We start from the raw sequence: 57,671 nt of genomic DNA on the forward strand, positions 1-57,671 counted from the left end.
GCCTGGCTCCACACCACTCGGCACGGGTGATCGAGTACATGCAGAGTCATCTGGATCAGCGTGTCACGCTGACCGAGCTCGCGGCGCTGTGTGACTTGTCTCCATGGCACTTTTCCCGGGCCTTTACACACTCCCATGGGGACCCGCCCCATCGTTATCTGACGCGCTTGCGCCTGCAGAGGGCCCGGGAACTGCTGGAAACCACCTCCTTACCCATCTGCGCGGTCGCATCGGCCACAGGCTATTCGCATCAGCAGTTGGTGCGCCATTTTCGCTTGGCCACCGGCATGCCCCCCGGCACCTACCGTCAGCAGTACCGGGACCAGATCTGAGTCCTGGCCCGATCGAGTAGCTGAAACCGCAAGAAGTGAAAAGTGACCGCAAGCAGATGGAAGTCAGTCCATGCCGGCCCGCCTAACCTCAACGACAGGTGGCAATCAAAGGAGGTTTTCATGAATTCGTCCAGCCTATACGAGCGCCTGGGGGGCGAAGACAAGATTCACGCACTGGCGACGACGATCTTTGACCTTCACAGGCAGAACCCCGCCGTGCGCAACCGCTACGTGGACAGTGATCGCGACAAGGTGATCCGGCTGGCAGCAGAGTTCATCTGCGCCGGAACCGGGGGACCGCAGTCGTACACCGGTCTGGACATGGTGAGCGCCCATCGCGGGATGAACATCAGTGAAGAGGAATACGTGGCGGTGGTGGACGACATCGTCCAGGCCATGCAGCAGCACGACATCGGCGAACGTGAACAGCAGGAAATGCTCATGATCCTGTGGTCACTCAAGCCCGAGATCCTGCGTCTTTAAGACTGTTACGTCCCACCCTATCAAAGGTCTTCCATCCCGACCTCAGGGGTGGCCGTTCGAACGATGGACCAAGACCGTGGGCAAAGGACGTATCCAGACAATGATTTCAGGGGAAGGTGCGCCAGCGCGGGCTGGCGGTCGCATTGATTTCAAGGTGGTGCTGTTTTCCCCAGTGCTGTGCCGCGTTGATCTCGCCTTCCAGGTGCAGGCGCTCGCTGAATCCGTGCAAGATGCCTGATAATCCAGCCGCCACCCCCTGGTGATCCGGACTGTCCGAATGCCCGCCGCGATGCCCCCCATCTATTCGTCTATTCGCGCTCGCCACGTTGACTCGTTTCTCGGCGAGCTCCTATATGTCACCCATGACCAGGTGGAGGCCATGACCCTGGGGCAGCGGGTGGCCGTCATGGCCGGGGGTATCCTGCAGCAGGTGGACACCCCGATGGCCCTGTACGACCAGCCCGCCAATCTTTTCGTGGCCCGGTTTCTGGGGAGCCCGCCCATGAACTGCTTTACGGTCCGGCTAAGGGGCGAGTCAGGACGTCGGGAATGGGAGCTGGCCGGGCAGTGGCTGCCCCTACCGAATCCGGGGTGGTGATGACCACGAACGGCAGCCCGCGGTCGCCGTAACGGGTGAACAGAATGTGGGCGGAAGAAGAAACGCGGTTCGGCAACCTGCCGCCCAGGGCGGGCAACATCCTCGAAGCGATCCTCTACCGCGGTGAGCTCCCGCGCGGCGAGGTTGCTGGTCTGCTCGGCACCACCGCGTGACTACATGCAGCGATGAACGGCTTGAATTGCGTTTTTTGGGCGCCCCACTCCCCCGTTTTCTTGTATCGTGTGGCCTTTCTTCGCATCGACCAGAGATTCGGATAACCCCATGACAAACAAGAAGAAGATCACCATTATCGGTGCCGGCTTTTCCGGCATGGCGGCGGCGGCCACCCTGGCCCGGGAAGGGATGGACGTGACCGTGATCGAACGCCACGACATCCCCGGCGGACGGGGGCGACAGTTCTCGGCGCAAGGGTTCACCTTCGACATGGGACCCAGCTGGTACTGGATGCCCGATGTGATCGATGACTTCTTCGCCCGCTTCGACCGTCGGGTGTCGGACTATTTCGAGCTCAAACGGCTGGACCCGTCCTATCGGATCTATTTCGGCAAGGATGATTATGTGGAGATCCCCGCCAGCATGGAAGAAGCAGAAGCCCTGTTCGAGGGCATCGAACCCGGCGCCGGGGCGCAGCTGCGGGCCTTCATGCAGGAGGCCGAGGTGAAGTACACCGTGGGCATCGGCGAGTTCGCCAACAAGCCCTGTCTGTCCATCATGGAGTTCGCCCAGCTGCGGCTGCTCAAGTATCTGTTTTCCATGCACCTGCTGCGCTCCTTCCGCAGCCACATCAGCCGCTACTTCAAGAGTCCCCGCATCCAGCGCATGCTGGAGTTCCCCATCCTGTTCCTGGGGGGGACGGGCCGCACCACCCCGGCCCTGTACAGCATGATGAACTATGGTGATATCAAGCTGGGCACCTGGTATCCCATGGGGGGCATGCACCAGCTGGCCCGGGCCATGCACCGGCTGGCGGAGGAACAGGGGGTGACGTTCCACTTCAGTACCGAGGCCACCCGCATCGACACCCGGGACGGCAAGGCGGTGGCGGTGGAGACGAACCAGGGGCGGTTCGAGGCGGATTTCATCATCGCCTCCGGCGACTATCACCACATGGAACAGGTCCTGCTGCCCCGGGAGGCCCGCACCTACGACCAGGCCTACTGGGACAAGCGGGTGATGTCTCCCTCCTCCCTGATCTTCTACATGGGGGTGAACAGGAAGCTGGAGGGGCTGTTGCACCACACCCTGCTGTTCGACGCGGATTTCGAGGCCCATGCGGCACAGATTTATGAAGATCCCCAGTGGCCCACGGAACCCTCCCTGTACATCAATGTCACTTCCCAGACCGACCCTTCCGTGGCACCGGAAGGCCAGGAAAACCTCATGGTCCTGATCCCGGTGGCCCCGGGGCTGGAGGATACCCAGGCCGTGCGCGATCGTTACTACACCCTCATCATGGACCGCATCGAGGCCATCACCGGCCAGTCCATCCGCGAGCATGTGGTGTATTGCCGCAGTTATGCCCAGAATGACTTCACCGAGGATTATCATGCCTTCAAGGGCAATGCCTACGGCCTGGCCAACACCCTGATGCAGACTGCCTTCCTCAAGCCCCGCATGCAAAGCCGCAAGCTGGATAACCTGTACTTCGCCGGCCAGCTCACCGTGCCGGGACCCGGGGTGCCCCCCACCATCCTGTCCGGGACCATCGCCGCCGGCGAGATCCTGGGCCGTTGCCGGAGCCAGTCATGACCCAGATCGACCACCGACAGACCCGCCGTGACTATAGCCGGGGCAGCCTGCGCCGGGCGGACCTGGCCGCCGATCCCTTCGTGCAACTGGGCCGCTGGCTGGCGGAGGCAGAGGACCAGCCCGATGCCACCGCCATGGCCCTGGCCACGGTGAATGACCACGGTCAGCCCTCCCAGCGCATGGTCCTGCTCAAGCATCTGGATACCCGAGGGCTATGCTGGTATTCCGATACCCGCAGTCAGAAGGGACGGGAGCTGGCCCACAATCCCCGGGCCTGTCTGCTGTTTTTCTGGGCGCCGCTGGAGCGGCAAATTCGGGTGGAGGGGATCGTGGAGCGTCTGACCGAGGCGGAGGCGGAGGCGTATTTCCGCAGCCGTCCGCCGGGCAGCCGACTGGCGGCGGCGGCCTCGCACCAGAGCGCCCCCATCGCCGGTCGGGATGCCCTGGAGGCCCGTCTCAAGGCGGTACAGGAACGTCATCCGGACGGGGACGTGCCCAGGCCGGAGAGCTGGATCGGGTTCAGACTGGTGCCGGAGGCCTTCGAGTTCTGGCAGGGCCGGGATAACCGGCTCCATGACCGGTTCCGCTACCACCGGGATGAGGCGGGCTGGGGGCTGACCCGGCTGATGCCGTAAGCCTCAGTCGGTCAGCACCAGCCGGGTGCCGAAGGGGGGTTCGGCGTCCTGAAAGGCCGCCGTGACCACCCACAGCACGGGCCAGCCGGGCCGAAACCCGGCCGGCCCCTGCAAATCCGTGAGCACCACGCCCATGTCGGGCCGGTAGCGATCCGCGGCCTGCAGCAGAGGCGTGAAGTCCGTGCCCCCGCCGCCTTCGAAGACGATGTCTCGCAGGTTGGATACCCCCGGCTCCAGCTCTTCCACCGCCCGCACCCGGGTATCGCCGATGATCACCACCAGGCGGGATTCCGTGCGCCGGGTGATGGCCTCGATCTCGGTGGCGAAACGGCCCAGCAGGGCCTCGTCGATGGAGCCGGACACGTCCACCACCAGCACCAGACGGGGCACCGAGGCGGCGGTGACCATACCCGGTTCCCAGGGCATGCGTCGCCCTCCCGGTGCCCGCCCCCGATTGGCCAGGTAGGACCGGGAGGGCCGGGACCAGGACACTTCCGGTCGGCGGGCCAGTCCCCGGCTGACCCGGGTACGCAGCACCTGTTCCCAGGGCACCTTCACCCGGGGCAGATCGGCGATGAGGCCCCGCAGCATGGAAAAGTCCCCGTCCCCGGCGTGGGCACGGGTGATGCGCTGCGCCCATTCCCGGCTCTGCTCCGCCACGGTTTCCGGTTTGAGGGCATCCTCGTCGGAGGGCAGCAGATCCCTCAGAATATCCGCCCCCAGTTGACGGGTCCGGGCCGCCCGGGGGCCGTCTTCCATGGCCTGGGCCTGACCGCCCTGCCCTTCCCGGGCGGGTCCCGAGCCGCCGTCACCCTCCCGGGATGTCTGACTGGATTGCCGGGAAGACGAGTCGCTGGGCCGACGGTCGTCGATCTGGCGATAGAGGCGTTCCACGTCCCATTCCAGCAAGGATTTTTCCTCGCTCTGCTGGATCTGCAACACGTCGCCCAATAGGCTGGACAGGGTGACGGAACCCTTGGGCAGGGCCATCCAGGTGAGGTGCCCGAGGCTGCTGTTGACGATGGCGTCGGCGCAGATATTGAAGAGGTCCGGGTCCACGCTGCCCCTCAGTCGGGCGATGGCCTGCATGCGCTGGGGGTGGCGCAGGGCCACGTGCAGCACCTGGTGGGCCACCAGGCCCACCTGCTGGGGATGAGGCAGTCGTTCGAAGGCGGGGCCGTAGACAATGGTATGGCCGTCGTTGGCGACGGTGATGGCCTCCCGGCCATCCGGCAGGTCACGGTGCTGCACCCACAGGGCCAGGCCGCCCGTGGACGGCGCGAACTCCACCAGGGTCTGGATGGCGCGGGTGCCCCGGTGGGTGGGGCCGGTGGTGAAGGCGGGTGTGTTCATTCCCCACGCTGTTCCATGTAGCGCCCGTAGACCGGGCTGCCCAGCACGGCATTCTCCAGCCCCAGGGACAGGGCCCGGTGCATGAGCAGTTCCATGGTGAGGGTCTGGGCTTCGCGGATGGGCAGGGGAACATCGCCGCGGATGTCCGGATACTGCTCCACGATCTCCAGGGCCCGGGCCATGCCGTGCTCCCCCGTCACTGCCGCCAGCAGGCCGTAAATCATGCCGTACAGACCGTCCAGGGTGCGGGGCAGCAGGGCCGCCGTCTCCTTGCCGGGGGCGGCGTCCAGCAGACGGGTGACGTCCACCCCGGCCTGGATTTCCCGCAACACGCCGAAGAATTCCGCCGCGTTGGCGGCACCGATGCGTCCCTGGACAAACAGGCGCTTGGCACTGTCCGACATTCCCGACTTGAGCACGTTGGAAATGTCTTCCCAGCCCCGGGGGCTGGCGCCGATCAGGTAGTCGTTGGCCAGCTGGGTCTGGGTGTCGTCCAGCTTGTCGGCGCGCACCTTGAGGTAGGCCATGACCTCGGGGGCGAATCCCCGCGCCAGGGCATGTTCCAGAAAGGCGTCGATCACCGTCTGCACGTTGAAATGGAACATGCGGTCCGCCAGGGCCGTGCCCATGTCGTGGCTCACGGCGCCGTGGAAGCGGGCGTTACCGGCCGCCACCACCATCCAGCCTTCGGGCAGGAGGTAATGGCCGACACGGCGGTCCAGGATCAGGGAATAGGCGGAGATCTGCAGGCGCTGGTCCGCGGCGGTCAGTTCGTCCAGAAACAGGACGCCTTCGGGCGTATCGGCCTCGGGCAGGAATTCCGGCGGAAACCAGACGGTGCGGGACTGCTGTTCGTCCGCGTAGATGGCGCCGCGAATGTCCACCGGTTCGATGGTGGTCAGGCGCAGGTCCACCAGGGGGACGTCATAATGCCGGGCCAACTGGGCAACGATGGAGGATTTCCCCACCCCCCGGGTCCCCCACAGCATGGAGGCCCTGCGCCGCAGCACCGGATCGGCATATTGCTCGATCAGGGCCTGCTTGGCCGCGGCGATGGAAACTGCGGGGATGTTCATGGGGTTGCCTTGCATGCGTTATATCCGTCCTCGGGGTTGATCGTTTGGGACTGTGCCATATCGGCTCAGGCATCGGTATCCCGGGTCCAGGCGGGCAGGTCCAGGGGTCTGGGCGGGGGCGGGATCTCCAGTACCGGCACCTCCCGCGACCAGCTCCAGAAGACCGCCAGCAGCAGGACCGGGGGAATGCCGGTGGTCCACAGGGGCAAGGGCTCCTCGCGGCCCAGACCCAGCAGGTAAAGCACCGGCACCAGCGCCAGGATGCCCAGTACCCCCTGGACCGGGAGGCTGCGACGAAAGACCACCTGCCAGCGCCGACGCAGGAAGCGGGCATGAAAATCCTCGGGAGGGCGGGAGAAGATCGCCACCAGATGGGAAATGGTCTGGGCAAACTTGTTTTCCGCGTCCTCGGAACGCTCGGGTTCCCGATGGGCCAACTTGATCGTGGACTTCCAGCCGCTGTCGGTGGCCTGCAGGGGACGCCAGGCCCGGCCTCGCACGGCCAGCAGATCGGCGGGCAGGGCCACTTCCCCGGCGGGCGGTTTTTCCAGCACCAGCTTGGCCGGCAGGCCTTCCACCTGGCGGGCGTCCAGGGTCAGGCGTCGACCGGCCACCACAGCCTCTCCGCCCGCAAAGCGCATGGGCCAGATTTCCCCGCCCTGCAGACGGCGCCGCGCCACCCGCCGGACGCGGTAATCCAGGGCCGCCAGCACGCCATCCACCCGCATGAACTGCTGCGCCGGGGCCACCTTGGTGAGCTGCCGGTAGACCCCTTCCACCGTGGGTCCTTCCACCTCCAGCGTGGCCTTGATTCCCGAGGCATGGGTCAGGGTCCGGACCAGGCGGAACTGGTCGGTCTTCGGGTTTTCCAGGGTGAGGGTTTCCGTCAGGGTCAGGCCGGCCAGACCCACCGACGCATGCTCGACGGGCTGGAAGACGAGGGTTCGTGCCTGCCGGTCCGTGGCCGCCAGATCCACCCGGCGGCCATCCCGTGAAAAGGGTGCCACCAATTTGAGAATTTCATGATGGGTCAGTGGGATCACCTTCCCTCCTTCGCCCTGTTCCGGATTTTGCTCCGGTGTTGGATCGGCGCCCACCATCCAGCGCAGCGTGGCGCCGAGGGGCATGGCTTTTCTGACTGTCATAGTACGATATGTTTCCCCATGAATGTGCTGACCCTGCCGTCACTCCCGCTTCAACCTGCCGTCACTCCCGCGAAAGCGGGAGTCCAGAGGTTCTACACGCACTGGATTCCCGCCTGCGCGGGAATGACGGCTGGTCCAAAGGCCGGAATGACAGCTCGGATTCAGGAATCATTTTTTCCAGCATATCCCTAAAGTCGCTCAAGAGACTGCCGCTACAGTCAGCATACCCATCATTCCCGGAGTTCACCGTGGTCAAGATCAACACACCCGTCACGGTCCTTCCCAACACCCCCGACTTCAAGGCCAGAAATCAGGGGATGTCCCAGGCCGGTGGCCGTACCGACAGCGACAGCACCCGCGCACTCTCGAATCTGCAGACCCGTATCCTGGAGGCCCTGGCCAAGCATACGCCCGGGATGAACGCGGCCGGTTTCAAGCAGCTCAAGGCAGAGGATTACACCCCGGACAAGGTGGCCGACCGGATCACCCAGTTCGTGGAAATGGGCCTGGCCAACGCCCGCGCCCGCGGGGCTTCCGAAGAACAGCTTCAGTCCATGTACGACAGCGCCATGAAGGGCGTCGAACGGGGTTTCAGGGAGGCCAGGGAGATCCTGGACGGCCTGAACCTGCTCAACGGCCGCATCGCCGAACAGGTGGACGAAACGCAGCGGCTCACTTTCGAGGGCCTGGCGGCCCTGGCACCCAATGGGCAGGGGCAGTCCCTGTCGTCCCTGACCAATTTGTCGGTGATGCAGCGTTACAGTCGCGCCGAGAGCCTGGAGCTGACCCTGACCACCCGCGAAGGCGACAAGGTGACCATCCAGTTCCAGAGCGCCACCGACATCCAGGCCCGAGGCGGGATGCGCGGCGACGGCAATCAGTCCATGCAATGGCTGGACGTGAGCCGGGCCGAACAGAGCGGCTATCGGTTCTCGGTGCAGGGCGATCTCAATGCCCAGGAACTGGAGGCCATCGAGAACCTGGTGCGGGATGTCAGCAACCTGGCCAATGAGTTCTTCAACGGGGATGTGCAAAAAGCCTTCGAGATGGTCCCCGATCTGCGTTTTGACGGCAGCCAGCTGGCCTCCATGGATCTGAGCATGACCCGGGTGGAGCAGTATTCCGCCGCCGCGCGGTATCAGCAGACCCAGCAGATCGAGGAAGGCGAACGTGCCCGGCCCGGCCTGCGCCTTGGTCAGCTCATGCGGGAGATGCAGGAGCAGTTCAACCGCTCCGTGCTGGCATTCCTGGATCGTCCCCAGGAAGAGGCGGGGCGGATCATGTCCGCGCTGGTGCAGCAGGATGTGCGGTTCCTTGAAGCCGGTGAATCCCAGCAGGCGCGGTTCCGGGAGAATCTGGATCGACTGTTGGGTGCCTTGCCCCGGCAGGAAGTGGATGGGGATGTCTGATCAGAGTTGAAGGCCTATCCGAAATCCGTCATTCCCGCGCAGGCGGGAATCCAGCGCGTGCAGAATCCCCTGGACTCCCGCTTTCGCGGGAGTGACGGGAGGTTGAAGCTGAAGTGACGGAGGGGGAGCAGGGAGTGACGGGCGGGGAAATCGGGAGTGACGAGAGAGGCCGCCGGAGGTTCACGGCCGCCGATTGCGCCCCAGGCCGGACAGTGGATCCACGTCCCGCCAACCCATGAACAGCAGGGTGAACAGTCCACCATGGAAGAACAGCGACGCCACCCCCAGATGCGACAACTGCCAGACCATGGCCGTGGCTCCGGCCATGGCCGCCACCCCCAGGGCATACCCCAACAGATACCGGCGGTCCACGGGCCTCAAAAGTCGCCAGCTCACAAGCGTCAGCGCCCCCAGGGTCAGCACCGTCTTGAGTCCGGCAAACCCCTTCAGCAAAGCCGCCGTGTCGGCGTCAACGGCCCGTGGCGCTGCCGGGTCACCCAGTGCCAGCACCAGCAACACAGCCAGCAGAGCCCCGCCCCAAGGCAGCAGCAGGCGCCCGTGGAGGACGCCGCGAGAGTGTTCGGCGATGATGGATTTCATGACATGCCCTCATCAGCAAATGATGAGGTTGGACCGCGGGCAGCGGGGAAAGTGGCATCGGTAAGGGGATCAGTGGCCGCCTTCCCTGCCCGGCTCCGACATTTGTCGACGCCGCAAATCCTCGTAGTGACGGCCAGCGCAGTAATCAATCTTCCAGAAATACAGCAGGTTGATCAGGCGCCGCAGCAGGCACCAGCGCCTGTCACCTTCGGTGCAGAGGCGATAGGCCTTGCCCGGCAGGGATTCCGGCAGGTCCTGGTGGGATGGTTCAGCCTTCGGGGATTCCGTCATGTCGGGATGGTCCTAGGGACAAGACAGTTGTCGAGCAGGCTACCGCCAGCCCTTTTCCGGGTCAAGATCCGCTCTCTCGCAAAAAGAGGGCTGTGCCTGGTTTTATGGGTGGGGCTTGTGGGAGCGGCCCCTGGCCACGAATGACACAAAGGCTTCCCAAAGGCCCCTCCCACAGGGAACTTGTCAGAGGCCCAGACGCTCCGCCACGAAGTCGGCGTCCTTGTCACCACGGCCGGAGAGGTTGATGAGGAAGCGAGTGCCGGGTTCGGCTTCCCGGGCGGCCTTCATCACCCAGGCCACCGCATGGGCGGATTCCAGGGCGGGAATGATCCCTTCCAGACGGGACAGGCTCATGAAGGCGTCCAGACAGGCCTCGTCATCCTGGGCATGGTATTCAGCGCGGCCGATGTCCTTGAGATAGCTGTGCTCGGGACCCACGGAGGGGTAATCCAGGCCGGAGGCGATGGAATACACCGGCTGCGGCTCACCAGCCTCGTCCTGCAGCATGTAGGAATGGAAACCGTGCATGGTGCCCGGCTTGCCGTAGGTCAGGGTCGCCGCGTGCTCGCCCAGCCCCAGACCGCGGCCGCTGGGCTCCACTCCCACCAGACGCACCCCCAGATCCTTCATGAAACCGGAGAACAGACCCATGGCATTGGAACCCCCGCCCACGCAGGCCACCACATAGTCCGGCAGCTCGCCCTTGAGGGTCAGGAACTGCTCCCGGGCCTCGCGGCCGATGATGGACTGGAAGTCCCGCACCATCATGGGGAAGGGATGCGGCCCCACCACGGAACCGATGGCATAGAAGAAGTTCTGCGGATCCTTCATGTATTCCTCGAAGGCGCTGTCCACGGCGTCCTTGAGGGTGCGGGTGCCGGTTTCCACGCTGATCAGCTTGGCACCCAGGATCTTCATCTTGGTGACGTTGGGGTGTTCCTTCTCGATATCCACGGCACCCATGTGGATCTCGCAGGGCAGGCCCACCAGGGCGCAGGCGGTGGCCATGGCCACGCCATGCTGGCCGGCACCGGTTTCGGCGATCACCTTGGTCTTGCCCATGTGCTTGGCCAGCAGGGCCTCCCCCAGGGCATGGTTGATCTTGTGGGCACCGGTGTGGTTCAGGTCTTCCCGCTTGAGGTAGATCTCGGCCCGGCCACCGCAATGGGCGCTCAGGCGCTTGGCGTGATAAATGGGACTGGGACGACCGACGTAATAGGTATACAGCTCCGCCAGTTCGTTCTGATAGGCCTCGGTCCGGCGGATGGCCAGAAAAGCCTCGGCGATCTCATCCATGATGGCCTTGAGATGGGGAGGCACCGCCTGACCGCCGTAAGGACCAAAACAGCCATTGGCATCGGGGGTGGGCTGTTCGAGCAGGGCTTGCAGATCGGTGGCCGGGGCTTTGTTCATGGATGTCTACTCTCGTTCAAAATCGGCGATGGAGTCAAAACTGGATCAAAGAGGCTGTCAACGACCCGTAATGCTAACCGCCCTGCCCCGACCTGAACAGTGCCGGCTGCCATGGCGGCTTCCCGCCTGAAACCATAATGAAAATACGGCATTTGCTTATCACCAAATCGATTCATGTTATGCTGCGCCGCTACATCACCGTCTGATTGAGCCTGCGCCATGCCGCAACATCGCCCACTGCTCGAAGATGACTTCCAGGACAAGACCCTGGACCCGGCCCAGGAGCGGGCCTGGCAGCATTTGCAGCGCATCCTGGATGCGTTGCAGGCCGCCCCGCCCCGCCCTCCCGCCCGCAGTCATGCCATCACCCGCTGGCTGCGCCGGACACCCGCACCCGCCGAACCCGTGCGCGGCCTCTATCTCTGGGGCGATGTGGGTCGCGGCAAGACCTTCCTGGTGGACCGGTTCTTCGAGGCACTGCCCCTGGAAGACAAGCTGCGGCTGCACTTTCACCGTTTCATGCAGCGGGTCCATGCCGAACTCAAGACCCTCAAGGACCAGCCCGATCCCATCCGCGTCGTCAGCCGCCGACTGGCCACGGCGCGGGTGCTGTGCCTGGACGAATTCTTCGTCTCCGACATCACCGACGCCGTGCTCCTGCATCGCCTGCTGGCGGGGCTGATGGAGAACGGCGTGACCCTGATCACCACCTCCAACATCCCGCCCCGGGAGCTGTACAAGGACGGCCTGCAGCGGGACCTGTTCCTGCCCGCCATCGACATCCTGCAGCGCCATCTGGAGGTGGTCCATCTGGACGGGGCCGTGGACTACCGGTTGCGGGCCCTGGAACAGGCCGAGATCTACCACGCCCCACTGGATGACACCGCCGACGCGCGACTCCACGAGGCCTTCCTGTCCCTGGCGCCGGAACCCGGCACCCTGGGGGGAACACTGACCGTGGAAGGACGGGACATCCCGGTGCAAAGGCTGGCCGACGGCGTGGTCTGGTTCGATTTCAAGGATATCTGCGATGGCCCCCGCAGCCAGCTGGACTACGTGGAAATCGCCCGGGAATTTCACACCGTGCTGATCTCCCGGCTGCCGGTCATGGATGCCGCCATGGAAAATGCCGCACGACGGTTTCTGGCCCTGGTGGACGAGTTCTATGATCGCAAGGTCAAGTTGATCGTCTCGGCCGAGGTCCGACCCGAACAGATCTACCAGGGGCAGCGACTGCGGTTCGAATACCAGCGCTGTGTCAGCCGCCTGCTGGAGATGCAGTCGCGGGCGTACCTGGCCAGCCCGCACCTGCCCTGACGGGGATCATTTGATCCCGGCGGGACATTATTTTAATGTCCCCCCTTATCCGGACTGAACGCAGGGATTCACCGATTGACCGTCCAGCCGGTACTCACCCATAGCGGCCAAGGCGTTTCACCATGCTGATCAAGCATCCTGACGATCATTCCCACCATGCAGAAGTGCTCCACGGACTGATGGAGTCCTATCCCGGGCAGGCGGACGAGATTCATCGGGAACTGCTGCAGGTGCAGCTCCGGGAATCCATCCACATGTTCGCCGAACTGCTGGAAATGCAGATGGACCCCCTGGACGAGAACGTGGTGATCCTGCATGACCTGCGCCTGGAACACGAGGGCCGGTTCGTGGAGTTTGATCACCTGCTCATCAACCGCAACCTGCAGATCACCCTGGTGGACTCCGTCCTCGTCGGCTGCGGTTCCCTGCGGATCACCGCAACCGGTGACAGCCTGATCTGGTCCGAAGAGAACAACCGCTGGCTGACCGCGTACCGGCAACCGTTCCAGGAACTGGAGGAAAAGGCGCAGATCCTGGGGCAGATCCTGGATGCGGGCTGGTGGCCCAAGCGGATGGGCATCCGTCTGGCCCACCCCATCGAAACCTGCCTGGTACTGGACGATCATGACCGGATCGTGCTGGATGACCCGGATGCCTACGCTTCCCGGGTCATCAAGATGGGGGATTTCCTGCCCTGGTACAGCAAACAGCGGATGAAGACGCCCATCACCCAGGGAGCGAAGGCCCTCATGCAACGGGCGGTCAACCGGGTGGATCTGAACAGCCTGGAACGGATCGGCTTCGATCTGGCGGATCGGCACCATGCCGCGCCGCTGGACTATTACGAACGTCTGGGTCTGGATCAGGTGGCGCCGATATCTCCGGACGACCATCCGGCGCCGGAGGAAGAAGAGATGGCAGACATCCCGGCCATCGAGACGCCGGCCATCGAGACGCCGGCCGTCGAACCCGAACCGGAGCCGGAGCCGAAACCCCAACCCAAGACGGCGGCAGGAAAGAAGAACACCGCGCCCGCCGACGAGGATCGCCAGCCCTCATCCCGCATCGCCGCGGCACTGAAGCTGAAGACCCCCGAGTTCCTCGCCGAGATGGAATCCCGGGGCCTGCTGAAAAAGAATCAGAAGGATCAGCTGGAACTGACCCCGGCCGGACGCAAGCTCGGCGGCAAGGTCAAGGGACGCGGCGGCAACCGCTCGTTTTCCTGGCCCAAAGCCGCGGTGGAGGCCCTGTTCCAGAATCCGGAATCAGAGCAAGAAAAACAGACCTGAGACAATCCAGATACCGATGGTACGGGCTCGTTCGGATCATGACCGGTATACTTTCAGTCGGATGCCGCCATAGAGTCCGGTCACATGGACAAGCCCACTGTCCTGATTGTTGATGACGAACCCGTCAATCTGTCCCTGCTGACGGAGTTGCTGCGTGCCGATTATCGCGTCAGAGCGGCCAGCTCGGGGCGCCACGCGCTCAAGGCGGCCGCCTCCAGTCCCTTTCCGGATCTCATCCTGCTGGATGTGATGATGCCGGAGATCGACGGCTACAGTGTCTTGAAAACCCTTCGGGCCCGGCCCGATACCCGGGATATCCCGGTCATCTTTCTCACCGCCCTGAGTGATGCCGTCGACGAGGAACGGGGCCTGGAATGCGGTGCCAACGATTACATCACCAAGCCCATCAAGCCCGCCGTGCTGCGTGCCAGGGTACGCACTCAGCTGGACGTAAAGCGGGCCCGCGATTTTCTGCAGAACAAGAACGACTATCTGGAGGCGGAGATCGCACGCCGGATGCTGGATCACGAAATCGCCCAACAGGTCGGTATCCGCGCCCTGGCACATCTTGCGGAAACCCGTGATCCCGAAACCGGCAACCACATCCTGCGCACCCAGGTCTATGTGAGGCTGCTGGCGGAAAAGCTCGGGGACCATCCCCGTTTCGCGTCCCAACTCACTCCCGCCAACATCGAACTCCTGACCAAGTCGGCGCCCCTGCATGACATCGGCAAGGTGGGCATCCCGGATGCCATCCTGCTCAAACCCGGCCCGCTCACGGAAGATGAATGGCAGATCATGAAGACTCACGCCCGACTGGGCTTTGATGCCATCGAGCGGGCGGAGGCCGACGTGGGAACGCCCGGTTCCCTTTCTCATCCTGGCCAAGGAGATCGCCCGCTGGCACCATGAAAAATGGGACGGCAGCGGTTATCCGGACGGTCTGGCCGGAGATGACATTCCGGTATCGGCCCGGATCATGGCGGTGGCGGACGTCTTCGATGCCATGACCTCGCCCCGGGTCTACAAACCGGCCCTCCCCATGACCGAGGCCCGCGACTTCATCGGCGATGCCCGTGGCCGCCATTTTGATCCCGACGTCACGGATGCCTTCATGGCCGTCTATGATGAGTTCGCGCGCATCGCCCATCGCCATTCCGATGCCGAACCCCCACCTCCATGAACCATGAATCCCTGCTGCTTGAGGCACGCGGAGACCTGTCCTGGGTCATCCTGATCTTCATGGCCATCCTGATGGGCCTTCTGGTGGCCACGGCCACGGCCATGTTGCTGAACCAGCGCCGCCGTCTGCAGCTGGAACGGGCCATCAGCCGGGAAAAGGCAGACAGTCTGGCCGTGGCCGAACAGCACCAGCAGCAGCTCAAAGCCTCGGAGTCCCGCCTGCGGGAGCGGGAAGAATTGCTGCGACAGTTCATCGAGCATGCCCCCGCGGGTCTGGCCATGTTCGACCAGGACATGCGCTATCTGGCCACCAGCCGCCGCTGGCGGGACACCTACGGCCGCGGCGAGCAGGAAATCCCGGGGGCGTATCATTACGACGTCTTCCCCGAGATCAGCGAGGCCTGGAAAGCCGTCCATCGGCGCGGACTGGCCGGCGAGATCGTCCGTGCCGAGGAAGACCGGTTCGAGCACGCCGACGGCACCGTTCAATGGCTGCGCTGGGAAGTACGCCCTTGGCGCCATGACGGCGGCAGCGTCGGCGGCATCATGATCCTGTCGGAGGACATCACCGAACGTCACCATCAGGCCCGGACCCTGCGCCTGCTGGCGCGGCGGGCCGAGGCCCTGCTCGAATTGCCCAAGACGGCCGAGATTCTTGACGAGAATACCTTTCTGCAACACACCCTGACCATCGCGGAGGACCTGACCGAAAGCGGTATCGGTTTCATCCATTTCGTGCATGAGGACGGCGACCGGATTGATCTGGCGGCCTGGTCGGAACAGACCCTGGCCCGGTTCTATCGAACCGAGATCAGACGACATCACGCGTTGAGCCAGGCCGGTCCCTGGGCGGATGCCGTGCGTCGGAAGGCACCGGTGATCATCAACGACTATGCCGGCCACGGAGACAGGGACGGTCTGCCGCAAGGCCATTCCCCCCCGCGACGGATACTGGTCGTGCCGGTGATCGAACAGGACCGCGTGGTCATGCTGGCCGGTGTGGGTAACAAGCCAACCGATTACACCGATACCGACACGGAAACCCTGCGACTGATTGCCGAGCAGGCCTGGCACCGGGTGCAACGCCGGCGATCCGAAAATCACCTGCGCCAGCTTTCCCTGGCCATCGAGCAAAGCCCCGATAGCATCGTCATCACGGATCTACAGGCGCGCATACTGTATGTCAACGAGGCGTTTCTGCAGACCACGGGATACACCCGCGATGAAGTCCTGGGGCAGAACCCGCGCATCCTGCAGTCCGGCAAAACCCCGCCGGACCATTATCAGGACATGTGGCGACATCTGACCCAGGGACAACCCTGGAAGGGGGAGTTTTACAACCAACGCAAGAACGGCACGGAGTACATCGAATTCGGCCATGTCGCCCCGCTTCGACAGCCGGACGGCGGCATCACTCACTATGTCGCGGTCAAGGAAGACATCACCGAAAAGAAACGCACCGCGGCGGAACTCGATCGCCACCGGCACCAGTTGGAAAATCTCGTGGCTGAGCGTACGGCGCAACTGGAGGATGCCCGTCGGCGAGCCGATTCCGCCAATCAGGCCAAGAGCGCCTTCCTGGCCAACATGACCCACGAGATCCGCACCCCGCTCAATGCCATCGTGGGCCTGGTACACCTGTTGCGCACAGGCGACGCCACCCCCGCGCAACGGGAAAAACTGAACAAGGTGGACAGTGCCGCCCATCACCTGCTTTCCATCATCAGCGACATCCTGGACATTTCCAAGATCGAAGCCGGCAAGTTCAGCCTGGATCAACAGGATTTTCACCTCTCCGCCATCCTGGATCATGTGCGCTCGGTGATCTCCGAGACGGCGCGCGCCAAGGGTCTCACCCTGAAGACCGAAACCGACTCGGTACCCGTCTGGCTGCGAGGCGATCCGGCCCGACTGCGTCAGGCGCTGCTCAATCTGGCGGGCAACGCGGTGAAATTCACGGAACAGGGAACGATCACCTTGCGCGCCCGACGGCTATCGAGCCGGGGGGACACGGTTCGGGTCCGCTTCGAGGTGGAAGATACCGGCATTGGGATCGAGGCAAGCCGCCTGGACCTGCTGTTTCAGCCCTTCGAGCAGGCGGATACTTCCATCACCCGAAAATACGGCGGAACCGGCCTTGGCTTGGTGGTCACCCGTCGACTGGCGGAGCTCATGGGGGGAGGCGCCGGCGCCCGCAGCGAACCCGGCAAGGGCAGCCTGTTCTGGTTTGATGTCAGGCTCCATCAAGGTCGTGCCCGCGGTACCGTCGCCGACGATCAGGGAAACGAGAGCATCCCCGCCACGGAGCGTATCAGGCAACATACCGGCAAGCGGGTGCTGCTGGTGGAGGATAATCCCATCAATCAGGAAGTGGCCGCGGAGCTTCTGCACCGGGTCGGCCTTTCGGTGGACAGCGCACGGGATGGGGCTGAGGCCCTGACCATGGCGTCGACGACGGACTATGACCTGATCCTGATGGATGTCCACATGCCCGACATGGATGGCCTGACCGCCACCCGTTGCATCCGTGCCCTGCCCGGCCGCAATGACCACCCCCCCATTCTGGCCATGACCGCCAATGTGTTCGAGGAAGACCGACGCACCGCCCTGGCGGCGGGGATGAATGACTTCATTCCCAAGCCCGTGGACCCGGAGCTGCTTTACCGAACCATCGTGCGATGGCTGGATCCGGACACGCCGGATAACGCCGATGCAGAACCGGAGCAGGTGCGGGATCGTGATCCGATGCATGTGGCTCCCCGGGGACTGGCCACCGCCGCCGGCTACCATGCACGGTATCGGACGCTCATCCCCCGCTTCCTGGAATACCATGGTGAAGACCCTGTACTGTTCAGGGATCTGGCCGGGCGAAGGGACTGGGAGGCATTGAGCCGACGGGCCCATGCCCTCAAGGGGGCGGCCGCCAATCTGGGTGCCGATACCATCGCTGTCATTGCCCGCGAACTGGAACGGCTGGGACGGGACACACAGGACACGAAGATGCTCAACACCCTGTGCGAACAATTGCGGCAGACCCTGGACAGCCTGCGGGCCGGCTTCCCGGCCACCGATGCAGCCCTCTGCCGAGCGGATGCCGAAGACCACGACGCCAAGGCCCTGTCCGCTGAAGAGGGAGAGCGGGTACTGGATCGGATGGAAGCGCTGCTGGACAGTGACGACACCGACATCGTCGATGTCTATGAAGCACACCGTCACTGGCTGCACGGGACACTGGGGACGGAAGTCCAGGCGCTGCGGCGGCACATCGAACACTTCGACTACCCCGCAGCCCTGGCACTTCTCAGACACCTGCGCCGCTAGGCTCAGGCCACGGCGCGGGCCGCATCCCCGCGGGGATCACCACCGGTCAGACGCAGATCAAACCGTTCCTGCAGCACCTGGAACACGTCGGGGGTGATGAAGGCCGGCGGATTCGGCCCCAGGGTGATCCCCTTCACCCCCAGGCTCAACAGGGTCAGCAACACCGCCACCGCCTTCTGCTCGAACCAGCTGATCACCAGGGTCAGCGGCAGTTCGTTGACCCCGCAGTTCATGGCCTGGGCCAGGGCGGTGGCCACCCGGATGGCGCCGTAGGCGTCATTGCACTGCCCCATGTCCAGCAGGCGGGGGAAACCCAGGTGCTCGCCGTAGTCGTGGTCGCGGATGCGGTATTTGCCGCAGCCCAGGGTGAGGATGAAGGTATCCTGGGGCGTGGCCTCGGCATAGTCGCTGAAGTAGTTGCGGCCCTTGGCCGCGCCGTCGCAGCCGCCGATGACGAAGAAGCGACGGATCTGACCGGCCTTGACCGCGTCGAGCAGGGTCTCGGCATGGGCCAGCAGCACACTGTGATGGAAACCCACCACCGACTCACCGGTCACGGCATCGGGGCAAGGCGCGCAGCGCCGGGCGGCCTCGATCACGGCGGAGAAATCGTCACCCTCGATGCACTGTCCCTGGGGCACCGCCGTGGCCCGGGTGGTGAACAGGCGATCCCGATAACTTTCCGGCGGGATCAGCACGCAGTTGGTGGTGGCCAGGATGGCGCCGGGAAACTGGGCAAACTCCCGCTTCTGATCCTGCCAGGCGCCGCCGAAGTTGCCGGCCAGGTTCGGATGTCGATGAAGCTTGGGATACATGTGAGCCGGCAGCATCTCGCCGTGGGTGTAGACCATGATGCCGGTGCCCTCCACCTGCTTGAGCAGGTTCCACAGATCCAGCAGATCATGGCCGGTCACCAGGATGCCGGGGCCGGCCACCGTGCCGTGTCTGACGGTGGCCGGGGCGGGCTGGCCGAAGGTCTCCACATGGCCCCGATCCAGCATCTCCATCACCTTCAGGTTCATCTCGCCGCAGCGCATGCACAGCGCCAGCAGGCTGTCCATGTTGAAGTTGACGTTGGTCATGGTGGCAAACAGGGCTTCCTCCATGAAGGCGGCCACGTCCGGATCGGACTGGCCCAGACGGCGGGCATGGTGGGCATAGGCGGCCATGCCCTTGAGGCCGTAGAGCAGCAACTCCTGCAGGGAGTGCATGTTCTCGTCCTTGCCGCAGGTGCCCGGCGAGCTGACGCAGGCGGTCTGGCGGAAAGTCTGTTCGCACTGGTTGCAATTCATGTCTGCGCTCCTGGAAGGATCTGAAAAGGTGGGCGCAGTATCGGTAACCGGCCGGCGGACCGGCCTTGACTCGCATCAAGGCGAAAACCACCACGTTGCCCCGGCTTCGTCAACAACCGATAGCGTGCGTCAGTTCCCGCTCCCGGCACAGGAGCTGCGCGATGGGTAAATATCTAGCACCCGGGGTGTATGTGGAAGAGGTGCCCTCCGGCGCACGCCCCATCCAGGCGGTGAGCACCAGCACGGCGGGCTTCGTGGGCATCGCACCGATCCGGTCGGCACACCCCCACGAAGCGGTCGGCACCAGCAACTGGACCCAGTTCTTGCGGGAATTCGCCTCCAACGGGGGCGATCACGTCGGCAACCCCCTGGCACAGGCCGTCTATGGTTTTTTTCTCAATGGCGGCAGCCGCTGCTACGTGGTCAACTGCCAGAGCGAGGACCAACTCAGCGGCAGCCATCAGGGCTTGAATGTCCTTGAGACGGTGGACGAGGTGGCCATCGTGGCCGCCCCCGGCATGACCGGGGCATCCGCCTATGATGCCGTCCTGAGCCATTGCGAGCTGATGGAAATCCGTTTCTTTCCCGGCGAGGGCATTCGCGTCTGGGGCGCTCGAACGCTGGCCCCGGCCGCCGGCGAATGGCCGGACGGGTGGACTACGCCGACCTCACCCTGCGCTACGGAATGACCGCTTCCACCCAACTGTGGGAATGGATGGAATCCTCCATTGCCGGCAACGTGGATCGCCGCCATGTCTCGTTGATCAGGGCCGTGGCCTGAGACGGTCAGTCCCCCACTCGCTTGAAGTCCCCCGCCGACGCCAGGGGCGGCGGGGCCATGCGCAGGAACAGGCGGTACAGATCCGCCGCGCTGTCCCCCTGCCCCATGGTCTCCCGCAGCAGGCCCAGCACCAGAAACATGAGGATGGTGCGCTCGGGCAGGTGGCTGAAGCCCTCGTCGCCCAGCCCCTCCACGTACTCGGTCATCAGGGCCTCGGCCCGGGCGAAATCCCGGCTCCAGATCAGCAGCACCAGCAGATCGTAGAGCACCCCCAACTGGGCCGCCTGGTCATACTCGTCCAGGCGGCCCAGCAGTTCATAGGCCTCCAGCAGGGTATCCCGGGCCTGGGGCAGACGATCAGTGGATTTCTGCAGGGCGGCCAGGTCCACCAGGGTATGGAACACCTCCATGTGGGCATGGCCGTATTCCTCCTGTTTCCCTGCCAGCACCTTGAGCAACCAGCCTTCCGCCGCCTCATGATCCCGGGCCTCGAAACAGGCCACCGCCAGATCCCGCTGGATGACCATAAGATTATCGGGGTCCACCCGTCCCGGCTCCGCCGCGAGCTTCAACGCGGACTCCAGATGGATCATGGCCTTGTCGAAGGCACGCTGGTTCATGCACTCCCGCGCCATCTGATGCAGCAGTTCGACGAGCATGGCCGGATCGGGGCCGCGCACCCAGCGCAACCGCCCGAAGGGCTCGTCGGTGTCGCTGGAGGAATTGTCCGTGGTCAGGGAGACCACCCGGGGCCGGTTCTCGTAGAGCCAGGGGTTATCGTGCAGGGTCCAGTAGGGCGCCTTGTAATCCCGGGAAAAGACCGACTCGTCCAAGCCTCGCCGAAACGAGATCAGACTGCGGGCATAGAGGGACTTGAGTTCCCTCTTGCTGGGGATGCGCCAGTCCCGGAATCCGGCATGACCGCTGCTGTTGAAATACTGCAAGCGGATCATGGCCGACTCGGCGGAAAAGACATCGGGACTGCCGTATACCGTGCCGCCGCTCCAGGACTCCCCCACCGAGTGGACGAACCACTGCAGGCCCGTCTTCAGATCCATCACGGTGCCGTCGCCCAGATCGATGAAACGCTCGCCCCGTCCCATCGGGGCTGGAGACAGGGCGTAGGAATACTGATAGGCATAGCGGCGGGCACGACTGGGCCTGGCCGCCGGTTCCGGTGGTTGGAATCCCCGGGCGTAGCGCTGGTTGGCGATCCAGGTGTCGTGCTCCCGGCGCCGCTCCGGATCGGACAGCACCGTATAGGCATCGTTGATGATCTTGGTGATCCGCTCCGCCTTCTCCCGCTGATGCTGATTCTTGTCCGGGTGCCACTTCTGGGACAGGAACTTGTAGGCCCCCCGGATCACCTCGGGACTTGCGTTCTCGGTGACCTGCAGATTTTCGTAATGGGTTCTTAACCGCTTCATGGTTCAGCGCAATCCAATGATGTCCTCCACGTCTTCCGGCCAGGTCAGGGTATAGGCAAAGCGGATCCGGGTCCGGGCATCCGGTTCCAGAGACTGGTGCCAGGCCAGCACCCCCCGCTTGCCGTCCACGTCCCGCTCGCTGGGCGGGGTGGCGCGACTGCCCAGTTCCACCTTGATGCGTTCGTCCCGGGCCACCGGAAGCTGATCCAGCACGGTGATGTCCACCGGCCGAGGATGGGCATTATGCACCGAGATCAGGTAGGCCCGCTCCAGCCGCTGCTGACGCCGGATCAGTCCCTCCTGGCCGCGGCTGTCCCGGTCCAGTTCATAGCGGATGCCGATGCGCTCATCCACGCCGAAGGCCAGGCGCAGGGGACTGCCGGGCTGCAGGGCCGACAGCGGCACCTGGCCCACCAAAGTGCCGTCCTGGAACAGGTTCACCTGTCCGGCAGGCAGCGGCGCTTCGCCCTCGAAGGTGGTTTCCGCAAACAGGTAGGCATGGGGCATCAGCCGGGGCACGGCGCGGGCCGACAGGGTGGCCTCCAGGCGATGCTCCGCCAGGGCATGACGATGAGGCTGATTGTCCGAGGGGATGGTGACCTGCCCCGCGATCCGGTACAGGGCGCTGAACTGCGCCGCCTCCAGGTCGGCCACCTGCTCCCCCGCCTTCATTTCCGGCACCGGTGCCATGGACATCAGGGCATCCATGGCCGCTTCCTGGGCGCGTCGTGCCATGGGCGCCGGTGTCGGCCGGGCCACGTCCACATACCAGGGCTGCAGTTCCGGCAGCCGGCCGCCCAGTTCGGGGCGGGCGGTGGACAGTCGCAGGATCACGTTGTTCCAGTCCTGGCCGGTATTCTGGCTCAATTCCGCCCGCTGCACCAACCGCAGTTCACCGGTGGCGGTATCCAGACGGGCCTCGTAAATGGGACGCCAGCCGGCATGGCGCACCCGGTATTCCAGCCTCAGGACGGCCTCTCCCGCCGCCGGGCTTTGATAATGTACCCGCGCCTCCAGGGTATCCCGGCGGCCCCGTTGCAGGGTCTCCAGTTCGTCACGGATACGCCGGATGTCCGCCTCGACGTCGCGCAGGGACTGTTCGTGGTTCTGGATCGCGCGCAGGATGTCCAGGGCGCCCTCCCCCACCACCCGCCAGGCCCGCGGCCACTGGTCCGGATCAAGGCCCGTCTCCCCCGGCGGCGAGGCCTGCCCCATCCGCTCCACCAGACGCAGCTGGATCTCGCCGGCGCGGATCTCGTCGGTGATGCTCCGCTTGCTGTCTTCCAGCGCCTGCAGTCTTTCCGTCAGGGCCTGCTCGGCGGGGTGGGCCAGATCACGGCCATGCACCACCCGGGTCTCCAGGGTGCCCAGTATCAAGCCGTCGGGCCCCCGGGCGCTGACCCGCAAGCCGGCCGTGTCCAGATCGGCGGGCAGCCGGTCCACGGTGATCACCCCCTGCCCGGCGGACAGGGTGGCCGTGTGCTCCATCACCACGCCGGCCTGGCTGGGGAACACGGTGACTTCCACCACCTGGCCCGCCCAGGCGGTACCGGAGACGGCGGCGAACAGCAGGGACAGCGACATCCTGAAGGGGTACATGATGCAGGGACTCCCGGGAAGCGTTGCAGGGATGACACAATCGGGGATTTAGGCGATACCATATGCCAGATCCGGGTGCGTTGCACCATTACTCACTGATCCGGCCAGGGCAGGCACGGCCACTGGAGTCTTTCATGTCACATTCAATCGCCGTCATCCCCGGTGACGGTATCGGCAATGAAGTCATGCCCGAGGGCCTGCGCGCCCTGGAAGCTGCGGCTCGACGCTTCGGCATCGACCTGAATTACACCCATTTCGACTTCGCCTGCTGCGACTACTACCTGGCCCACGGCCGCATGCTGCCCGAAGACTGGTTCGACCGGCTCAAGGGCTTTGACGCCATCTTCTTCGGTGCGGTGGGCGATCCGGCACGAGTACCGGATCACATCTCCCTGTGGGGTTCCCTGCTGCAGTTCCGCCGCGCCTTCGACCAGTACATCAACCTGCGCCCCTGCAAGCTGCTGCCCGGCATCCGCAGTCCCCTGGCGGGCCGCGGCCCCGGCGACATGGATTTCTACGTGGTACGGGAAAATACCGAAGGCGAATATTCCAGCATCGGCGGCCGCATGTTCGAAGGCACCGAGCGGGAGGTGGTGATCCAGGAAACGGTGATGACCCGGATCGGCATCGACCGGGTATTGCGGTATGCCTTTGAACTGGCGAACCGCCGCCCCCGCCGGAAACTGACTTCCGCCACCAAGTCCAACGGGATTTCCATCACCATGCCCTACTGGGACGAGCGGGTGAAGGCCATGGCCGGGCACTATCCGGAGGTGACGGTGGACCAGTACCACATCGATATCCTCACCGCCAACTTCGTGCTCCACCCCGACTGGTTCGACGTGGTGGTGGCCAGCAACCTGTTCGGCGACATTCTCTCCGACCTGGGACCGGCCTGTGCCGGCACCATCGGCGTGGCCCCGTCGGCCAACATCAATCCCGACGGCACCTTCCCCAGCCTGTTCGAGCCCGTGCACGGCAGTGCCCCGGACATTGCCGGCCGGGGGATCGCCAACCCCATCGGCCAGACCTGGTCGGCGGCGATGATGCTGGAACACCTGGGCCACCAGGCGGCGGCCCAGGCCATCGTGACGGCCTTTGAAGCGGTGCTGACCGAGGGTGATCCCCGGGTGCTGACCCCCGACATCGGCGGACAAGGCAACACCCGCAGCCTGGGCGAAGCAATCGCCGCCCGGATCGGGGGCTGACCCGCCCCGGGATGGCCCTACATGGCGGGATAGTTGGGGCCATCCCCCCCTTGGGGCACCACCCAGTCGATGTTCTGACCCGGGTCCTTGATGTCGCAGGTCTTGCAGTGCACGCAGTTCTGGGCATTGATCCGCAGTCGCGGCCCGGCACCGTTCTCCTCCACATATTCATAGACGCCCGCCGGACAGTAGCGGGTCTCGGGACCGGCAAAGCGGGCATGATTCAGTGACAGGGGCAGCGCCGGGTCCCGCAGTCGCAGGTGGACCGGCTGGCCTTCCTCGTGATGGGTGTTGGACAGAAACACCGAAGAAAGCCGGTCGAAGGTGAGCGTGCCGTCGGGCTTGGGATAGTCGACGGGGGTCGAGGATGCCGCCGGCCGCAGGGCGGCATGGTCCGGATGATGGTGCAGGGTCCAGGGCGCCCGGCCCTTGAACACATAGGTTTCCAGGGCGGCATGGGCCAGACCGCCCCACAGGCCCCAGCGGAAACCGGGACGGATGTTGCGGGCCGCATGCAGTTCCCGCATCACCCAGGTCTGATCCAGACGCTGCCGGTAATCGGTGGCCTCGCCCCGCTGCCCGGCCCCGTCGGCCAGCAGATCGAATACCGCCTCGGCCGCCGTCATGCCGCTCTTCATGGCGTTGTGGCTGCCCTTGATGCGGGGCACATCCAGAAAACCGGCGGCGTCTCCGGCCAGCAGGCCGCCCGGGAAACCGAGACGGGGAATGCTCTGCCAACCGCCCTCCACCAAGGCCCTGGCCCCGTAGGCAATGCGGCGCCCGCCCTCCAGCACCTCGCGGATGGCCGGATGGGTCTTGAACCGCTGCATTTCCTCGAAGGGGCTCAGATAGGGGTTGCGATAATCCAGTCCGACGATGAAACCCACCGCCACCTGATGGTCTTCCAAGTGGTAGAGGAATCCACCGCCATAGGTGCCTCGATCCAGTGGCCAGCCGATGGTATGACGGACGGTGCCGGGACGGTGCCTTGCCGGGTCCACTTCCCAGAGTTCCTTGACCCCGAGGCCGTAGGTCTGGGGGTCGACGCCGTCCCGTAGCGCAAAACGGGCCATCAACTGCTTGGTCAGTGAACCGTGACAGCCCTCGGTGAACAGGGTCTGGCGGGCGTGGAGTTCCACCCCCGGCTCAAACTGGGGGCCTTCGCTGCCATCGGCCAGACGACCCATGTCGGCGGTGGCCACGCCCATCACCGCACCCTGGTCATCGAACAGGATCTCCGCCGCCGGGAATCCGGGCAGGACCTCCACCCCCAGATCCTCGGCCTGCCGGGCCAGCCAGCGGCAGAGATTGCCCAGACTGATGATGTAATTGCCCTGGTTGTGCATCTGGGGCGGCAGGGGCAGTGTGAACGCCCGCTGCCGCCCCAGCCACAGGAAGGCATCTTCGGTGGCCGGCGTATGCAGGGGTGCCCCCCGGGCCTGCCAGTCGGGAATGAGTTCGTTCAGGGCCCGGGGGTCGAACACGGCCCCGGAAAGGATATGGGCACCCACCTCGGAACCCTTCTCCAGGACGCAGACCGACAGTTCCCGGCCGGCGGCCTCGGCCAGCTGCCGCAGACGGATCGCCGCCGCCAGGCCGGCCGGGCCGGCGCCGACGATGACCACATCAAATTCCATGCTTTCACGTTCCGACATGGCGGGTGTCTCCGTATCAGGGTGTCGGGTCAGGCCTTCATCTGTCTGAGTCCGTCCCGCAACGACGGCAGGATCTCGAACAGATCCCCCACCAGGGCGTAGTCGGCGGTCTGCACCATGGGGCACTCCTCATCCTTGTTGATGGCCACCACCACCTTGCTGTCCTTCATTCCGGCCCAGTGCTGGATGGCGCCGGAGATGCCCACGGCGATGTACAGCTCCGGGGCGACGATCTTTCCGGTCTGGCCCACCTGGTAGTCGTTGGGCACAAATCCCGCGTCCACCGCCGCCCGGGAGGCACCGATGGCGGCACCCAGTTCATCGGCCACCGCCTCCAGCAACTCAAAGCCCTCCGCACTGCCGACGCCCCGCCCACCGGAGATCACCACCCGGGCGGCGCCCAGTTCGGGCCGTTCGCTGCGGGTCATGGCATCCTCCACGAACCGGGACAGGCCCGGATCGGGGCCGGCGGCGATGGCCGTGATCTCCGCCTGCCCGTCCTCGGGGGCCGGGGCAAAGGCCGTGGTGCGGATGGTCAGCACCCGGATGGGCTCCTCGCAACAGACCCGGGCCATGACATTGCCCGCATAGATGGGACGCTGGAAGACGGTGGGGCTCTCAATCGCGGTGATGTCCGATACCTGGCCCACGTCCAGCAGGCCCGCCACCCGGGGCATGACATCCTTGCCATGACTGGTGGCGGCGGCCACCACCGCCTGATGGTCGGCGGCCAGGGCGGCGATCAGTACCGCCAGGGGCTCCGCCAGCTGATGTGCGTACAGCGGGTCATCACACAGCAGCACCTGCGTCACGCCTCGCAACCGCGCCGCGGCCTCGGCCACGGCACCGCAATGATGACCGGCCACCAGAACCCGGACGTCGCCCCCCAGGGCCGTCGCCGCCGCCACCGCCCGGCGACCGGCATCGGAAAGGATTTTATGATCGTGTTCCGCCACTACCAGGACTGTCATGGTTGTTCTCCTGTTCAAATCACCTGGGCATCATGCTTGAGCCGATGGAGCAGGTCTTCCACGCTCTCCACCCGCACCCCGGGCTTGCGTGCCGGCGGTTCCGACACGCCCAGGCAGCGGATGCCGGTGGACGTATTCACGCCCAGGCTTTCAAGCGGCTTGATGTCCAGTGGTTTTTTCTTGGCCTTCATGATGTTGGGCAGTTTCAGGTAGCGGGGTTCGTTAAGCCGCAGGTCGGTGCTGACTACCGCCGGCAACGGTAGGGCCACGGTGCGGGTCCCGCCGTCCACCTCCCGGCTGACCCGGGCCTCGCCGTCCGCCAACGCCAGCCGACAGGCAAAGGTGCCCTGCCCCCAGCCCAGACGGGCCGCCAGCATCTGGGCGGTCTGGTTGCAGTCGTCATCGATGGCCTGCTTGCCCATGAGCACCAGCCGTGGCGCTTCTTCATCCACGATGGCCTTGAGGATGCGACTGATCACCACCGGCTCCAGAGCGGCTTCCGGAGTCTGTACCAGAACCGCCCGGTCGGCGCCGAAGGCCAGGGCGGTGCGCAGCACATCCTGGCAGGCATCGGTGCCGATACTCACCGCCACCACCTCGCTCACCTGCCCCGCCTCCTTCAGGCGCACGGCCGCTTCCATGGCGATCTCGTCAAAGGGGTTCATGGACATCTTCAGATTGGCCAGGTCCACGCCGGAACCATCCGAGCGGGCGCGCACCCGTACGTTGTAATCCACGACCCGTTTCACCGGTACCAGTACCTTCATGGGCATTCTCCTTCAGGATTTGTCTTCGGGACGCATCACCAGCACCGGCGAGCGGGCGGCGCGGACCACCTCGCGGGCGAAGCTCCCCATGAGCGCCCGCTGCAGACCGGCACGACCATGGGTGGTCATGGCAATCACGGCCCCCTTGATGAGGGCGGAATACTCCACCACGGCCTGGGCCACGTCCTTGCCATGAAGCACATCCCAGTTGACGGACATGCCGTGCAACTCGGGCATGTGGTCCGCCACCCGGCGCAGATAGACCCATTCCCCGGAGTCGGCGCCACCGCCCACGCCGAAGGAGGGCTTGAGCACCTGGATCAGGCGAATGTCGGCGCCAATGGCCCGGGCAAAGGACACGGCCTCCGGCAACATGGCCTCGGACAGAGGCGAACCATCCAGACAGACCAGCACGGTGCGGATCGGGCCGGTCCACTCCTCGGCAAACTCCGGCCCGGTGAACAGCAGGGGCCGGTGCGTATTCCGTACCATGTGACTGGCCACACTGCCGGCCACGGCCTCCCCCACCAGGCCGCGGGCATGGGTGGACATGACCACCGGCGAGTCCGGGTCCTGATTGATGAGTTCCATCACCCCGTCGGTGACCGAGGCATGGGTGATCACTTCCACCAGGGCATCATTGAGTCCCCGGGCCGCCAGGATGCTCTGCAACAGCGCCTTGCGTTCGCCGGCATCCTGATCCCGGGACACCACGGAGGCCAGACGGACCCGCAGGCCCAGCTGACCCGCCAGTGACAGCCCCGGTCGCAGGGCCGCCTGGGAGCGGACGCTTGAATCCAGCGGAATGGTGACGGCAGCAGACATGACATGACTCCTTGTTGAGGACGTTGCGCGACTCAGGCAAGCCAGCGCTTGCGGCGTCGATAATGTTTCACGTTGAGGTAATCCACCTTGCCCGCGCCGCCCAGATAGAACTCCTGGACATCCGGATTCTCCCGCAGCACGGCGGCCTCGCCGCTCATGACCACATGACCGTTTTCCAGCAGGTAGGCATAGTCCACCACGGCCAGGGCGGCGGTGGCGTTCTGTTCCACCAGCAGCACGCTCATGCCCTGTTCCTCGTTGATCTTGCGGATGATCTCGAAGATCTCCTGCACCAGCAGCGGGGAAAGGCCCAGGCTGGGTTCATCCAGCATGATCAGGTCCGGCTCGGTCATCAGGGCCCGGCCGATGGCCAGCATCTGCTGTTCACCGCCGGAGAGGTAACCGGACTTGGTGCGGGCCCGCTCCTTGAGGCGGGGGAAATAGGTGAACACCTGTTCCCGCAGTTCCTGATAGCGCTGTCGGCTGCCCCGCAGGGGGAAGGCGGCCAGCAGGTTGTCCTCCGGGGTCAGATGCTCGAAGATGCGCCGTCCCTCCAGCACGTGGACAAGACCGGCGGCCACCCTTTTGGGCGGTGTCAGCGGCAGCATGTCCTGTCCCTTGAACCAGAGATTGCCGCGGGTGACCAGACCCCGTTCCGGTGCCAGCAGACCGCTGATGGACTTGAGGGTGGTGCTCTTGCCGGCGCCGTTGCTGCCCAGCAGGGCGATCATCTGCCCCTGCTCGATCTTCAGCGACACACCCTTGATGGCAAGGAACACCCGGTCATACACCACTTCCACGTTGCTCAGTTCAAGCAGGGGCTGGGCCGTATCCCGCAGGGGCACGGCGGTATTCGATGATGTCAGCATGGGAACACCGTTTTCCTGTCTGTGGTGGAGGGTTCCGGAGAGTGCCACCCCGGCGGCACCGGGGTGGCCGACCACGGGCTAGCGGCCGTCCCTGAAACCCTGGGCATCCTTCTCGATCTCGTGCCAGACGATCTCCTGGAAGGCATTGCTCCAGTCGGTCAGGGGTTCCCAGGTCTGGCCGTTCCACTGGGAGACACGGCCATAACCGCCGCCCTGGTGGTCGGTGGCGGTGAGGGTCACCGGCGGCATCAGGCCGCGGGCATCGAAGCCCTCGATCATTTCAAAGCCGCGACGCAGGGTGTCTCCGGTCAGGGGCGCGCCGAATTCACGGATGGCGAGGCGGGCGGCCTCCACCGCCACCGCCATGGTGGCCACGCCGATGTTGTAGTAGCTTGATCCCACATTGGCGGCGGGACCGGCACCCAGACCCGGTTCAACCACGTGAGTGAGAATGTCCTGGATCACCGCCGGCTCCCGGCCGGAAGCCACCGCCTCGAAGCGCTTGACGCCGTTCATGTGGTTACCGCCCACATTTCGGGCATCGGTTTCCGACAGCCACACCACGGAAAGGATGTTCTGAGGACGGATGCCGTTACGAATGGCCTCGCGCACGGACACCTGCTGACCGCCGCCGGCACCCCAGATGATCACATGATCGGGCCGGTAGCGACGCACATCGGACCAGGTGGCGGACTGTTCAGTGCCCGGGCTGGGATAACCGAAGCTGCGCAGCTGGAAACCCTTTTGCTGGGCCAGCTCCTGCAGCACCGGCAACGGTTCGCGACCAAAGGGCGAGTCGATATGCACCAGGGCGATGCGCTTGTTGGCCAGACCGCCCTGATGACGGTCGATGTAGTCCGCCAGCAGCGTGGCCTGGGACCAGTAGGTGGCCATCATGGGAAAGACGAAGGGGAAGGTCTCGCCGTGGGAGGCATCGCCGCGCCCGTGCAGGGCGGTGATCATCACCACTTCATCCCGCAGTACCCGGTTCACCGCCGCCCGGGATACCGGCGTGCTGAAGAAGTCCACCAGCACGGCGCCCTCGCGCCGGGCCCGGTTGTAGGCCTCCAGACCCCGCTGGGGTTCGTTGGCGGTGTCGCGGATGATGGTCTCGATGGGATGACCCTCGACGCCGCCGGTTTCGTTGATCAGGCGCAGGTAGTCCTGCTGGCCTTGGTTGTACTCGCTGGAGACGAAGGTGTAGACGGCGGTGAAGTCCTGCAACAGGGCGAACTTGATCGGTTCCTTGTCGGCACTGGCGGTCCCTCCCACCGCCAGTGCCATGGCGCCGGCCACCCCGGCCAGCCCTTTGAGCAATGTCTTCATGGCATACTCCTCATTATCATCATCTGGCCCGGGGGCCTGGTTGGTATCAGCTCTGGGTATGACGGAACGGCCAGACCAGGAAGTACTTGCGGATGTTGTCGTAGATCTTGGCCAGTCCCAGGGGCTCGAACAGAATCACACCGATGATCAGTGCCCCGTAGACCATCAATGGAATGTGCGACAGCAGATTGAAGGAGATGGGAATCAGGTCGAACTGGGCCACGAAGGCCAGCAGGTTGGTGAGCACGATGGGCAGCAGCAGGACAAATCCGGCCCCCAGATAGGCACCGATGACGCTGCCAAGGCCCCCCACCAGCACCATGGCCACCAGCTGGATGGAGACGTTGAACCCGAACTGTTCCGGGGTCACCGCCTGGTAGTAGCAGAACGCCAGCACCGCGCCGGTCACACCGCCCAGGAAGGAACTGGCGAAGAAGGCCAGCAACTTGTACTTGAGCGGGTTGACGCCGATCACCGAGGCGGCAAAATCCTTGTCCCGCACCGCCACCAGGGCACGCCCGAAGCTGCTGCGCTTGATGTTCATGATCAACAGCGTCACCACCACCGTCCACAGCAAGGCCGTGTAGTAGAGGGCGCCGTCACTCTGGAGCGGGATGAACAGGAAGGTCACGTCCGGGGTGCTCAGGGTGGCCTGGGCACCGCCGGAGATGGCCGGCACGTTGATGATGGTCCACTCCACCAGGTACTGCATGGCCAGGGTGGCCATCACCAGGTAGAGCCCCTTCACCCGCAGGGCCGCCGCCCCGAACAGGCAACCGATGAGGGCCGCCATCAGGCCGGCACCCAGCAGGGCCAGTTCGAAGGGCACCCCGGCCCGGGTCAGATGGATGCTGGTATAGGCCCCGATGGCCATCACCGCGGCAAAGCCGAAGTGAAGCTGGCCGGCGACGCCCATCAGCAGGGTCAGGGACAGGGCCGCCGCGGTCCAGATCAGCCAGGGCAGCATGTAGCTGGTCAGATACAGGTCGGAGAGCAGGAAAGGGGCCGCCACTGCCAGCAGCAACAATCCCTGGACGATCCGCCGGTCGGCGGTCACGGGCCAGAGGGCACGCGCCGACTCGTAACGGGTATGGTGAATGCCGGACAGTCGATAGAACATGGCGCTTAGACCCTCTCGATGTCTTCACGGCCGAAGATGCCGTGGGGACGGAACATGATGGTGAGCAGGATGATCAGGGAAGTGACCACGTCGCGGGTGCCGCCACCCACCAGCGGGTCCACGTAACCGGGGATCACGCTGCCCAGGATGCCGACGATGAGACCGGCGATGAGAACGCCGTAGATGCTGTCCAGACCGCCCAGGATGACCACGGCCACGGCCGGGAACAGCAGGGCCGTCAGGGTCCAGTCCACCCCCTGTACCGAGCCCCACATGGCCCCGGCGGCCACCGCGGAGATCCCCGCCAGCCCCCAGGAGATGGCCACAGCCCGCTCCACGGAGATGCCCACGGACCAGCTGGAGATGTGGTTGTCGGACACCGCCCGCAACTTGGTGCCCAGGCGGGTGCGGAAGAACAGCAGGGACAGGCCCACCATGGCCGCGCCGATAAGGCCGCCCACCAGATATTCCCGGTTGATGAACACGTCACCGATGATGATGGGCATCATGTCCAGTCCCAGGTCCAGACTCTTGGGTGCCGCCCCCAGCAGGCCGGGGCCGATGCCGCGCAACAGGCTCTCCAGGCCCAGGGTGAGCATGACCACCATGATGATGGGCTGCCCCACCATCTTGCGCAGCAGGAAGCGCTCGGTGAGCATGCCGAACAGGAACATGCCCACCAGGGCCATGAAGAGGGCCACCAGGATGGGCGTGCCCAGCAGGCCGGCAAAGATCCACACCAGATAGGCGGCGATCATCACCATGGCCCCCTGGGCCAGATTGGGCACCCCCGAGGACTTGTAGATGAGCACGATGCCAAGGGCCACCAGGCTGTACATGAGCCCGGTCAGCGCCCCGTTGATGGTCAATTCGATCAGGAACTGGAAATCCATGGGTCACACCTCCTCCGCCAGCCGGGCACCGGTCACGTCCGCCACCGCCAGGTGGCGCTTGAGGGTGCCGGACTCGCCGGTTTCGTAACTGATTCTTGCCTCGAACTCGATGGCGCCGCGGCCGTCGTAGAGGGATTCGATGATGGGGGCGTAGTGGGCGTCGATGACCTTGCGCCGCAGCTTGCGGGTCCGGGTCACCTCGCCGTCGTCCGGGTCGAACTCCTTGTGCAGATTGACAAAGCGCTGGATTGCCAGGGCCTCGGGCAGCACTCCGTTCACATGGGCCACCTCCTTGCGCACCAGTTCGTAGACCTGGGGCTTCTGGGACAGGTCGGCGAAGGAGGTGTAGGCCACCCCGTTTTCCTCCGCCCAGTGCCCCACCGCGTCGATGTCGATAACGATCAGGGCGGCCAGATAGTCCCGATCCTTGCCCAGGATGCAGGCATCCTTGATGTAGTGACTGAACTTGAGCCGGTTCTCCACGTAGGTGGGGATGAACCGCTCGCCACCCCGGGTGTATACCACCTCGGACACTCGGCCCAGTACCACCAGCTGACCGTCCTCCTCCAGATAGCCCGCGTCCCCGGTATGCATCCAGCCGTCCTGGAGGGTCTCGGCGGTGGCCTCGGGATTGTTGAAGTAACCGTCGAAGATGTTGTCGGAACGCACCAGGATCTCGCCATCGTCGCTGATCTTCAGTTCCACCCCGGGGAAGGGTCGACCTGCGGTGTGCAGGCTGATGGAATCCGGTGGCTGAGCCACGCACAGGGCACAGTTCTCGGTCTGGCCGTAGAACTGGCGCAAGTTGAGGCCCAGGGCGCGGAAGAACAGGAACACGTCCTCCCCCATGGCCTCGCCGGCGGTATAGGGCCGCTCCACCCGGGCCAGTCCCAGCTGATCCTTGAGGGGGCCGAAGATCAGCACCTCCCCCACGGCGCGCCAGACACGCTCGACCGCCGTGGGCGCCCTGCCCTCCAGCCGACGCCGTTCCAGTTCCACCGCAAAGGGCATGAAATGGTGATAGAGGCGACGCTTGAGGCCGGTGGATTCACTGATCCCCACCTGGATGCGGGTGAGCATGTTGGACCAGGCCCGGGGCGAACCGAAGTACAGGGTAGGGGCGATTTCCCGCAGATCATGCAGGGCGGTTTCCTGGCGCTCGGGGATATTGACGCAGAAACGCAGTACCAGGGCGGCGCCGATGGTGAAGATGAAGTCACCCACCCAGGCCATGGGCAGGTAGGCCATGTGCACCTCGCCTTCGCGGAAATATCCGGCCTGGGAGGCATTGCGCACCCCCGAGAGGATGTGCCCATGCTTGAGGGGAATGCCCTTGGGGGCACCGGTGGTACCCGAGGAGTGCAGCAGCACCGCCGTGTCATGGACCGAGGGCCGGGACTGCAGGTCCCGGGCCAGGTTCGGCTCCCGTTCCAGTCGGGCGCGGCCCCGAGCCAGCAGGTCTTCCAGGGCCAGCGCACCCCGGGGTTCCTTGTCCTTGAGACCCCGGGGGTCATCGAACAGGATGTGATCCAGATGGCCGTAGCCGGCGGCGCGGATGCCCAGCAGCTTGTCCACCTGCTCCTGGTCCTCCACCAGGGCACAACGGATGGACTCCGCCTCCATCTGGGACTGGATTTCCTGGGGATTGGTGTCCGGGTAGGCCGGGGACGGCACAGCCCGCAGGGTCACCGCCGCCAGCATGCCGAAATACAGTGCCGGCCGGTTGTCCCCCACCACCAGGACCCGGTCCCCCGGACCGATCCCCAGTGTCTCCAGACCGGCGGCCAGGGCCATGACCCGTTCCAGGTAATCCTGCCAGGTATATTCCTGCCAGATGCCCCGGTCCCGCTCCCGCAGGGCGACCTGGTCACCATGGTCGCGGGCATTGTTCACCAGCTGCCGGATCAGGTGGTCCTGATCCTGCCAGCCAGGGTGCATGGCCCTGGAGCTCTCCAGATTCTGATGTATCTTTTCAGGCAGCATCTTTGACCTTCCCGATATAGGCCGTGACGACGGCAGGATCATTGATGGCTTCGCGGGTGGGGCCTTCGGCGATCTTCTCGCCGTTGTTGAGCACCACGGCCCGGTTGCAGATGGCGGTGACCACGTCCATGTGATGCTCGATCAGCAGCATGGTGGTACCCATGGCCTCCCGGGCATCCAGGATGAAGCGCACCATGTACTCCTTTTCTTCCTGGTTCATGCCGGCCATGGGCTCGTCCAGCACCAGGAAACGGGGCTCGGCACAGAGGGCGCGGGCCAGTTCCACGCGCTTCTGCATCCCCAGGGGGATCACATCCACGGGTTCGTCCCGCACGCTCTCCAACTGCAGCAGATCGATGATTTCCTCCACCTTGACCCGGTGCGCCACTTCCTCCTTCTGCGCCCACCACCAGTAGAACAGGGAGGCCATGATGCTGGGACGCATGAAGATGTGACGGCCCAACAGGATGTTGTCCAACACACTCAGGCCCCGGAACAGGGCCACGTTCTGAAAGGTGCGGGCGATGCCCTTCTGGGCGATGCAATGGGGCTTGAGTCCGTTGATGGGTTCACCCAGAAAGCGGATCTGGCCCTGCTGGGGCGGATAGAAGCCGGTGATGGCATTGACCAGGGTGGTCTTGCCCGAGCCGTTGGGTCCGACCAGTCCGAAGATCTCTCCCTTGCGTACCGACAGGGAGATGCCCTTGAGTGCCTGAAGACCGCCGAACCAGCGATTCACCTGGTCGCATTCCAGTACGATGTCCTGGTCGGCGTCATGCTGAGTCTGTGTCACGCCTTACCCTCCCGATGCCTGGTGATCTTGACTGCCGGCGGCCAGGCTGCCGGCGGTGTGTTGCGTTGATGGGCCGTAGCCGGCCCGTGGCCGCCGGGGCGGCTCGGTACCGGTCGCTGTTTCCGTGATCAGCCCCCTTGCATGCTCGCGGCGGGGCCGGGCCGCCTTCAGGTCGCCGGCGGCGCGGGGATGCCCAGCGCCGCCAGGGCCTCGTCACGCAGCATGAACTTGAGCGCGCGCCCCGTACTGCGGGGAAATGCCTCATAGAGACGCACATGCAGGGGAATCTTGAAATGGGCGATCTGCCCCTTGCAGAAGTCCTTGACCTCCGCCTCCGTGAGCGATACCCCGGACCCAAGTTCCACACAGGCGCAGACCACCTCCCCCAGTCGGTCATCGGGAATGCCCACCACCACCGCATCCCGGATCCCAGGATGGGTGCGCAGGAAATCCTCGATCTCCCGGGGGTAGATGTTCTCGCCGCCGCGAATGATCATGTCCTTGACCCCGCCGACGATGCGGCAGTAACCCTCCTCGTCGATCCGGGCCAGGTCGCCGGTATGCAACCAGCCGGCGGCATCCACCACCCGCCGGGTCAGCTCCGGATCGTCCCAGTACCCGCGCATGACGTTGTACCCCCGCACGCACAGCTCGCCGGTGCCCCCTCTGGGGACGATGCGGCCCTCGCTGTCGATGACCTTGGCCTCCACGTGGGGGCGAATGGTGCCGACGGTGTTGAGGCGCCGCTCCACCGGGTCATTCACGTCGCTCATGAAGGAGATGGGAGAGGATTCGGTCATGCCGTAGCCGATGGTGACCTGATCCATGTGCATCAGGCGCATCACCTGATCCATGGTGTCCGGTGGACAGGGCGCCCCAGCCATGATCCCGGTGCGCAGGGAAGCCAGATCAAAATCGGCGAACCGTTCATGGTCGAGCATGGCCTTGAACATGGCGGGCACCCCGTAGAGGGCGGTGCATCGCTCGCCGGCCACGGCCTTGAGGGTGTCCAGCGGATCGAAGGCCTCGCCGGGATAAACCATAGTCGCTCCATGTCCCAGGCAAGCCATGTTGCCCATCACCATGCCGAAGCAGTGGAACAGGGGGACCGGGATGCAGACCCGGTCATCCGCCCCCAGGCGCAGGGTCTGCCCAACCATGTAGCCGTTATTGATGATGTTGTGGTGGGTCAGCGTGGTGCCGGCGGGCTCGCCGCCCATGGCGTTGCTGAACTGGATGTTCACGGGATCATCCATCTCCACCCGGGCGGCCAGGGCCGCCACTTCGGCCAGGGCCTCCGGGTCGACGTCACCCTCCATGAGCCTGGTGAAATCGAGCATGCCGGGGGTGCTCGCCTCCCCCACCCGGATCACGCGGCGCAGTGACGGAACGGCGACGGCGTTCAGGATGCCGCTTTCGGCCTCGGCCAGTTCCGGCAGCAGTTCCTGGAGCATCCGGATGTAGTCACTGGTCTTGAACGCATCCTGGGTCACCAGGGCCCGCGCCTGCACCAGGTTCAGGAAACGCTGCAACTCCGCCTTGCGCACGCCGGGATTGATGTTCACCGAGATCATGCCCAGGCGCGCCGCGGCCAGTTGGGTCAGAGTCCATTCACTCCGGTTCATCATCCAGATGGCGATCCGGTCCCCCGGCTGCAGACCCAGCCCCAGCAAGGCGGCGGCCAGCCGGTCCACCGCGACATCCATCGCCTTCCAGCTCAGGCGGACACCGTGGGCACAGTCCACCAGGGCCGGGCCCTCGGGGTGGCTGGTCGCCAGCAGGCGCAACCGTTCCCCCACGGTGGTACCCTGGAGCGGCTCCCCCCCCTTGCCCTGCACATAACTGCGGTCAGGCTGACTCATGATCTCCTTCCTCCGGAGCGCCGACGTTTCGGTTGACGTCGATCTGGTTATGAAGTTATGGCTAATCTAGTTACCGTTTACGTCTACGTCAACTATTTTTTCCATGATTCCACTGGGGTTTCTATGTGCAGTGCACAAAACCCATGCAGGCAAGTTGGCAATTGCGTAGAATATTCCGTAAACGGAAACCTGATCGAGTCCAGCGGGTCCAAATCAGGACCCACGCGGCGACACCACAGCCAGGAAGCCTCCATAACCCATGGGAAAACATCATGAGCGAACCCCAGCCGACCATCCGGGAACACGACCTCAACGGCACCACCTACACCATCGGTGAACTGGCGAAGGAATTCGACGTCACCACCCGCGCCATCCGCTTCTACGAGGACGAAGGCCTGCTCAGCCCGGTTCGCATCGGCTCCAAGCGCCTCTACCGCCGCCGGGACCGGGCCCGGCTCAAGCTCATCCTCCGTGGCAAGCGCCTGGGCTTCACCCTGGCCGAGATCCGCGAGACCTTCAATCTCTATGACGAAGCCCATGGCGAGTCCCAGCAACTGCGCTATTACCTCTCGGTGCTGGAAGAAAAGCGCCAGCACCTGATCCGCCAGCGGGCAGACCTGGAAGAGACCCTGCGGGAACTGGATCAGTCCTATGCCCATTGCGAGCAGTTGCTGGCACAGCAGGAGCAGCGCAAGGCAAAAGACCAGAATGCCGCCGCCCGCCGACCGACACGTCGCGATCCGACGGCCGCCACCCAGCAGGACTCTGTGGCGAACTGACGCCGGGAAGCCCTCCCGGCCCACCGGCAACGGCACCGCGCCCGGTGCCGCCCCCCCTTTTCCGCCCTCATCTCGGCCAGATTTAACCTTTCCGTAAAATACTTACGCCCAAATATTGACGTTTACGTCAACGGAATTTAAGCTCCATCACAACCACCCAACACAGAGGGACTTTCCATGAGCCATTTCCCCACGCTGGACTTTGCCCTGGGCGAGGAAATCAACATGCTGCGGGATGCGGTGGCCGAGTTCGCCGCCGCCGAGATTGCCCCGCGGGCGGCGGATATCGACCGGGAGAACCAGTTCCCCCAGGATCTGTGGCCCAAGCTGGGTGAAATGGGCCTGCTGGGCATCACGGTAGGCGAGGAATACGGCGGCACCGGTATGGGGTATCTGGCCCACATGGTGGCCATGGAGGAGATCTCCCGGGCCTCGGCCTCGGTGGCCCTGTCCTACGGCGCCCATTCCAACCTGTGCGTGAACCAGATCAAGCTCAACGGCACCGAGGCGCAAAAGCGCAAGTACCTGCCCAAACTGATGACCGGCGAGCATGTGGGCGCCCTGGCCATGTCCGAGCCGGGCGCCGGTTCCGACGTGGTCGGCATGCGCCTGCGGGCACGCAAGGAAGGCGACCGCTATATCCTCAACGGCAACAAGATGTGGATCACCAACGGCCCCGAGGCCAGCACCCTGGTGGTCTACGCCAAGACCGACCCCGATGCCGGCCCCCGGGGAATCACCGCCTTCATCGTGGAACGGGGCATGAAGGGCTTTTCCACCGCGCAGAAACTGGACAAGCTGGGCATGCGCGGTTCCAACACCTGCGAACTGATCTTCGAGGACTGCGAGATCCCGGCGGACCACATCCTGGGCAAGGAAGGCGAAGGGGTGAAGGTACTGATGTCCGGCCTGGATTATGAACGGGCGGTGCTGGCCGCCGGCCCCCTGGGGATCATGGCCGCCTGCATGGACGTGGTCATCCCCTACGTGCACGAACGCAAGCAGTTCGGCCAGGCCATCGGCGAATTCCAGCTCATGCAGGCCAAGCTGGCGGACATGTACACCAGCCTCAATGCCTCCCGGGCCTATGTCTATGCGGTGGGCCGGGCCTGCGACCGGGGCGAGACCACCCGCAAGGATGCCGCCGGCGCCATCCTCTTTGCCGCCGAAAAGGCCACCTGGATGGCCCTTGAGGCGATCCAGTGCCTGGGCGGCAACGGCTATATCAACGAATACCCCACCGGGCGCCTGCTGCGGGATGCCAAGCTCTACGAGATCGGCGCCGGCACCTCGGAGATCCGGCGCATGCTGATCGGCCGCGAACTGTTCAAGGAAACCCGCTGAACCTGCTTCAGCCCATCGTCGGGGACGCCAGCACAGGGGAGTCAGGGACCATCATGAACGTCATCAAGAGCAAGATCGACACCCGATCCGGGGAGTTTGCCGCCAACCAGGCCGCCATGGGCGCTCTGGTGGAAGATCTGCGATCCCGGGTGGCCCGCATCACCCAGGGGGGCAGCGAACGGGCCCGGGACCGGCATCTGTCCCGGGGCAAGCTGCTGCCTCGGGAACGCATCCAGGTCCTGCTGGACCCAGGCTCCCCGTTCCTGGAACTGTCCCAACTGGCGGCCCTGGGGATGTACGACGATGAAGTGCCGTCCGCCGGCCTCATCGCCGGTATCGGCCGGGTCTGCGGCCAGGAGTGCATGATCGTGGCCAATGACGCCACGGTGAAGGGCGGCACCTATTACCCCATGACCCTCAAGAAGCATCTGCGGGCCCAGGAGATCGCCCGGCAGAACCGGTTGCCCTGCATCTATCTGGTGGACTCCGGCGGTGCCAACCTGCCCAGCCAGGACGAGGTCTTTCCGGACCGGGATCACTTCGGTCGCATCTTCTACAACCAGGCCGTGATGTCCTCCCAGGGCATTCCCCAGATCGCGGTGGTGATGGGTTCCTGTACCGCCGGCGGCGCCTACGTGCCCGCCATGGCCGAGGAAAGCATCATCGTCAAGGAACAGGGCACCATCTTCCTGGCCGGGCCGCCGCTGGTGAAGGCGGCCACCGGGGAGGTGGTCAGCGCCGAGGAACTGGGCGGGGCCGATGTGCATTCCCGCGTCTCCGGGGTCACGGACCATTACGCCCTCAACGACGCCCATGCCCTGGGGCTGGCGCGCCGCAGCGTCGGTCGCCTCAATCGCTGCAAGCGGGTGGACATGGACATTCGCCCCACCCGCCCCCCCCTGTACGATCCGGCCGAGATCGGCGGCATCATCCCCGCCGACAGCCGCAAGCCCTACGACGTGCGCGAGGTGATCGCCCGCATCGTCGACGGCTCCGAGCTGGACGAATTCAAGGCCCTCTACGGCACCACCCTGGTCTGCGGCTTTGCCCATATCCACGGTTACCCGGTGGGCATCGTCGCCAACAACGGGGTGCTGTTTTCCGAATCGGCCCTCAAGGGCGCCCATTTCATCGAGCTGTGCAGCCAGCGGGGCATTCCCCTGGTATTTTTGCAGAACATCACCGGCTTCATGGTGGGACGCAAGTACGAGTCCGGCGGCATCGCCAAGGACGGCGCCAAGATGGTCACCGCCGTCGCCTGCGCCCAGGTACCCAAGTTCACCGTCCTGATCGGCGGCAGTTTCGGCGCCGGCAACTACGGCATGTGCGGCCGCGCCTATTCGCCCCGCTTCCTGTGGATGTGGCCCAATGCCCGCATCTCCGTCATGGGCGGCGAACAGGCGGCCAACGTGATGGCCCAGGTGAAGCGGGATACCCTGGAACGTCGCGGCGAAACCTGGACCCGCGACGAAGAGGAACGGTTCAAGACCCCCATCCGCGAGCAGTACGAACGCCAGGGCCACCCCTATTACGCCACCGCCCGGCTCTGGGATGACGGCGTCATTGATCCGGCGGATACCCGCATGGTGCTGGGGCTGGGTATTTCCGCCAGCCTGAATGCCCCCATCCGCGAGACCCGCTTCGGCCTGTTCCGCATGTAGTCGCAAGGAGCCCTTTCATGCCCGACACCTCAGCCCTGACCTGCGAGATCCGGGACGACATCGCCTGGATCACCCTCAACCGTCCCGAGCGGCACAACGCCTTCGACGACGCCCTGATCCGGGACCTCACCGAGGCCCTGCGCCGGGTATCGGCGTCGCCGGCGGTACGCGCCGTGGTGCTGGCAGGCGCCGGCAAAAGTTTTTCCGCCGGCGCCGACATCGGCTGGATGAAGCGCATGGCCCACTACACCGAGGCGGAAAACCTGGCGGATGCCCAGGCCCTGGGGGATCTCATGGATACCCTCTATCGCATGGACCCGCCGACCATCGCCCGGGTCCATGGCGCCGCCCTGGGCGGCGGCGTGGGCCTGGTGGCCGCCTGCGATCTGGCCCTGGCCACGGAGCAGGCCCATTTCTGCCTCTCGGAGGTTCGCCTCGGCCTGATCCCGGCCACCATTTCCCCCTACGTGATCGAGGCCATGGGGGCACGCCAGGCCCGGCGCTACTTCATCACCGCGGAGCGCATCGATGCCCGGGAGGCCGCGCGCATCGGCCTGATCCATCAGGTGCTGGCGGACGAGGCCGCCCTGGATGCACAGATCCTCCAGACCCTGAACCAGATCCGTCGCAACGGCCCCGAGGCCATGGCCGCCGCCAAGGCCCTGGTCCGGGACGTGAGCCATCGCCCCATCGACGCCGCCCTGGTGACCGAGACCGCCGGGCGCATCGCCCGCATCCGGGCCGGTCGGGAAGCCCAGGAGGGCCTGGGTGCCTTCCTGGAAAAACGGCAGCCCGCCTGGTGCCCCTCCGACCCGGCCTGATGGCCCCCAACCGCAGGGAATCGAGCATGTTCCACAAGATACTGATTGCCAACCGGGGCGAGATCGCCTGCCGCATTGCCCGTACCTGCCGCGAGTTGGGGATTCGTACCGTGGCCGTCTATTCGGAGGCGGACCGGGAGGCCATGCACGTCAAGGCCTGCGACGAGGCCTGGCCCATCGGCCCGGCACCGGCCCGAGATAGCTACCTGAACATCCCCCGCATCCTGGAGGCGGCCCGACGCAGCGGCGCCCAGGCGATCCATCCCGGCTATGGGTTTTTGTCCGAGAACGCCGATTTTGCCCGCGCCTGCGACGAGGCCGGCATCGTTTTCATCGGTCCCCCGGTGGGGGCCATCGAGGCCATGGGCTCCAAGAGTGCCGCCAAGGCGATCATGGAAGCCGCCGGCGTGCCCCTGGTGCCGGGGTATCACGGCGACGATCAGTCCCCTGCCCTGCTGGCCGACGTGGCCGCACGGATCGGCTATCCGGTCCTGATCAAGGCCTCCGCCGGCGGCGGCGGCAAGGGGATGCGACGGGTGGATGATCCGGACCGGTTTCGCGAGGCCCTGGAAGCGGCCCGGCGCGAGGCCCGCTCCGCCTTCGGCGATGACCGGGTGCTGGTGGAAAAATACCTGCTCCAACCCCGCCACGTGGAAGTCCAGGTCTTTGCGGACAGCCAGGGCCGGGTGGTCCACCTGTTCGAACGGGACTGCTCGGTGCAACGGCGACATCAGAAAGTCATCGAGGAAGCGCCCGCCCCCGGCCTGGATCAGGCGCGTCGGCACCAGCTGGGCGAAGCGGCCATTGCCGCCGCCCGCGCCATCGGCTACGTGGGCGCCGGCACCGTGGAATTCATCATGGACAGTCGCGGCGAATTCTATTTCATGGAAATGAACACCCGCCTGCAGGTGGAGCACCCGGTCACCGAGATGATCACCGGCCAGGACCTGGTGGCCTGGCAACTGCGGGTGGCCGCCGGTCACCCTCTGCCCTGCGAACAGGCTGACCTGGCCATCCGGGGGCATGCCTTCGAGGCCCGCATCTATGCCGAGGACGCAGATCGGGATTTCCTGCCCGCCACCGGCACCATCGGCCACCTGCGCACCCCGCCGTCGAGCCGGCACGTGCGCATCGATACCGGCGTACAGGAAGGCGACGAGATCAGCGTTCACTACGACCCCATGATCGCCAAGCTGGTGGTCTGGGATCAGGACCGGGAGACCGCCCTGCGCCGCCTGGCCACGGCCCTGGAGTCCTTCATCGTCGTGGGCACCACCACCAATGTGGGTTTTTTGTCCCGCCTGGCCCGCCATCCGGCCTTTGCCGAGGCACGGATCGATACCGGCTTCATCGACACCCACCGGGCCGACCTGCTGCCGCCGGTACCACCGATCAATGACGGACAGCTCTGTGCCGCCACCCTGCATGAACTGCTTCGAGTGGAGCAGGCGGCCCGGGAGCGAGCGCGTCAGTCCGGCGACATCACCTCCCCATGGCATGCCACCACCGGCTGGCGCCTGAACACCGACAGCCACCGCACCCTGCACTTTTTCGACTCGGCCCGAGACCGGGATCTCAAGGTGGTGGCCCACTATCTGGACACGGGCTTTCGCCTGGACCTGGGACAGGGTGAACACTGGGTCCAGGGCGATCTGCAGCCCGATGGTCGCCTGCGCATGCAGGTGGACGGCGTGCATCAGGATGCCTGGGTGTTGCAGGAAGGACGCCGTCTGAGTGTCTTCATGGCGGGTCACACCCGTGACCTGGTGATCCATGATCCCCTGGCGGCGGGCATGGACGACGAGATCCAGGAAGGCAGCCTGATGGCCCCCATGCCGGGCCTGGTGGTCGCCGTCCATGTGAAGCCGGGTGACGTGGTACGGGAAGGCGATCCCCTCATGGTGCTGGAGGCCATGAAGATGGAGTATCAGATCAGCGCCCTCACCGACGGCATCGTCGACAGCGTGAACTACAGCGAAGGCGAACAGGTGACCGAAGGCGCCCAGCTCCTGACCATTCGCCAGGGAGAATGACCCATGGCACCCATCACGACCCCCTATTATCTGGAAGACCTGAGTCCCGGCATGTGCTTCGAGACCGAGGCCACCACCATGACCGAGGCGGACATCATCCGCTTCGGTCGGGAATTCGACCCCCAGCCCCACCACGTGGACCCGGAGGCCGCCCGTCACACCCTGTTCGGCGGTCTGGTGGCCAGTGGCTGGCACACCATCGGCGTGATGACCGCCCTGGCGGTGCGCTCCGGCATGCCCCTGGCGGAAGGCCAGATCGGCGTGGGGGTGGAAGGCATTCGCTTCGCCAAGCCGGTTCGCCCCGGTGATCGCATCCGACTGCATCTGAAGATCCTGGAGGCCCGCCCACGGGAATCCCGGCCCGGCTGGGGGGTGGTGAGGGTGCAGTGGACCGGCATCAACCAGTATGACGAAGTGGTGGTCGAACTCCAGCCCAGCGTGCTGGTGCGCGCCCGCGACGGGGAGATCGCCCGATGAACCTGTCCGGATCGTCAGTGCGTCTGGTGGAGGTTGGTCCCCGGGACGGCCTGCAGAACGAACCGGGCACCATTCCCACGGCCGTCAAACTGAGCCTCATCGAGCGCCTGGCCGACGCGGGCCTGACCTGGATCGAGGCCACCGCCTTCGTTTCCCCAAAATGGGTGCCCCAGATGGCGGACCATGGAGAGATCATGACCGCCCTGGCACCCCGACCCGGGGTGCGCTATCCGGTCCTCGCGCCGAACCTCAAGGGTCTGGAGGCCGCCGTGGCCGCGGGCGCCAGGGACGTGGCGGTCTTTGCCGCGGCCTCGGAAAGTTTTTCCCGCAAGAACATCAACTGCGGCATCGACGACAGTCTGGACCGTTTTGCCCCGGTGATGGAACGGGCCAGGGCGCTGGACATCCCGGTACGGGGCTACGTCTCCTGCACCCTGGGCTGTCCCTATGAGGGCGAGATCCCGCCGGAGGCCGTGGCCCGGGTGGCGGCGCGCCTCCATGCCATGGGCTGCCATGAGATCTCTCTGGGAGACACCATCGGCACCGGCACCCCCCTCAAGGCCCGTCGCATGGTGGAGCGGGTGGCCGAGGTCGTGCCCATGGCGCAGCTGGCGGCCCATTTCCATGACACCTACGGCCAGGCCCTGGCCAATCTCTACGCCGTCATGGAACTGGGCATCCGCACCATCGACACCTCGGTGGCGGGCCTGGGGGGCTGCCCCTATGCCCGGGGCGCCTCGGGCAATGTGGCCACCGAGGACGTGGTCTACATGCTGCACGGCATGGGTATCGACACCGGGGTGGACCTGGCGACCCTGGTGGAAACAGCCCACTGGATCTGCGGACAGTTGGGACGGCCCGTGAACTCGCGAGTGGCCCGCGCCATGGCGCCTTGTGATATCTGAAGACTGGTCAGCCGGCGCGCTCCCACCCGCCCTGAATGATCCGGATCCGACCGGCCGCCAGGTTCTCCATCACGTTGCGACCCATCACGAAAAAGCGTTCGCCGAAGATCAGTGACGGGTTCAGCGCCCCGGACTCGCCCCGGGCCTCACGGCCCGTGTGCTTGCGGCGCCATTGCAGCGCCTGCTCGCTGATATCCTCCATGAACAGGGGACGCAGTCCGATCGTCTCCAGCCGCGCTTTCAGGGTTGCCAGGTCCGGCAGATGGCTGTGCCGGGGCAGGTCCGCCCAGGGCACGGGTAACTGCAACGCCCCCTCCCCCGACCCTGCCACCACTTCATGGATCAGCAGTCGCCCGCCGGGACGCAGCACCCGGACGATCTCATCCAGTGCTTGCGGCAGGTCCGGCACGTTCAGGAACACATGCTGTGCCCAGACCGCATCAAAGGTGGCCATGGCAAAGGGCAGGCATTGGGCATCGCCGTGAACAAAATCAGTCCTGGCGGCCAGCCCGGTGGCGCGACTGAGCCACCGGCCGGTGGACACGAAATCCGGCGTGATATCCAGGCCGGTGACCCGCAGCCCATGGTCATGGGCCAGCAGACGGGTCGTGCCCCCGGTGCCGCAGCCCAGATCCAGCACCCGCTCAGCTTGGGAAAAACCCGCCCGGTCCGCCAGCCGACGACTGGCCGCCCGTCCGCCCACATGAAGTTGATCGATGGCGGCGACATCATCGCAGGCGAGTCGATCCGGGTTCAGCCCAGCCTGGATCAGGGCTTGACGCAGGATCTGTTCAAGCCCCGACGGGGCGTAGCGTGAGGCAAGGGAGCCGGCAGGGTCCGGTGGTTGCAAGTCCATCTCTATCAAATCCATTACGAAAAAAGGGGAGCCGTTCGGCTCCCCGAAGGATGGCCCGCGATCAGAATCGCGTCTGCAAATTGAGGCTCACCGCGTTGACGCTGTCCCGGTCGGGCAGCAGATCGGCGGTATCGGCAAAGCCGTAGGTGGCCCAAAGACGAGTGGACTGGGTGACATGGTAGTGGAGCTGGATATCACCGAATACCACATCCTCGGACTGGTTCAGATCCCGTGCCAGACCGTCATACTGCACCCAACCGGCGGCCAGCTTGAGCTGCCAGCTGTCGCTGGGACTGAAAGTGCCACGGACCGCAATCAGATGACGGTCGAAGTCCCGTCGAACTCCCTCGAACTCCCTGGCTCCCTTCCCCAGCCCGGACATGCTCAGGGCGTCGATCCGGGTGGCGGTGGCATCGTGGCGGGGGCTGCTGTGAATCAGGCTGGAGAAGCTGTCGAACCCGGGCTCGATCAGAGAGCCATTGAGGTTGAAGAAATACTGACCTTCCAGCTTGAAGGCGGGGGTGACGTCAAAACCGCCGCGCACAAATCCTGCGTAGGTGTCATTGGTGAACAGGGCATCCCCACCGCCCAGATAGTGGGCACCGGCCGTCAGTTCCACCTCGCCCACCTTGCCCTGGACCCAGGGGGAGATCAGGGTGCCGCCGCGCACGTTGTAGAACCGATCCGATTCGTAGTCCCCTGTGGCATCCTTCTCATCATCCCCCAGGTAGTAGCCCAGCAGCGCCCCCCAGGCCCAGCCGCTGTTGCGGCCGGTCAGGCCGGTATAGAGCAGGTAACCGTCGTCCTTGTTGTCATCCAGGGTCTTCTTGCGACGCTGGTCCGCGCCCACCAGGAAGGTCACCCCGTCGGCCACCGGCCCCAGCAGGATGATGCGGTCACGTCGGTCGTCCGCCACGGTGATGCCGAAGTTCCAGTTGGCAATCTGCCGGCCCGCCCGGAGCTGCCAGCCCTCCCCCAGAGGCACACTGACATAGCCGTAGTCCAGGGTCACGGTGCGGTGATCCCGGCCGTCGGTGAAGGGTTGGTTCTGCTGAAGATCTTTCAGATCACCCGAAGTGTCCCCCCGCCAGGTGTCGTTGATCAGATTGACGCCCGCATGCACGCTCACCCCGTCCTGGATGCGGATGTCCGTGCGCAGACGCAGACGCTGCTCAAAACCGTTCTGGTTGCCCCCGGTGGCCATACTGCGATCAAAACCGCGCACATCGATGTCGCCATTGAACTTGTATTCCACGGCCTGGGCGCCGGGCACGGCCAGAAGGCCGGCCAACGCAAGGTGGCTGGGTCTGATACCCATCATTGACTCCTCCCATCACTTTCTTTGGTGGTGATTCTTGTCTGGGTGCTCCGGTCGCAAGACGCCGGGCACCGACTAAAACTAGATTACGTTTACGGTAACGTCAATATTTATTTTCCTTGACGTAAACGGTAACCTTGAGACCCAATCAGCATTGCACCACCCACAAGGTCCGCGGAGAGACATCATGGCGACTCAGGCTGAAATCCTTTGGCAACCGGGAACACGTGAACTGAAGGAGAGCGGGATGGCCCGCTACCAGGCCTGGCTGGCGCAGACAGGCTACGGCCATTTCCCGGACTACCCGGCGCTGCACCGCTGGTCCGTGGAACACCTGGAGGCCTTCTGGGAGAGCATCTGGCGCTTCACCCAGGTTCGCGCCAGTCGGCCTTACGAGCATGTCCTTGACCACCCCGCCATGCCCGGTACCCGGTGGTTTCCGGGGGCACGGCTGAATTTTGCCCAGAACCTGTTGCGCCACGTCATCGACCAGCCCGATGACCGGGAAGTGATCACGGAAGTCAGCGAATCCCGCCCTGCCCTACGGCTGAGCCGGGCCGGACTGCTGGCACGGGTGGCCGCCCTGCAGGCCGCGCTCAAATCCCAGGGGGTCGAACCGGGGGACCGGGTGGCCGGCGTGGTGGCCAATACCCATGAGGCCCTGGTGGGGATGCTGGCGGCCACCGGCATGGGGGCCATCTGGAGTTCCGCTTCTCCCGACTTCGGCACCGCGGCGATTCTGGATCGCTTCGGCCAGATCGAACCCAAGGTGCTCCTGGCCGCCAACGGCTACCGGTATAACGGCAAGTGCTTTGATCGCAGGCAGCAGAACCTGGATCTGGCCGCGGGCCTGCCGACCCTGGCCGGCGTGATTTCCCTGCCCATCGTGCCGGAGCTGGGCCACCCGGAGGATGACCGTTTCCTGAGCTGGGAGGAGATCATGGCCGTCCATGCCGACGCCGAACCGGTGTTCGTGCAGGGGCCGCCGGATCAGCCGGTCTATATCCTGTATTCATCCGGCACCACCGGCGTGCCCAAATGCATCGTTCACGGCGCTGCCGGCATGCTGCTCAACCACAGCAAGGAACTGCTGCTGCACGGGGACATCGGTCCCGATGACTGCTTTTTCTATTTCACCACCACTGGCTGGATGATGTGGAACTGGCTCGCGTCCGGCCTGCTGACCGGCGCCAGACTGGTGCTGTTCGACGGCTCGCCCGGCCACCCCGACATGAACCGGCTGTGGGATCTGACGGCCGAGGAAGGCGTCACCCACTTCGGCACCAGCGCCCGGTTCCTGGGCAACTGCCGCAAGCTGGAACTCATTCCCGGCAGAAGCCATGATCTGTCCGCCCTGCGGGTGATCTTCTCCACCGGCTCCCCCTTGCTGGCGGAGGACTTCGACTGGGTCTATCACGGTGTCAAGAAGGATCTGATGCTGGCCTCCATCTCCGGCGGCACGGACATTTGCGGCTGCTTTGTCGGCGGCAGCCCTCTGCTGCCGGTGCGCCGGGGCGAGATTCAGTGCGCACAACTGGGGGTGGATGCCCATGCCTTTCTCTCGGACGGCAGTGATGCCGGCCCGGAACGGGGGGAACTGGTCTGCCTCAAGCCCCTGCCCTGCATGCCGGTGGGATTCTGGAACGATCCCGACGGCAGTCGTTACCGGAGTGCCTATTTCGAACAGTTCCCCGGCGTCTGGGCCCACGGGGACTTCATCCAGTTCACCACCCACGGCGGCGCCATCATTCACGGCCGCTCCGATGCCACCCTCAACCCCGGCGGCGTCCGGATCGGCACCGCGGAGATCTACCGCCAGGTGGAGACCATTCCGGAAATCCTGGACAGCCTGGTAGTGGGGGCGCCGGACCCGGAGGGGGACGTGCAAGTCATTCTGTTCGTGGTCATGGCCCCGGATCAGCCCCTGACAGCGGAACTGGAACGGACCATCCGCACCCGCATCCGCACCAACGCCAGTCCTCGACACGTCCCGGCACGGATCCTGGCCGTACCCCAGATCCCCTACACACGCAGCGGCAAGAAGGTGGAACTGGCGGTGGCAAGGATGTTTCAGGGCGCGGAGATGAGGGAAAACACCGGCGCCCTGGCCAACCCGGAGGCGCTGGAACAAATGGCAGACGTGCTGCGGGAGGCCCGGTTACTGGCCTGACCCTCGGATCACATGCGCTCACCGATGGGGACGACCGGCCGCCCGCACCCTGGGCGAAGCAATCGCCGCCCGGATCGGGGGCTGACCCGCCCCGGGATGGCCATGTCAACGCCCGAACAATCCCCTGAGCATCTGGCCGCCCTGTCCCATCGGATCCTCCCGGATCATGCCCTCGCGCTCGGCCATCAGATCGAACAGGCCGGCCACGGTCTGGTCGTTCACATAGGTATCGAGATCGAAATCCCGCAGCGCCGATATCCCCGGCAGACGGGTGCCGATATGGTCGATGAGACTGGACAGGGCCTGGGTGGCGCCGGTCTCCCGCAGGGCGTGGCGGGTTTCGGGCAACAGGGCCTGGGCGACCCGTTCCCCTTGGCGATCCCGCAGATGACGGGTCGCGCCGTCAGCAGACCCCAGAATCGGTTGCACATCCTCAAAACGCAGGTCCCGGACGGCTTCCGCCAGGATGGGGCGTGCCGCCGGCGCGGCCCGTTCCGCCGCCGCATTGATGGCGGTCTCCAGATCATCCAGTTGCTGCGAGAGGCCCAGACCACTCAACAGCCCCTGGGCATCCTTCAAGATACCCGGCAACGGAATCCGGATCCCGGGGTTGTCCAGGAATCCACCCTGTTGCCCGGCCGTGGAAACCGCATGGTCGCTGCTGGTGTTGAGCAGATCCCTGAGGCCCGCCTCCTGTCCCGATGCCGGGGCCTGGGCATCACTGGCCGGCAAGGCACGGCGAAGACGTTCACCCCAGTCGGTCTGGGCGTGGATTGGCAGACACAGGGACAGCAGCAGGGCTGCGATCACCCCCTGAGGTTGGATTTTCAACATCGAACATCTCCCATCTGTTGTGGTCCCGGCGATAATGCCGTCACAAGGATTCGGCCGGAATACCACGAAAGTATAGTGGCACTGCAGAGCAAGCACCGACCCCGTGTCATTCCCGCGCAGGCGGGAATCCAGAGGAAGACTGTCGAATCTCCAGACTCCCGCTTTCGCGGGATGTCAAGGCAATCGGAAGGCCACCCGAGTTCAGACATGTACCGGACAACCCGCTGAAACTAGGAACCGGCCGGCAATTCATGCACACTATGTAATGTTATTGTGCCCAGGCATCTCCAGCCGACGAAGATGTCCCGGGGCCCGTTCCGATGTATCCACTCATTCCCGGAGAGACCATGCCTGCCAGAACACGTATGATCCTGATCGCCGCGGCGGCCTTCGTGGCCATCGTCTTCTTCCAGCCCCTGCTGACCTTCCTCGGCGGGATACTTGTGATCGCGGTGGCGGCCACCCTGATCTTCCGCGACCTGCCGCAGGATACCCAGGACATGATCGAAGGCCACATCAATGGCTGGATCGGTCGTGCCCGCAGTGGTTTCTGGCCGTCCGACAGCAGTGCCCCTCGGCGCGGCAGCACGTCGGCCCGCGCCCGGGTGATCGAGGCGGAACTGGATGATGATGACTACGAGGAGGAAGCCCCGGCACCCAAGCCCAAGCCCCGCGCTCGCCGTCCCCGTGCCAAGAAGACCCCCTCGGCCTCCGGCAGCAACACGTCTTCCTGATTCCGCCTCACGGAAGCCACCTTGTGGGGGCAGGCCTGCCCGCGAGCCGCGGTGCCACTGGAAACACCGCTCTCGCCGGCAAGGCCGGCTCCCACAGGGGAGATGCAGACAACACCTACCCGGCTTCCGGGTTGCCGGTCACGTTTTCCCCTTGCCGCGTCCGGCATTTCGCTCCTCCCCCATCACCAGCAAACCCGCATTGCCGCCGGTGGCCGTGGTATTCACCGTCAGTACCCGCTCGGTGGCGAAACGCAGCAGATAGTGGGGGCCGCCGGCCTTGAAACCGGTCCCCGACAGCCCCTCGCCGCCGAAGGGCTGGCTGCCCACCACCGCCCCCACCATATCCCGATTGACGTAGGTATTCCCTACCCGCGCCTGACGGGCCAGCCGGTGGACAACGGCATCGATCCGGCTATGAATTCCCAGCGTCAGACCATAGCCGGTGGCATTGATCTGACGGATCAACCCGTCCAGTTCACCGGTACGCCAGCGCAGCACATGCAGCATGGGACCAAACACCTCCCCCGGCAACTCATCCAGCCGCTCCAGCCGATACAGGCTCGGGATCATGAAACTGCCCCGCTCACAGCCGCCCGACAGACGGGCACGGTGAAGCAGCCGATCCTTGCGCCTCATCTCCTCGTCATGGGCCTGCAGAGCCGCCAGGGCCCGGTCGTCGATCACCGGTCCCACATCGGTGGAGAGCCAGTGGGGATCTCCCACCACCAGGGTGTCCATGGCGCCCTTGAGCATCTCCAGCAGGGGTTCGGCCACCGTCTCCTGCACGCACAACACCCGCAGCGCCGAACAGCGCTGACCGGCACTGAAGAAAGCCGAACGCAGGATGTCCGTCACCACCTGCTCATGCAGGGCGGTGGCATCCACCACCATGGCATTGATGCCGCCGGTTTCCGCGATCAGGGGGACGATGGGGCCATGCTCCCGGGCCGCCAGCCCCCGGTGAATCAGACGGGCGGTCTCGGTGGAGCCGGTGAAGGCCACCCCGGCGATGCGCGGATCGGCCACCAATCGGGGGCCGATCTCCTCTCCCCGACCGGGCAGACAGTGCAGCACGTTCACCGGCACGCCGGCCTGATGCATGAGTTGCGTGGCCCGCACCGCCACCAGGCTGGCCTGTTCCGCCGGCTTGGCGATCACCCCGTTACCCGCCGCCAGGGCGGCGGTCACCTGGCCGGTGAAGATGGCCAGGGGGAAATTCCAGGGGCTGATGCATAGAAACACCCCCCGGCCCCGCAGGGTAAGTTCATTGCGCTCCCCGGTGACCCCGGGCAGGGACAGGGGCCGGATGAACCGTTCCCGGACCTGGGCGGCATAATAGCGGCAGAAATCCACCGCCTCGCGCACCTCGGCCTGGGCATCCCGCAGGGTCTTGCCCGCCTCTTCCACACACAGGACCATAAGCTCCGCCGTGTGCTGCTCCAGCAGATCGGCCACCCGGTCCAGGATCGCCGCCCGCTGGGCCGGCGGGCGTTCATCCCAGGCCGTCCAGGCCTGATGAGCGGCCGCCAGGGCCGTCTCCAGATCCTCGTCACCGGCCCAGGTGACGCGGCCGACTTCCCGCCCCCGATCGGAGGGCGCGTAGACCCCATGTCCATGGCCGGTCCTGAGCCGCCCGCCGCAGAGGGGGCCACCGTTCCAGGGGGCACGCGCCCCGATGCGGTTCATGTCCGCCGCCAGCTTCCGCAGGGTCTGGCGGTCGGCAAAGTCCAGGCCCCGGCTGTTGCGTCTGGAGGGGGCATAGAGGGCGCCGGGCAGGGGGATGCGTGGATGGCGCCAGGTACCGTAACCCTTGAGGGTGGTCACCGGATCGGTGATGAGCTGTTCCAGATGTTCCTCGTGCAGGCGATGAACAAAGGACGAGTTGGCGCCGTTTTCCAGCATGCGCCGCACCAGATAGGGCAGCAAGGTCTCGTGACTGCCCACCGGGGCATAGATCCGGCAATGGCGGCGACTCTGGCCGGACCGTTCCACCAGTTGCCCGTAGAGCCCCTCCCCCATACCGTGGAGACGCTGGAATTCGTATTCCCTGTCGCCGGCCATCTCCATCACCGCCGCCACCGTCTGGGCATTGTGGGTGGCGAACTGGGGGTAGAGGTGGGGACTGTCCTGGAGCAGGCGGCGGGCACAGGCCAGATAGGACACGTCGGTGGCCGCCTTGCGGGTGAAGACCGGATAATCGTTCAATCCCTGCTGCTGGCTGTCCTTGATCTCCGTGTCCCAGTAGGCGCCTTTCACCAGTCGCACCATGACGGTACGACGATGCCGGGCGGCCTGCCGCTCCAGCCAGCCCAGCACGGCCCAGGCCCGTTTCTGATAGGCCTGCACGGCCATGCCCAGGCCATCCCAGCCGTTGAGGTCCGCATCGGCGATCAGGGCCTCCATCACGTCCAGGGAGAGATCCAGGCGCCAGGATTCCTCGGCATCGATGCACAGGGAGATACCCTGATCCCGGGCCAGCCGGCACAGCTCCAGGATACGGGGCAGAAGCCGGCATTGCAGACGGCTTTCCTGGCCGGGTTCGTAGCGGGCATCCAGGGCGGAGAGTTTCACCGAAATGCCCGGTCGTTCCCGCAATGGAGCGCGCAGGTCCACCGCCTCGCCGATGCGTTGAATGGCCTGCCGGTAGGCCTCGAAATAGCGCCGGGCATCCTCCTCGGTGCGGGCCGACTCCCCCAGCATGTCGTAGGAATGGCAATAGCCCTCCTGCTCCCGGGGACGTGCCCGTTTCAGGGCCTCGTCGATGGTGCGCCCCAGCACGAAGGCATCGCCCAGCATGGCCATGGCGCGGCGCACGGCGGAACGGACCAGGGGAGCACCGGCCCGGGCCAGCAGACGATGGACCGTTCCCCCCAGCCAGTGGCGGCGATCCTCGGTGTCGATGATGCGCTCGCTGATCCACAGTCCCCAGGTGGCGGCATTGACGAAAAAGGGCCGGTCCTTGCCCAGGTGGGCATCCCAGTGGGCGGCAGAGAGCTTGTCCTGGATCAGCTGGTCCGCGGTGGCCTTGTCCGGCACCCGCAGCAGGGCCTCGGCCAGACACATGAGGGCAATGCCCTCTTCCGAGGAAAGGTCGTATTCATGCAGCAGCGCCCCGATGCCGGACTGGTGTTCCTGGGCCTTGATCATGCCCCGCACCAGCCCCCGGGCCAGGAAACGCACGCGGGTCGCCGCCTCTTCCTCCTGGGAGGCATGGGACAGCAGGGCCTTGACCGCCTCCGCTTCATCCATGCGGCAGGCCAGCATGATGGACTCGCGATCCTGGATGGACAGCGCGTCGAGGTCCGGGTACACGTATCGGCTCATGTTCTTGTTGTCCTGTGGCAAATGCACGCCATGTCGGCGGGGCGTCCGCGGCTGGCCCCGACGGGGTGTCCTTCTTAGAATAGCCGCTCGCATCGGGATCGTTCCACGATCCTGCCCTGTCCTTCTCAACGGGAGTCCGTGATGCAAGAAACCCTGACCACCGCCACCTGGTTCTGGCTGCTGGTGCCCATGCCCCTGCTGGTGTTGCTGTCGCTCGTCAGCCTGCTGCGCCACAGCCTGGGGAGGCACGGGTGATGACCGGTAGCGTGGAAATCAACTTCGCCCTGCTGGCGACCCTCATCGTCTATCTGATCCTGATGATCCTGGTGGGCCTGCTGGCCTACCGGGTGACCAGCAATCTGTCGGACTACATCCTGGGCGGACGACGGCTGGGCGCGGGCACGGCCGCCCTCTCGGCCGGGGCCTCGGACATGAGCGGCTGGCTGCTGCTGGGCCTGCCGGGAGCAGTCTACGCGGCTGGCATGAACCAGCTCTGGATCGCGGTCGGGCTGACCATCGGCGCCTATCTGAACTGGCAGTTCGTGGCCGAGCGCCTGCGGCGGTTCACCGCCGCCGCCCGGGACTCGATCACCATTCCGGCCTATTTCGAGAACCGTTTCCGGGACGAGACCTCGGCCCTGCGGGTGGTGTCGGCCCTGGTGATCCTGGTGTTCTTCACCTTCTACACCTCCGCCGGCCTGGTGGCCGCCGGCACCCTGTTCGAGGGGACATTCGGCATCGACTATGAGCTGGCCCTGGCCATCGGCGCCGCGGTGATCCTGGTCTATACCCTGCTGGGGGGCTTTCTGGCGGTGAGCTGGACCGACTTCATCCAGGGCATCCTGATGTTCGTGGCCCTGGTCCTGGTACCCGTCATCACCATCATGAACCTGGGCGGCTGGACCGAGACCAGCCAGATGGTGGCGCAGCTCAATCCCGGCGCCCTGGATGCCTTTCACGATATCACCCTGTTCGGCATCATTTCCCTGATGGCCTGGGGCCTGGGTTACTTCGGGCAACCCCATGTACTGGCCCGGTTCATGGCCATTCGCAGTCCCGGCGACATTCCCCTGGCCCGCTTCATCGGCATCACCTGGATGGTGGTGGCCCTGTTCGGCGCCATGCTCACGGGCTTTGCCGGGATTGCCTATTTCGGCGAAGCGGGACTGGCGAACCCGGAGACGGTGTTCATCCTGCTGATTCAGGCCCTGTTCAATCCTTGGGTGGCCGGATGCCTGATCGCGGCGGTGCTGGCGGCCATCATGAGCACCATCGACTCCCAGCTGCTGGTGTCCTCGTCGGCCCTGTCCGAGGACTTTTACAAGCGCTTCTTCCGCCCCGCTGCCTCGGATACGGAATTGGTCTGGATCGGCCGGGGCACGGTGCTGGGCATCGGCGTGCTGGCCACGTTGCTGGCGCTGAATCCGGATGCCGCGGTGCTGGATCTGGTGTCCTATGCCTGGGCGGGCTTTGGCGCGGCCTTCGGGCCGGTCATCATCCTGTCGGTGTTCTGGCGCGGCATGAACCGCAACGGCGCCCTGGCGGGGATCGTCACCGGCGCGCTCACGGTACTGATCTGGGAACGTTACGAGGGCGGCCTGTTCGACATGTACGAGATCCTGCCGGGCTTCATCCTGGCCACCCTGGCCATCTTCCTGTTCAGTCGGGTGGGCAAGGGCCCGACCGAGGACATGAAACGGGAGTTCGACGCGGTGCAACGGGCGCAACGGGAAGGCTGACGCCGGCCCTGACCGAACCCGGCGGCAGGTCACGTAGGCTGCGTGACCTGCCGCCGGATTGCCGCCATCACCCCAGCCAGCGCCGGGCCACCCTGGCGCCCTCCTCCATGTCCGTCACATAGGTCAGGCGCCCCGCCTCCTTGCGTACCCCGGCCCGGCGCAGCTTGACGATCAGGCGGGCCTTCATGCCCACGAAGATGAGGGCGATCCCCTTCTGACGCAGATCGGTGATCAGGCTCTGCAAGGCCACCAGGGCGGTGCCGTCCATGCTGGGGACATCCCGCATGTCCAGCATGACCACCTTCACGCCGGGGTCCACCAGCCGCAGGGAAGACATGGCCTTCTCCGCGGCACCGAAGAACAGGGGACCGTTGACGTCATAAAGGGCCACCGCCGCCGGCAGTGAGCGGGTATCCGGATGACGGTCCGTCTGCACCCGGTCGGAGTGGGTGATCAGGGACATGCGATGAATGAACAGGGCCGCCGCCAGCCCCATGCCCACGGCCACCGCCAGCACCATGTCGAACAGCACCGTCAGGCCGAAGCAGATCAGCAGGATGGCCACATCGGGCCTGGGAGCGGAGCGGATCGTGCGGGCAAACAGGTGGGCCTCGCTCATGTTCCAGGCCACCACGAACAGCAGCGCGGCCAGGGCCGCCATGGGGACATGGCCCAGCACGCCGGCCAGGCCCACCACCGCGATCAGCACCACCAGGGCATGGACCACGGCGGCAATGGGGGATCGGGCCCCGCTGCGGATGTTGGTGGCGGTCCGGGCGATGGCACCGGTGGCGGTGATGCCGCCGAAGAAGGGTGCCACCACGTTGCCCAGGCCCTGCCCGATCAATTCCGAGTTGGGATCATGGCGGGTTCGGCTCAGCCCATCCGCGACCACGGCGCAGAGCAGGGATTCGATCGCGCCCAGCATGGCAATGGCAAAGGCCGGCCCCAGCAATGCCCGGATCAGATCGAAATTCAGCTGCAACGGTTGCCCGTCGGGACCGGGGAGATGCCACGGGAGGGCGAAGGCGGGGGGAATGGGCGGAATCCCCTGCCCCGACTCCCCCCGGTATTCCCAGGTGAAACGGGAG

At 65.2% G+C, this 57,671-nt stretch carries 49 protein-coding genes and 1 pseudogene (1 of these 50 running past the window's edge); 24 read left to right on the forward strand and 26 right to left on the reverse strand.

What is annotated here, in order from left to right:
- Both LQD11_RS13405 and LQD11_RS13410 read left to right on the forward strand, forming a co-directional pair.
- Positions 1-332, forward strand: a 332-nt coding sequence (locus LQD11_RS13405; RefSeq protein ID WP_238617996.1) for a helix-turn-helix domain-containing protein, incomplete at its 5' end; no start/stop codon positions are given.
- A gap of 120 nt (positions 333-452) precedes the next feature.
- Positions 453-815: a group I truncated hemoglobin gene (locus LQD11_RS13410; RefSeq protein ID WP_238617997.1), complete on the forward strand. Its 363-nt coding sequence runs from the start codon at positions 453-455 to the stop codon at positions 813-815.
- Positions 816-921: 106 nt separating this feature from the next.
- Here LQD11_RS13410 and LQD11_RS15635 read toward each other — a convergent pair whose 3' ends face one another.
- Complete coding sequence (locus LQD11_RS15635; protein WP_276315711.1) at positions 922-1,044, reverse strand: hypothetical protein; 123 nt, start codon at positions 1,042-1,044, stop codon at positions 922-924.
- 48 nt (positions 1,045-1,092) lie between these two features.
- Here LQD11_RS15635 and LQD11_RS15800 point away from each other — a divergent pair, with 48 nt between their 5' ends.
- From LQD11_RS15800 to pdxH, 4 genes are all read left to right on the forward strand, one after another.
- A complete protein-coding gene (locus tag LQD11_RS15800) occupies positions 1,093-1,413 on the forward strand; it encodes a hypothetical protein (protein ID WP_338081494.1) in 321 nt (106 codons plus the stop codon).
- A 44-nt stretch (positions 1,414-1,457) separates the two neighbouring features.
- The gene (locus LQD11_RS15640; protein ID WP_276315712.1) at positions 1,458-1,586 is read left to right on the forward strand and encodes a hypothetical protein; all 129 of its coding nucleotides are present in this window, start codon (positions 1,458-1,460) and stop codon (positions 1,584-1,586) included.
- A gap of 109 nt (positions 1,587-1,695) precedes the next feature.
- Positions 1,696-3,183 (forward strand): phytoene desaturase family protein, encoded by a 1,488-nt coding sequence (locus LQD11_RS13420; RefSeq protein ID WP_238617998.1) that lies wholly within the window; start codon positions 1,696-1,698, stop codon positions 3,181-3,183.
- Positions 3,180-3,818, forward strand: coding sequence for a pyridoxamine 5'-phosphate oxidase (gene pdxH, locus LQD11_RS13425; RefSeq protein ID WP_238617999.1), 639 nt, complete (start codon positions 3,180-3,182; stop codon positions 3,816-3,818). Before LQD11_RS13420 ends, pdxH begins: the two co-directional genes overlap by 4 nt.
- A 3-nt stretch (positions 3,819-3,821) precedes the next feature.
- Here pdxH and LQD11_RS13430 read toward each other — a convergent pair whose 3' ends face one another.
- The 3 genes from LQD11_RS13430 to LQD11_RS13440 are packed head-to-tail and all read right to left on the reverse strand — an operon-like array spanning position 3,822 to position 7,392.
- Positions 3,822-5,171: a vWA domain-containing protein gene (locus tag LQD11_RS13430; protein ID WP_238618000.1), complete on the reverse strand. Its 1,350-nt coding sequence runs from the start codon at positions 5,169-5,171 to the stop codon at positions 3,822-3,824.
- Positions 5,168-6,262, reverse strand: a complete 1,095-nt coding sequence (locus LQD11_RS13435) for an AAA family ATPase (RefSeq protein ID WP_238618001.1) — start codon at positions 6,260-6,262, stop codon at positions 5,168-5,170. The genes LQD11_RS13430 and LQD11_RS13435 overlap by 4 nt, the downstream gene beginning before the upstream one ends.
- A gap of 50 nt (positions 6,263-6,312) precedes the next feature.
- Positions 6,313-7,392 carry a hypothetical protein gene (locus LQD11_RS13440; protein ID WP_238618002.1) on the reverse strand — a complete coding sequence of 360 codons (1,080 nt, stop codon included), beginning with the start codon at positions 7,390-7,392 and terminating at the stop codon, positions 6,313-6,315.
- Between the two features lie 248 nt (positions 7,393-7,640).
- Between LQD11_RS13440 and LQD11_RS13445 the strand changes: the two genes are divergently transcribed.
- Positions 7,641-8,801 carry a DUF5610 domain-containing protein gene (locus LQD11_RS13445; RefSeq protein WP_238618003.1) on the forward strand — a complete coding sequence of 387 codons (1,161 nt, stop codon included), beginning with the start codon at positions 7,641-7,643 and terminating at the stop codon, positions 8,799-8,801.
- 180 nt (positions 8,802-8,981) lie between these two features.
- On the opposite strand, the gene LQD11_RS13450 is transcribed toward LQD11_RS13445, so the two are convergent.
- From LQD11_RS13450 to trpB, 3 genes are all read right to left on the reverse strand, one after another.
- Complete coding sequence (locus LQD11_RS13450) at positions 8,982-9,401, reverse strand: hypothetical protein (RefSeq protein ID WP_238618004.1); 420 nt, start codon at positions 9,399-9,401, stop codon at positions 8,982-8,984.
- Between the two features lie 69 nt (positions 9,402-9,470).
- Complete coding sequence (locus tag LQD11_RS13455; protein ID WP_200176364.1) at positions 9,471-9,692, reverse strand: hypothetical protein; 222 nt, start codon at positions 9,690-9,692, stop codon at positions 9,471-9,473.
- 183 nt (positions 9,693-9,875) lie between these two features.
- Positions 9,876-11,105 (reverse strand): tryptophan synthase subunit beta, encoded by a 1,230-nt coding sequence (gene trpB, locus LQD11_RS13460; protein WP_412851430.1) that lies wholly within the window; start codon positions 11,103-11,105, stop codon positions 9,876-9,878.
- A 219-nt stretch (positions 11,106-11,324) separates the two neighbouring features.
- Between trpB and zapE the strand changes: the two genes are divergently transcribed.
- From zapE to LQD11_RS13480, 4 genes and pseudogenes are all read left to right on the forward strand, one after another.
- Positions 11,325-12,422 carry a cell division protein ZapE gene (gene zapE, locus LQD11_RS13465; RefSeq protein WP_238618005.1) on the forward strand — a complete coding sequence of 366 codons (1,098 nt, stop codon included), beginning with the start codon at positions 11,325-11,327 and terminating at the stop codon, positions 12,420-12,422.
- A gap of 122 nt (positions 12,423-12,544) precedes the next feature.
- Positions 12,545-13,711 carry a nuclease-related domain-containing protein gene (locus tag LQD11_RS13470; protein WP_238618006.1) on the forward strand — a complete coding sequence of 389 codons (1,167 nt, stop codon included), beginning with the start codon at positions 12,545-12,547 and terminating at the stop codon, positions 13,709-13,711.
- A gap of 84 nt (positions 13,712-13,795) precedes the next feature.
- A pseudogene (locus tag LQD11_RS13475) lies at positions 13,796-14,894 on the forward strand (HD-GYP domain-containing protein).
- Positions 14,891-18,214 (forward strand): PAS domain S-box protein, encoded by a 3,324-nt coding sequence (locus tag LQD11_RS13480; RefSeq protein WP_238618007.1) that lies wholly within the window; start codon positions 14,891-14,893, stop codon positions 18,212-18,214. Before LQD11_RS13475 ends, LQD11_RS13480 begins: the two are co-directional and overlap by 4 nt.
- Positions 18,215-18,216: 2 nt before the next feature.
- Here the strand turns inward: LQD11_RS13480 and hcp are convergent, their stop codons facing one another.
- On the reverse strand, positions 18,217-19,506 hold the full coding sequence (gene hcp / locus LQD11_RS13485; RefSeq protein ID WP_238618008.1) for a hydroxylamine reductase: 1,290 nt from the start codon (positions 19,504-19,506) through the stop codon (positions 18,217-18,219).
- Between the two features lie 161 nt (positions 19,507-19,667).
- On the opposite strand from hcp, the gene LQD11_RS13490 reads away from it, so the two are divergent.
- Entirely contained in the window at positions 19,668-20,195 is a 528-nt protein-coding gene (locus LQD11_RS13490) for a hypothetical protein (RefSeq protein ID WP_238618009.1), read from the forward strand.
- Positions 20,147-20,287 carry a phage tail protein gene (locus tag LQD11_RS13495; protein ID WP_238618010.1) on the forward strand — a complete coding sequence of 47 codons (141 nt, stop codon included), beginning with the start codon at positions 20,147-20,149 and terminating at the stop codon, positions 20,285-20,287. Before LQD11_RS13490 ends, LQD11_RS13495 begins: the two co-directional genes overlap by 49 nt.
- Positions 20,288-20,292: 5 nt before the next feature.
- On the opposite strand, the gene LQD11_RS13500 is transcribed toward LQD11_RS13495, so the two are convergent.
- Positions 20,293-21,714, reverse strand: coding sequence for a DnaJ domain-containing protein (locus LQD11_RS13500; RefSeq protein ID WP_238618011.1), 1,422 nt, complete (start codon positions 21,712-21,714; stop codon positions 20,293-20,295).
- 3 nt (positions 21,715-21,717) lie between these two features.
- A complete protein-coding gene (locus tag LQD11_RS13505) occupies positions 21,718-23,313 on the reverse strand; it encodes a DUF4139 domain-containing protein (RefSeq protein ID WP_238618012.1) in 1,596 nt (531 codons plus the stop codon).
- 134 nt (positions 23,314-23,447) lie between these two features.
- On the opposite strand from LQD11_RS13505, the gene LQD11_RS13510 reads away from it, so the two are divergent.
- Entirely contained in the window at positions 23,448-24,521 is a 1,074-nt protein-coding gene (locus LQD11_RS13510) for a tartrate dehydrogenase (protein ID WP_238618013.1), read from the forward strand.
- A gap of 17 nt (positions 24,522-24,538) precedes the next feature.
- Here LQD11_RS13510 and LQD11_RS13515 read toward each other — a convergent pair whose 3' ends face one another.
- The 11 genes from LQD11_RS13515 to LQD11_RS13565 all read right to left on the reverse strand — a co-directional run bounded on the left by LQD11_RS13515 (position 24,539) and on the right by LQD11_RS13565 (position 37,585).
- A complete protein-coding gene (locus LQD11_RS13515; RefSeq protein ID WP_238618014.1) occupies positions 24,539-26,176 on the reverse strand; it encodes an electron transfer flavoprotein-ubiquinone oxidoreductase in 1,638 nt (545 codons plus the stop codon).
- Between the two features lie 29 nt (positions 26,177-26,205).
- Entirely contained in the window at positions 26,206-27,147 is a 942-nt protein-coding gene (locus LQD11_RS13520; protein WP_238618015.1) for an electron transfer flavoprotein subunit alpha/FixB family protein, read from the reverse strand.
- 14 nt (positions 27,148-27,161) lie between these two features.
- A complete protein-coding gene (locus tag LQD11_RS13525) occupies positions 27,162-27,914 on the reverse strand; it encodes an electron transfer flavoprotein subunit beta/FixA family protein (RefSeq protein WP_090202321.1) in 753 nt (250 codons plus the stop codon).
- A gap of 12 nt (positions 27,915-27,926) precedes the next feature.
- Positions 27,927-28,739: a universal stress protein gene (locus tag LQD11_RS13530; RefSeq protein ID WP_238618016.1), complete on the reverse strand. Its 813-nt coding sequence runs from the start codon at positions 28,737-28,739 to the stop codon at positions 27,927-27,929.
- Between the two features lie 32 nt (positions 28,740-28,771).
- Entirely contained in the window at positions 28,772-29,608 is an 837-nt protein-coding gene (locus tag LQD11_RS13535; RefSeq protein WP_238618017.1) for an ABC transporter ATP-binding protein, read from the reverse strand.
- Between the two features lie 78 nt (positions 29,609-29,686).
- A complete protein-coding gene (locus LQD11_RS13540) occupies positions 29,687-30,934 on the reverse strand; it encodes an ABC transporter substrate-binding protein (RefSeq protein ID WP_238618018.1) in 1,248 nt (415 codons plus the stop codon).
- Positions 30,935-30,980: 46 nt separating this feature from the next.
- Positions 30,981-32,054, reverse strand: a complete 1,074-nt coding sequence (locus tag LQD11_RS13545) for a branched-chain amino acid ABC transporter permease (protein WP_238618019.1) — start codon at positions 32,052-32,054, stop codon at positions 30,981-30,983.
- A gap of 5 nt (positions 32,055-32,059) precedes the next feature.
- Positions 32,060-32,947: a branched-chain amino acid ABC transporter permease gene (locus LQD11_RS13550; protein WP_238618020.1), complete on the reverse strand. Its 888-nt coding sequence runs from the start codon at positions 32,945-32,947 to the stop codon at positions 32,060-32,062.
- A gap of 3 nt (positions 32,948-32,950) precedes the next feature.
- Positions 32,951-34,930: an AMP-dependent synthetase/ligase gene (locus tag LQD11_RS13555; RefSeq protein ID WP_238618021.1), complete on the reverse strand. Its 1,980-nt coding sequence runs from the start codon at positions 34,928-34,930 to the stop codon at positions 32,951-32,953.
- The gene (locus tag LQD11_RS13560) at positions 34,920-35,723 is read right to left on the reverse strand and encodes an ABC transporter ATP-binding protein (protein ID WP_238618022.1); all 804 of its coding nucleotides are present in this window, start codon (positions 35,721-35,723) and stop codon (positions 34,920-34,922) included. Before LQD11_RS13560 ends, LQD11_RS13555 begins: the two co-directional genes overlap by 11 nt.
- Before the next feature lie 167 nt (positions 35,724-35,890).
- Entirely contained in the window at positions 35,891-37,585 is a 1,695-nt protein-coding gene (locus LQD11_RS13565) for an AMP-binding protein (protein ID WP_238618023.1), read from the reverse strand.
- Between the two features lie 272 nt (positions 37,586-37,857).
- On the opposite strand from LQD11_RS13565, the gene LQD11_RS13570 reads away from it, so the two are divergent.
- The 7 genes from LQD11_RS13570 (at position 37,858) to LQD11_RS13600 (ending at position 45,605) form a co-directional block, all read left to right on the forward strand.
- On the forward strand, positions 37,858-38,364 hold the full coding sequence (locus tag LQD11_RS13570; protein ID WP_238618024.1) for a MerR family transcriptional regulator: 507 nt from the start codon (positions 37,858-37,860) through the stop codon (positions 38,362-38,364).
- Positions 38,365-38,541: 177 nt separating this feature from the next.
- Positions 38,542-39,708: an isovaleryl-CoA dehydrogenase gene (locus LQD11_RS13575; protein WP_238618025.1), complete on the forward strand. Its 1,167-nt coding sequence runs from the start codon at positions 38,542-38,544 to the stop codon at positions 39,706-39,708.
- A gap of 53 nt (positions 39,709-39,761) precedes the next feature.
- Complete coding sequence (locus LQD11_RS13580) at positions 39,762-41,369, forward strand: carboxyl transferase domain-containing protein (RefSeq protein WP_238618026.1); 1,608 nt, start codon at positions 39,762-39,764, stop codon at positions 41,367-41,369.
- A gap of 17 nt (positions 41,370-41,386) precedes the next feature.
- The gene (locus tag LQD11_RS13585; RefSeq protein ID WP_238618027.1) at positions 41,387-42,190 is read left to right on the forward strand and encodes an enoyl-CoA hydratase/isomerase family protein; all 804 of its coding nucleotides are present in this window, start codon (positions 41,387-41,389) and stop codon (positions 42,188-42,190) included.
- A gap of 26 nt (positions 42,191-42,216) precedes the next feature.
- The gene (locus LQD11_RS13590) at positions 42,217-44,223 is read left to right on the forward strand and encodes an acetyl/propionyl/methylcrotonyl-CoA carboxylase subunit alpha (protein WP_238618028.1); all 2,007 of its coding nucleotides are present in this window, start codon (positions 42,217-42,219) and stop codon (positions 44,221-44,223) included.
- A gap of 3 nt (positions 44,224-44,226) precedes the next feature.
- On the forward strand, positions 44,227-44,700 hold the full coding sequence (locus LQD11_RS13595) for a MaoC family dehydratase (protein WP_238618029.1): 474 nt from the start codon (positions 44,227-44,229) through the stop codon (positions 44,698-44,700).
- On the forward strand, positions 44,697-45,605 hold the full coding sequence (locus LQD11_RS13600; protein ID WP_238618030.1) for a hydroxymethylglutaryl-CoA lyase: 909 nt from the start codon (positions 44,697-44,699) through the stop codon (positions 45,603-45,605). Before LQD11_RS13595 ends, LQD11_RS13600 begins: the two co-directional genes overlap by 4 nt.
- A 7-nt stretch (positions 45,606-45,612) precedes the next feature.
- Here LQD11_RS13600 and LQD11_RS13605 read toward each other — a convergent pair whose 3' ends face one another.
- Both LQD11_RS13605 and LQD11_RS13610 read right to left on the reverse strand, forming a co-directional pair.
- The gene (locus LQD11_RS13605) at positions 45,613-46,461 is read right to left on the reverse strand and encodes a class I SAM-dependent methyltransferase (protein WP_238618031.1); all 849 of its coding nucleotides are present in this window, start codon (positions 46,459-46,461) and stop codon (positions 45,613-45,615) included.
- A gap of 61 nt (positions 46,462-46,522) precedes the next feature.
- The gene (locus LQD11_RS13610) at positions 46,523-47,779 is read right to left on the reverse strand and encodes a hypothetical protein (protein ID WP_238618032.1); all 1,257 of its coding nucleotides are present in this window, start codon (positions 47,777-47,779) and stop codon (positions 46,523-46,525) included.
- 187 nt (positions 47,780-47,966) lie between these two features.
- Here LQD11_RS13610 and LQD11_RS13615 point away from each other — a divergent pair, with 187 nt between their 5' ends.
- Positions 47,967-49,949, forward strand: coding sequence for an acetoacetate--CoA ligase (locus LQD11_RS13615; RefSeq protein WP_238618033.1), 1,983 nt, complete (start codon positions 47,967-47,969; stop codon positions 49,947-49,949).
- 105 nt (positions 49,950-50,054) lie between these two features.
- On the opposite strand, the gene LQD11_RS13620 is transcribed toward LQD11_RS13615, so the two are convergent.
- A complete protein-coding gene (locus LQD11_RS13620) occupies positions 50,055-50,783 on the reverse strand; it encodes a DUF4197 domain-containing protein (RefSeq protein WP_238618034.1) in 729 nt (242 codons plus the stop codon).
- Positions 50,784-51,130: 347 nt separating this feature from the next.
- Here LQD11_RS13620 and LQD11_RS13625 point away from each other — a divergent pair, with 347 nt between their 5' ends.
- Entirely contained in the window at positions 51,131-51,517 is a 387-nt protein-coding gene (locus tag LQD11_RS13625; RefSeq protein ID WP_238618035.1) for a hypothetical protein, read from the forward strand.
- A gap of 138 nt (positions 51,518-51,655) precedes the next feature.
- Here LQD11_RS13625 and putA read toward each other — a convergent pair whose 3' ends face one another.
- Positions 51,656-54,841 (reverse strand): bifunctional proline dehydrogenase/L-glutamate gamma-semialdehyde dehydrogenase PutA, encoded by a 3,186-nt coding sequence (gene putA, locus LQD11_RS13630; RefSeq protein ID WP_238618036.1) that lies wholly within the window; start codon positions 54,839-54,841, stop codon positions 51,656-51,658.
- A 266-nt stretch (positions 54,842-55,107) separates the two neighbouring features.
- On the opposite strand from putA, the gene putP reads away from it, so the two are divergent.
- The gene (gene putP, locus LQD11_RS13635; RefSeq protein ID WP_420828269.1) at positions 55,108-56,580 is read left to right on the forward strand and encodes a sodium/proline symporter PutP; all 1,473 of its coding nucleotides are present in this window, start codon (positions 55,108-55,110) and stop codon (positions 56,578-56,580) included.
- A 67-nt stretch (positions 56,581-56,647) separates the two neighbouring features.
- Here putP and dauA read toward each other — a convergent pair whose 3' ends face one another.
- Positions 56,648-57,671, reverse strand: the 3' portion of a protein-coding gene (gene dauA, locus LQD11_RS13640) for a C4-dicarboxylic acid transporter DauA (protein WP_238618038.1). 710 nt of this gene lie beyond the right edge of the window; only the last 1,024 of its 1,734 coding nucleotides appear in the window; its start codon lies beyond the right edge, outside the window — the gene reads right to left on this strand; it ends in the stop codon at positions 56,648-56,650.

This window comes from Ectothiorhodospira shaposhnikovii (assembly GCF_022227765.1).
Classification (GTDB): Bacteria; Pseudomonadota; Gammaproteobacteria; order Ectothiorhodospirales; family Ectothiorhodospiraceae; genus Ectothiorhodospira.

Bases quoted from the DNA above. Each gene is read 5' to 3' on its own strand.
- LQD11_RS13410 (WP_238617997.1), top strand. From the start codon at position 453: ATGAATTCGTCCAGCCTATACGAGCGCCTGGGGGGCGAAGACAAGATT.
- LQD11_RS15800 (WP_338081494.1), top strand. From the start codon at position 1,093: ATGCCCGCCGCGATGCCCCCCATCTATTCGTCTATTCGCGCTCGCCAC.
- LQD11_RS15640 (WP_276315712.1), top strand. From the start codon at position 1,458: ATGTGGGCGGAAGAAGAAACGCGGTTCGGCAACCTGCCGCCCAGGGCG.
- LQD11_RS13420 (WP_238617998.1), top strand. From the start codon at position 1,696: ATGACAAACAAGAAGAAGATCACCATTATCGGTGCCGGCTTTTCCGGC.
- pdxH (WP_238617999.1), top strand. From the start codon at position 3,180: ATGACCCAGATCGACCACCGACAGACCCGCCGTGACTATAGCCGGGGC.
- LQD11_RS13430 (WP_238618000.1), bottom strand. From the start codon at position 5,171: ATGAACACACCCGCCTTCACCACCGGCCCCACCCACCGGGGCACCCGC.
- LQD11_RS13435 (WP_238618001.1), bottom strand. From the start codon at position 6,262: ATGCAAGGCAACCCCATGAACATCCCCGCAGTTTCCATCGCCGCGGCC.
- LQD11_RS13440 (WP_238618002.1), bottom strand. From the start codon at position 7,392: ATGACAGTCAGAAAAGCCATGCCCCTCGGCGCCACGCTGCGCTGGATG.
- LQD11_RS13450 (WP_238618004.1), bottom strand. From the start codon at position 9,401: ATGAAATCCATCATCGCCGAACACTCTCGCGGCGTCCTCCACGGGCGC.
- LQD11_RS13455 (WP_200176364.1), bottom strand. From the start codon at position 9,692: ATGACGGAATCCCCGAAGGCTGAACCATCCCACCAGGACCTGCCGGAA.
- trpB (WP_412851430.1), bottom strand. From the start codon at position 11,105: ATGAACAAAGCCCCGGCCACCGATCTGCAAGCCCTGCTCGAACAGCCC.
- zapE (WP_238618005.1), top strand. From the start codon at position 11,325: ATGCCGCAACATCGCCCACTGCTCGAAGATGACTTCCAGGACAAGACC.
- LQD11_RS13470 (WP_238618006.1), top strand. From the start codon at position 12,545: ATGCTGATCAAGCATCCTGACGATCATTCCCACCATGCAGAAGTGCTC.
- LQD11_RS13480 (WP_238618007.1), top strand. From the start codon at position 14,891: ATGAACCATGAATCCCTGCTGCTTGAGGCACGCGGAGACCTGTCCTGG.
- hcp (WP_238618008.1), bottom strand. From the start codon at position 19,506: ATGAATTGCAACCAGTGCGAACAGACTTTCCGCCAGACCGCCTGCGTC.
- LQD11_RS13490 (WP_238618009.1), top strand. From the start codon at position 19,668: ATGGGTAAATATCTAGCACCCGGGGTGTATGTGGAAGAGGTGCCCTCC.
- LQD11_RS13495 (WP_238618010.1), top strand. From the start codon at position 20,147: ATGGCCGGACGGGTGGACTACGCCGACCTCACCCTGCGCTACGGAATG.
- LQD11_RS13500 (WP_238618011.1), bottom strand. From the start codon at position 21,714: ATGAAGCGGTTAAGAACCCATTACGAAAATCTGCAGGTCACCGAGAAC.
- LQD11_RS13505 (WP_238618012.1), bottom strand. From the start codon at position 23,313: ATGTACCCCTTCAGGATGTCGCTGTCCCTGCTGTTCGCCGCCGTCTCC.
- LQD11_RS13510 (WP_238618013.1), top strand. From the start codon at position 23,448: ATGTCACATTCAATCGCCGTCATCCCCGGTGACGGTATCGGCAATGAA.
- LQD11_RS13515 (WP_238618014.1), bottom strand. From the start codon at position 26,176: ATGTCGGAACGTGAAAGCATGGAATTTGATGTGGTCATCGTCGGCGCC.
- LQD11_RS13520 (WP_238618015.1), bottom strand. From the start codon at position 27,147: ATGACAGTCCTGGTAGTGGCGGAACACGATCATAAAATCCTTTCCGAT.
- LQD11_RS13525 (WP_090202321.1), bottom strand. From the start codon at position 27,914: ATGAAGGTACTGGTACCGGTGAAACGGGTCGTGGATTACAACGTACGG.
- LQD11_RS13530 (WP_238618016.1), bottom strand. From the start codon at position 28,739: ATGTCTGCTGCCGTCACCATTCCGCTGGATTCAAGCGTCCGCTCCCAG.
- LQD11_RS13535 (WP_238618017.1), bottom strand. From the start codon at position 29,608: ATGCTGACATCATCGAATACCGCCGTGCCCCTGCGGGATACGGCCCAG.
- LQD11_RS13540 (WP_238618018.1), bottom strand. From the start codon at position 30,934: ATGAAGACATTGCTCAAAGGGCTGGCCGGGGTGGCCGGCGCCATGGCA.
- LQD11_RS13545 (WP_238618019.1), bottom strand. From the start codon at position 32,054: ATGTTCTATCGACTGTCCGGCATTCACCATACCCGTTACGAGTCGGCG.
- LQD11_RS13550 (WP_238618020.1), bottom strand. From the start codon at position 32,947: ATGGATTTCCAGTTCCTGATCGAATTGACCATCAACGGGGCGCTGACC.
- LQD11_RS13555 (WP_238618021.1), bottom strand. From the start codon at position 34,930: ATGCTGCCTGAAAAGATACATCAGAATCTGGAGAGCTCCAGGGCCATG.
- LQD11_RS13565 (WP_238618023.1), bottom strand. From the start codon at position 37,585: ATGAGTCAGCCTGACCGCAGTTATGTGCAGGGCAAGGGGGGGGAGCCG.
- LQD11_RS13570 (WP_238618024.1), top strand. From the start codon at position 37,858: ATGAGCGAACCCCAGCCGACCATCCGGGAACACGACCTCAACGGCACC.
- LQD11_RS13575 (WP_238618025.1), top strand. From the start codon at position 38,542: ATGAGCCATTTCCCCACGCTGGACTTTGCCCTGGGCGAGGAAATCAAC.
- LQD11_RS13580 (WP_238618026.1), top strand. From the start codon at position 39,762: ATGAACGTCATCAAGAGCAAGATCGACACCCGATCCGGGGAGTTTGCC.
- LQD11_RS13585 (WP_238618027.1), top strand. From the start codon at position 41,387: ATGCCCGACACCTCAGCCCTGACCTGCGAGATCCGGGACGACATCGCC.
- LQD11_RS13590 (WP_238618028.1), top strand. From the start codon at position 42,217: ATGTTCCACAAGATACTGATTGCCAACCGGGGCGAGATCGCCTGCCGC.
- LQD11_RS13595 (WP_238618029.1), top strand. From the start codon at position 44,227: ATGGCACCCATCACGACCCCCTATTATCTGGAAGACCTGAGTCCCGGC.
- LQD11_RS13600 (WP_238618030.1), top strand. From the start codon at position 44,697: ATGAACCTGTCCGGATCGTCAGTGCGTCTGGTGGAGGTTGGTCCCCGG.
- LQD11_RS13605 (WP_238618031.1), bottom strand. From the start codon at position 46,461: ATGGACTTGCAACCACCGGACCCTGCCGGCTCCCTTGCCTCACGCTAC.
- LQD11_RS13610 (WP_238618032.1), bottom strand. From the start codon at position 47,779: ATGGGTATCAGACCCAGCCACCTTGCGTTGGCCGGCCTTCTGGCCGTG.
- LQD11_RS13615 (WP_238618033.1), top strand. From the start codon at position 47,967: ATGGCGACTCAGGCTGAAATCCTTTGGCAACCGGGAACACGTGAACTG.
- LQD11_RS13620 (WP_238618034.1), bottom strand. From the start codon at position 50,783: ATGTTGAAAATCCAACCTCAGGGGGTGATCGCAGCCCTGCTGCTGTCC.
- LQD11_RS13625 (WP_238618035.1), top strand. From the start codon at position 51,131: ATGCCTGCCAGAACACGTATGATCCTGATCGCCGCGGCGGCCTTCGTG.
- putA (WP_238618036.1), bottom strand. From the start codon at position 54,841: ATGAGCCGATACGTGTACCCGGACCTCGACGCGCTGTCCATCCAGGAT.